Annotated in this window: 59 protein-coding genes, 3 tRNA genes and 2 pseudogenes (1 of these 64 only partly in view); 19 read left to right on the plus strand and 45 right to left on the minus strand. The window is 36.3% G+C overall.

The window, feature by feature from the left end; genetic code table 11:
• Both Q0Y61_RS04600 and Q0Y61_RS04605 read left to right on the plus strand, forming a co-directional pair.
• Window positions 1-297: pseudogene (locus Q0Y61_RS04600) on the plus strand (bifunctional indole-3-glycerol phosphate synthase/phosphoribosylanthranilate isomerase); the annotation flags it as partial.
• A 94-nt stretch (window positions 298-391) separates the two neighbouring features.
• Window positions 392-541 carry a hypothetical protein gene (locus tag Q0Y61_RS04605; RefSeq protein ID WP_297812095.1) on the plus strand — a complete coding sequence of 50 codons (150 nt, stop codon included), beginning with the start codon at window positions 392-394 and terminating at the stop codon, window positions 539-541.
• A gap of 43 nt (window positions 542-584) precedes the next feature.
• Here Q0Y61_RS04605 and Q0Y61_RS04610 read toward each other — a convergent pair whose 3' ends face one another.
• The 17 genes from Q0Y61_RS04610 to Q0Y61_RS04690 all read right to left on the minus strand — a co-directional run bounded on the left by Q0Y61_RS04610 (window position 585) and on the right by Q0Y61_RS04690 (window position 13,794).
• Window positions 585-758: a hypothetical protein gene (locus Q0Y61_RS04610; protein WP_297812098.1), complete on the minus strand. Its 174-nt coding sequence runs from the start codon at window positions 756-758 to the stop codon at window positions 585-587.
• Window positions 759-767: 9 nt separating this feature from the next.
• Complete coding sequence (locus Q0Y61_RS04615) at window positions 768-1,322, minus strand: thiamine phosphate synthase (RefSeq protein ID WP_297812287.1); 555 nt, start codon at window positions 1,320-1,322, stop codon at window positions 768-770.
• Window positions 1,318-2,001, minus strand: coding sequence for a F0F1 ATP synthase subunit A (locus Q0Y61_RS04620; protein WP_297812101.1), 684 nt, complete (start codon window positions 1,999-2,001; stop codon window positions 1,318-1,320). Before Q0Y61_RS04620 ends, Q0Y61_RS04615 begins: the two co-directional genes overlap by 5 nt.
• A 55-nt stretch (window positions 2,002-2,056) precedes the next feature.
• Window positions 2,057-2,590, minus strand: a complete 534-nt coding sequence (locus Q0Y61_RS04625) for an RDD family protein (RefSeq protein ID WP_297812104.1) — start codon at window positions 2,588-2,590, stop codon at window positions 2,057-2,059.
• 14 nt (window positions 2,591-2,604) lie between these two features.
• Entirely contained in the window at window positions 2,605-3,216 is a 612-nt protein-coding gene (gene pyrE / locus Q0Y61_RS04630; RefSeq protein WP_297812107.1) for an orotate phosphoribosyltransferase, read from the minus strand.
• A 26-nt stretch (window positions 3,217-3,242) separates the two neighbouring features.
• The gene (gene frr, locus Q0Y61_RS04635; protein ID WP_297812110.1) at window positions 3,243-3,803 is read right to left on the minus strand and encodes a ribosome recycling factor; all 561 of its coding nucleotides are present in this window, start codon (window positions 3,801-3,803) and stop codon (window positions 3,243-3,245) included.
• Between the two features lie 9 nt (window positions 3,804-3,812).
• Window positions 3,813-4,160 (minus strand): preprotein translocase subunit SecG, encoded by a 348-nt coding sequence (gene secG / locus Q0Y61_RS04640; protein ID WP_297812113.1) that lies wholly within the window; start codon window positions 4,158-4,160, stop codon window positions 3,813-3,815.
• A gap of 68 nt (window positions 4,161-4,228) precedes the next feature.
• Entirely contained in the window at window positions 4,229-5,770 is a 1,542-nt protein-coding gene (locus tag Q0Y61_RS04645; RefSeq protein WP_297812116.1) for a 2-isopropylmalate synthase, read from the minus strand.
• A 121-nt stretch (window positions 5,771-5,891) separates the two neighbouring features.
• Window positions 5,892-6,626 (minus strand): CDP-diacylglycerol--serine O-phosphatidyltransferase, encoded by a 735-nt coding sequence (pssA, locus tag Q0Y61_RS04650; RefSeq protein ID WP_297812119.1) that lies wholly within the window; start codon window positions 6,624-6,626, stop codon window positions 5,892-5,894.
• Between the two features lie 53 nt (window positions 6,627-6,679).
• Complete coding sequence (locus Q0Y61_RS04655; RefSeq protein ID WP_297812123.1) at window positions 6,680-7,327, minus strand: hypothetical protein; 648 nt, start codon at window positions 7,325-7,327, stop codon at window positions 6,680-6,682.
• Between the two features lie 9 nt (window positions 7,328-7,336).
• Window positions 7,337-9,265 carry an ATP-dependent zinc metalloprotease FtsH gene (gene ftsH / locus Q0Y61_RS04660; RefSeq protein WP_297812125.1) on the minus strand — a complete coding sequence of 643 codons (1,929 nt, stop codon included), beginning with the start codon at window positions 9,263-9,265 and terminating at the stop codon, window positions 7,337-7,339.
• A 2-nt stretch (window positions 9,266-9,267) separates the two neighbouring features.
• On the minus strand, window positions 9,268-10,206 hold the full coding sequence (locus Q0Y61_RS04665; RefSeq protein ID WP_297812128.1) for a 50S ribosomal protein L11 methyltransferase: 939 nt from the start codon (window positions 10,204-10,206) through the stop codon (window positions 9,268-9,270).
• Window positions 10,207-10,208: 2 nt separating this feature from the next.
• A complete protein-coding gene (locus tag Q0Y61_RS04670; protein WP_297812131.1) occupies window positions 10,209-10,583 on the minus strand; it encodes a chemotaxis response regulator CheY in 375 nt (124 codons plus the stop codon).
• A gap of 125 nt (window positions 10,584-10,708) precedes the next feature.
• Window positions 10,709-11,416: a 1-(5-phosphoribosyl)-5-[(5-phosphoribosylamino)methylideneamino]imidazole-4-carboxamide isomerase gene (hisA, locus tag Q0Y61_RS04675; RefSeq protein ID WP_297812133.1), complete on the minus strand. Its 708-nt coding sequence runs from the start codon at window positions 11,414-11,416 to the stop codon at window positions 10,709-10,711.
• Window positions 11,417-11,424: 8 nt separating this feature from the next.
• Window positions 11,425-12,033, minus strand: a complete 609-nt coding sequence (gene hisH / locus Q0Y61_RS04680; protein ID WP_297812136.1) for an imidazole glycerol phosphate synthase subunit HisH — start codon at window positions 12,031-12,033, stop codon at window positions 11,425-11,427.
• Window positions 12,034-12,035: 2 nt separating this feature from the next.
• Entirely contained in the window at window positions 12,036-12,950 is a 915-nt protein-coding gene (locus Q0Y61_RS04685) for a PDC sensor domain-containing protein (RefSeq protein ID WP_297812138.1), read from the minus strand.
• A gap of 16 nt (window positions 12,951-12,966) precedes the next feature.
• A complete protein-coding gene (locus Q0Y61_RS04690) occupies window positions 12,967-13,794 on the minus strand; it encodes a 3'-5' exonuclease (protein ID WP_297812141.1) in 828 nt (275 codons plus the stop codon).
• An 81-nt stretch (window positions 13,795-13,875) separates the two neighbouring features.
• On the opposite strand from Q0Y61_RS04690, the gene Q0Y61_RS04695 reads away from it, so the two are divergent.
• Window positions 13,876-14,661 (plus strand): pyridoxine 5'-phosphate synthase, encoded by a 786-nt coding sequence (locus tag Q0Y61_RS04695; RefSeq protein WP_297812144.1) that lies wholly within the window; start codon window positions 13,876-13,878, stop codon window positions 14,659-14,661.
• Window positions 14,662-14,810: 149 nt separating this feature from the next.
• Here Q0Y61_RS04695 and Q0Y61_RS04700 read toward each other — a convergent pair whose 3' ends face one another.
• Genes Q0Y61_RS04700 through Q0Y61_RS04715 form a run of 4 tightly spaced genes read right to left on the minus strand, consistent with a single transcriptional unit; the run spans window position 14,811 to window position 18,457 of the window.
• Window positions 14,811-16,277: a replicative DNA helicase gene (locus Q0Y61_RS04700; protein WP_297812146.1), complete on the minus strand. Its 1,467-nt coding sequence runs from the start codon at window positions 16,275-16,277 to the stop codon at window positions 14,811-14,813.
• A 9-nt stretch (window positions 16,278-16,286) separates the two neighbouring features.
• Window positions 16,287-17,030 (minus strand): EI24 domain-containing protein, encoded by a 744-nt coding sequence (locus Q0Y61_RS04705; protein WP_297812149.1) that lies wholly within the window; start codon window positions 17,028-17,030, stop codon window positions 16,287-16,289.
• Window positions 17,031-17,048: 18 nt separating this feature from the next.
• On the minus strand, window positions 17,049-17,288 hold the full coding sequence (locus tag Q0Y61_RS04710) for a DUF2443 domain-containing protein (RefSeq protein ID WP_297812152.1): 240 nt from the start codon (window positions 17,286-17,288) through the stop codon (window positions 17,049-17,051).
• Window positions 17,289-17,344: 56 nt separating this feature from the next.
• Window positions 17,345-18,457 carry an epoxyqueuosine reductase QueH gene (locus Q0Y61_RS04715; protein WP_297812155.1) on the minus strand — a complete coding sequence of 371 codons (1,113 nt, stop codon included), beginning with the start codon at window positions 18,455-18,457 and terminating at the stop codon, window positions 17,345-17,347.
• Window positions 18,458-18,538: 81 nt separating this feature from the next.
• Here Q0Y61_RS04715 and Q0Y61_RS04720 point away from each other — a divergent pair.
• The 3 genes from Q0Y61_RS04720 to Q0Y61_RS04730 all read left to right on the plus strand — a co-directional run bounded on the left by Q0Y61_RS04720 (window position 18,539) and on the right by Q0Y61_RS04730 (window position 21,590).
• Window positions 18,539-18,614: transfer RNA gene (locus Q0Y61_RS04720), tRNA-Glu, on the plus strand.
• Window positions 18,615-18,746: 132 nt separating this feature from the next.
• Window positions 18,747-19,910, plus strand: a complete 1,164-nt coding sequence (locus Q0Y61_RS04725) for a hypothetical protein (RefSeq protein ID WP_297812158.1) — start codon at window positions 18,747-18,749, stop codon at window positions 19,908-19,910.
• 30 nt (window positions 19,911-19,940) lie between these two features.
• Window positions 19,941-21,590, plus strand: a complete 1,650-nt coding sequence (locus Q0Y61_RS04730; protein ID WP_297812161.1) for a hypothetical protein — start codon at window positions 19,941-19,943, stop codon at window positions 21,588-21,590.
• Window positions 21,591-21,592: 2 nt separating this feature from the next.
• Here the strand turns inward: Q0Y61_RS04730 and Q0Y61_RS04735 are convergent, their stop codons facing one another.
• Both Q0Y61_RS04735 and Q0Y61_RS04740 read right to left on the minus strand, forming a co-directional pair.
• A complete protein-coding gene (locus Q0Y61_RS04735; RefSeq protein ID WP_297812163.1) occupies window positions 21,593-21,727 on the minus strand; it encodes a hypothetical protein in 135 nt (44 codons plus the stop codon).
• Window positions 21,728-21,744: 17 nt separating this feature from the next.
• On the minus strand, window positions 21,745-21,933 hold the full coding sequence (locus Q0Y61_RS04740; RefSeq protein WP_297812166.1) for a hypothetical protein: 189 nt from the start codon (window positions 21,931-21,933) through the stop codon (window positions 21,745-21,747).
• A gap of 54 nt (window positions 21,934-21,987) precedes the next feature.
• Between Q0Y61_RS04740 and Q0Y61_RS04745 the strand changes: the two genes are divergently transcribed.
• Entirely contained in the window at window positions 21,988-22,407 is a 420-nt protein-coding gene (locus Q0Y61_RS04745) for a hypothetical protein (RefSeq protein ID WP_297812169.1), read from the plus strand.
• A 1-nt stretch (window position 22,408) separates the two neighbouring features.
• A complete protein-coding gene (gene mnmA, locus Q0Y61_RS04750; protein ID WP_297812172.1) occupies window positions 22,409-23,458 on the plus strand; it encodes a tRNA 2-thiouridine(34) synthase MnmA in 1,050 nt (349 codons plus the stop codon).
• Window positions 23,459-23,756: 298 nt separating this feature from the next.
• On the opposite strand, the gene Q0Y61_RS04755 is transcribed toward mnmA, so the two are convergent.
• From Q0Y61_RS04755 to ribE, 5 genes are all read right to left on the minus strand, one after another.
• Window positions 23,757-23,987, minus strand: a complete 231-nt coding sequence (locus Q0Y61_RS04755) for a hypothetical protein (RefSeq protein ID WP_297812176.1) — start codon at window positions 23,985-23,987, stop codon at window positions 23,757-23,759.
• A gap of 168 nt (window positions 23,988-24,155) precedes the next feature.
• Complete coding sequence (gene flgG / locus Q0Y61_RS04760) at window positions 24,156-24,947, minus strand: flagellar basal-body rod protein FlgG (protein WP_297812178.1); 792 nt, start codon at window positions 24,945-24,947, stop codon at window positions 24,156-24,158.
• A 13-nt stretch (window positions 24,948-24,960) separates the two neighbouring features.
• Window positions 24,961-25,794: a flagellar hook-basal body protein gene (locus Q0Y61_RS04765; protein WP_297812181.1), complete on the minus strand. Its 834-nt coding sequence runs from the start codon at window positions 25,792-25,794 to the stop codon at window positions 24,961-24,963.
• Between the two features lie 56 nt (window positions 25,795-25,850).
• Window positions 25,851-26,132: an EscU/YscU/HrcU family type III secretion system export apparatus switch protein gene (locus Q0Y61_RS04770; protein WP_297812185.1), complete on the minus strand. Its 282-nt coding sequence runs from the start codon at window positions 26,130-26,132 to the stop codon at window positions 25,851-25,853.
• Entirely contained in the window at window positions 26,132-26,767 is a 636-nt protein-coding gene (gene ribE, locus Q0Y61_RS04775) for a riboflavin synthase (RefSeq protein ID WP_297812188.1), read from the minus strand. Before ribE ends, Q0Y61_RS04770 begins: the two co-directional genes overlap by 1 nt.
• Window positions 26,768-26,825: 58 nt before the next feature.
• On the opposite strand from ribE, the gene Q0Y61_RS04780 reads away from it, so the two are divergent.
• On the plus strand, window positions 26,826-27,620 hold the full coding sequence (locus tag Q0Y61_RS04780) for a TatD family hydrolase (protein WP_297812191.1): 795 nt from the start codon (window positions 26,826-26,828) through the stop codon (window positions 27,618-27,620).
• Window positions 27,621-27,784: 164 nt separating this feature from the next.
• Here the strand turns inward: Q0Y61_RS04780 and Q0Y61_RS04785 are convergent, their stop codons facing one another.
• Window positions 27,785-28,381 (minus strand): peroxiredoxin, encoded by a 597-nt coding sequence (locus Q0Y61_RS04785; RefSeq protein ID WP_297812194.1) that lies wholly within the window; start codon window positions 28,379-28,381, stop codon window positions 27,785-27,787.
• Window positions 28,382-28,606: 225 nt separating this feature from the next.
• Between Q0Y61_RS04785 and Q0Y61_RS04790 the strand changes: the two genes are divergently transcribed.
• Window positions 28,607-29,557 (plus strand): aldo/keto reductase, encoded by a 951-nt coding sequence (locus tag Q0Y61_RS04790; RefSeq protein WP_297812196.1) that lies wholly within the window; start codon window positions 28,607-28,609, stop codon window positions 29,555-29,557.
• Between the two features lie 135 nt (window positions 29,558-29,692).
• On the opposite strand, the gene Q0Y61_RS04795 is transcribed toward Q0Y61_RS04790, so the two are convergent.
• The 5 genes and pseudogenes from Q0Y61_RS04795 to Q0Y61_RS04815 form a co-directional block, all read right to left on the minus strand.
• Complete coding sequence (locus tag Q0Y61_RS04795; protein ID WP_366517287.1) at window positions 29,693-30,214, minus strand: type II restriction endonuclease; 522 nt, start codon at window positions 30,212-30,214, stop codon at window positions 29,693-29,695.
• A gap of 3 nt (window positions 30,215-30,217) precedes the next feature.
• On the minus strand, window positions 30,218-31,318 hold the full coding sequence (locus Q0Y61_RS04800) for a hypothetical protein (RefSeq protein ID WP_297812198.1): 1,101 nt from the start codon (window positions 31,316-31,318) through the stop codon (window positions 30,218-30,220).
• 23 nt (window positions 31,319-31,341) lie between these two features.
• Window positions 31,342-32,400: a DNA adenine methylase gene (locus Q0Y61_RS04805; protein WP_297812200.1), complete on the minus strand. Its 1,059-nt coding sequence runs from the start codon at window positions 32,398-32,400 to the stop codon at window positions 31,342-31,344.
• A gap of 57 nt (window positions 32,401-32,457) precedes the next feature.
• Window positions 32,458-33,440, minus strand: a pseudogene (locus tag Q0Y61_RS04810) (DNA adenine methylase).
• Between the two features lie 250 nt (window positions 33,441-33,690).
• Complete coding sequence (locus tag Q0Y61_RS04815; RefSeq protein WP_297812203.1) at window positions 33,691-34,032, minus strand: hypothetical protein; 342 nt, start codon at window positions 34,030-34,032, stop codon at window positions 33,691-33,693.
• 236 nt (window positions 34,033-34,268) lie between these two features.
• Between Q0Y61_RS04815 and Q0Y61_RS04820 the strand changes: the two genes are divergently transcribed.
• Together Q0Y61_RS04820 and Q0Y61_RS04825 are read left to right on the plus strand one after the other, a co-directional pair.
• On the plus strand, window positions 34,269-34,469 hold the full coding sequence (locus Q0Y61_RS04820; protein WP_297812206.1) for a hypothetical protein: 201 nt from the start codon (window positions 34,269-34,271) through the stop codon (window positions 34,467-34,469).
• Window positions 34,470-34,876: 407 nt separating this feature from the next.
• Window positions 34,877-35,257, plus strand: coding sequence for a MerR family transcriptional regulator (locus Q0Y61_RS04825; protein ID WP_297812210.1), 381 nt, complete (start codon window positions 34,877-34,879; stop codon window positions 35,255-35,257).
• A gap of 11 nt (window positions 35,258-35,268) precedes the next feature.
• Here the strand turns inward: Q0Y61_RS04825 and Q0Y61_RS04830 are convergent, their stop codons facing one another.
• From Q0Y61_RS04830 to Q0Y61_RS04840, 3 genes are all read right to left on the minus strand, one after another.
• Window positions 35,269-37,935, minus strand: coding sequence for a phosphoenolpyruvate carboxylase (locus Q0Y61_RS04830; RefSeq protein WP_297812213.1), 2,667 nt, complete (start codon window positions 37,933-37,935; stop codon window positions 35,269-35,271).
• 285 nt (window positions 37,936-38,220) lie between these two features.
• Entirely contained in the window at window positions 38,221-41,364 is a 3,144-nt protein-coding gene (locus Q0Y61_RS04835) for an autotransporter outer membrane beta-barrel domain-containing protein (RefSeq protein WP_297812215.1), read from the minus strand.
• 116 nt (window positions 41,365-41,480) lie between these two features.
• Complete coding sequence (locus tag Q0Y61_RS04840; protein ID WP_297812218.1) at window positions 41,481-42,245, minus strand: complement resistance protein TraT; 765 nt, start codon at window positions 42,243-42,245, stop codon at window positions 41,481-41,483.
• Window positions 42,246-42,311: 66 nt separating this feature from the next.
• Between Q0Y61_RS04840 and Q0Y61_RS04845 the strand changes: the two genes are divergently transcribed.
• Window positions 42,312-42,446, plus strand: a complete 135-nt coding sequence (locus tag Q0Y61_RS04845) for a hypothetical protein (RefSeq protein ID WP_297812221.1) — start codon at window positions 42,312-42,314, stop codon at window positions 42,444-42,446.
• A gap of 20 nt (window positions 42,447-42,466) precedes the next feature.
• Here Q0Y61_RS04845 and Q0Y61_RS04850 read toward each other — a convergent pair.
• The 6 genes from Q0Y61_RS04850 to purB all read right to left on the minus strand — a co-directional run bounded on the left by Q0Y61_RS04850 (window position 42,467) and on the right by purB (window position 47,126).
• Window positions 42,467-42,543 (minus strand) — tRNA-His (locus tag Q0Y61_RS04850).
• A 21-nt stretch (window positions 42,544-42,564) separates the two neighbouring features.
• Window positions 42,565-42,642 (minus strand) — tRNA-Pro (locus Q0Y61_RS04855).
• A 166-nt stretch (window positions 42,643-42,808) separates the two neighbouring features.
• Window positions 42,809-43,519 carry a pseudaminic acid cytidylyltransferase gene (gene pseF / locus Q0Y61_RS04860; RefSeq protein ID WP_297812224.1) on the minus strand — a complete coding sequence of 237 codons (711 nt, stop codon included), beginning with the start codon at window positions 43,517-43,519 and terminating at the stop codon, window positions 42,809-42,811.
• 3 nt (window positions 43,520-43,522) lie between these two features.
• Window positions 43,523-44,722, minus strand: coding sequence for a UDP-4-amino-4,6-dideoxy-N-acetyl-beta-L-altrosamine transaminase (gene pseC, locus Q0Y61_RS04865; RefSeq protein WP_297812228.1), 1,200 nt, complete (start codon window positions 44,720-44,722; stop codon window positions 43,523-43,525).
• Window positions 44,683-45,669, minus strand: coding sequence for a UDP-N-acetylglucosamine 4,6-dehydratase (inverting) (pseB, locus tag Q0Y61_RS04870; protein WP_297812232.1), 987 nt, complete (start codon window positions 45,667-45,669; stop codon window positions 44,683-44,685). Before pseB ends, pseC begins: the two co-directional genes overlap by 40 nt.
• 125 nt (window positions 45,670-45,794) lie before the next feature.
• Window positions 45,795-47,126, minus strand: a complete 1,332-nt coding sequence (gene purB / locus Q0Y61_RS04875; protein WP_297812235.1) for an adenylosuccinate lyase — start codon at window positions 47,124-47,126, stop codon at window positions 45,795-45,797.
• Between the two features lie 65 nt (window positions 47,127-47,191).
• On the opposite strand from purB, the gene Q0Y61_RS04880 reads away from it, so the two are divergent.
• Window positions 47,192-48,253: an RluA family pseudouridine synthase gene (locus Q0Y61_RS04880; protein ID WP_297812238.1), complete on the plus strand. Its 1,062-nt coding sequence runs from the start codon at window positions 47,192-47,194 to the stop codon at window positions 48,251-48,253.
• Between the two features lie 36 nt (window positions 48,254-48,289).
• On the opposite strand, the gene gltX is transcribed toward Q0Y61_RS04880, so the two are convergent.
• On the minus strand, window positions 48,290-49,693 hold the full coding sequence (gene gltX, locus Q0Y61_RS04885; protein WP_297812241.1) for a glutamate--tRNA ligase: 1,404 nt from the start codon (window positions 49,691-49,693) through the stop codon (window positions 48,290-48,292).
• Between the two features lie 136 nt (window positions 49,694-49,829).
• Window positions 49,830-50,333 carry a c-type cytochrome gene (locus Q0Y61_RS04890; protein WP_297812244.1) on the minus strand — a complete coding sequence of 168 codons (504 nt, stop codon included), beginning with the start codon at window positions 50,331-50,333 and terminating at the stop codon, window positions 49,830-49,832.
• A 393-nt stretch (window positions 50,334-50,726) separates the two neighbouring features.
• Here Q0Y61_RS04890 and purD point away from each other — a divergent pair, with 393 nt between their 5' ends.
• The 5 genes in view from purD to Q0Y61_RS04915 are tightly spaced (at most 18 nt apart) and all read left to right on the plus strand, a layout consistent with a single transcriptional unit that may run on beyond the window.
• A complete protein-coding gene (gene purD / locus Q0Y61_RS04895) occupies window positions 50,727-51,992 on the plus strand; it encodes a phosphoribosylamine--glycine ligase (RefSeq protein WP_297812247.1) in 1,266 nt (421 codons plus the stop codon).
• Window positions 51,989-52,459, plus strand: a complete 471-nt coding sequence (locus Q0Y61_RS04900) for an RDD family protein (protein WP_297812249.1) — start codon at window positions 51,989-51,991, stop codon at window positions 52,457-52,459. Before purD ends, Q0Y61_RS04900 begins: the two co-directional genes overlap by 4 nt.
• Window positions 52,452-54,581 carry an LPS assembly protein LptD gene (lptD, locus tag Q0Y61_RS04905; protein ID WP_297812252.1) on the plus strand — a complete coding sequence of 710 codons (2,130 nt, stop codon included), beginning with the start codon at window positions 52,452-52,454 and terminating at the stop codon, window positions 54,579-54,581. The genes Q0Y61_RS04900 and lptD overlap by 8 nt, the downstream gene beginning before the upstream one ends.
• A 12-nt stretch (window positions 54,582-54,593) precedes the next feature.
• Window positions 54,594-55,319: a phosphoribosyltransferase family protein gene (locus Q0Y61_RS04910; RefSeq protein WP_297812255.1), complete on the plus strand. Its 726-nt coding sequence runs from the start codon at window positions 54,594-54,596 to the stop codon at window positions 55,317-55,319.
• Window positions 55,320-55,337: 18 nt separating this feature from the next.
• Window positions 55,338-56,193: the 5' portion of a polyribonucleotide nucleotidyltransferase gene (locus Q0Y61_RS04915; protein ID WP_297812258.1), read on the plus strand. 1,343 nt of this gene lie beyond the right edge of the window; the window shows 856 of its 2,199 coding nt (coding positions 1-856); the start codon lies at window positions 55,338-55,340; its stop codon lies off the right edge, out of view.

Genomic DNA, 56,193 nt, shown 5'->3' on the forward strand with positions numbered 1-56,193 from the left:
TGGAATGTAGAAAGGGAGGAGGATTTGGGCGAGTTTGTCAGCCCTTTTGTGTTGTTAGACTCTAAAAGTGCATTAGGCGGTGGCAGTGGGCAAAAGATTGATTTTGATGTCTTAGATAAACTGAAAGCAAGAGTGCAAACCTTGTGTGTAGCAGGTGGTGTAGGTATAGAGAATATAGAATCTTTAAGAAAACTAGGAGTAAAAATGCTAGATATTAATTCTAGCATAGAATCTAAGCCGGGCAAAAAAGACCCTGTCAAACTTCAAGCTTTCATTGCACATTTGAAGCGATTATAAGGATTAAGATTGCAATTAAAAGATCTTTTATAGGCAAAATTGCAAGTTATTCTTATGGTAAAACTTTTGTAAGCGTGATGAAAGGGGGTGTGAAGTGGAATCGCTAGACATCACTAGCAAGGGAATTGTAGGCAACGAAATTGCAGACAAAATTTATCACGTCAGAGAAAGCAAAGCAGTGTTTGCGTATAGAGTGGAAATTTATGCACAGTGGGAAAAAGTGATTAGGCTAAATTCCTTATGAAGGAATGAGAGAGAATGTTTTATAGGAGGTAAAGGAAAGTGATTTAATTGGCGATTGGCTCATCCTTTGATGAGGAGGTGATATTAGAGATTTCTATGCCTCGTGTGCAATGCATTAAGATTCCGAGTTTGTATCTAAGCCCACAGGACAAAAACACGTTGGCAAAATTTTGTTGTAAAATAAGTTTTTTGAGTGAAGATTTTTGTTTGATTTCCATTAGATTCCTTCATAAAAAATACCGAATAGAAGCGAAATTTTGGATTTTTGTTGTAGTGAGTTCTTGAATTTGCTGTTGGCTAATTATCCCGCCAAGTGCAAAAATCTCTGCTTTGAAATTTGCAGGTTCAAGGCTGTTTAAAAATTCAATGCCTAATGGAGTGCCTTTATTGGGGGTTTGAAAAATTGGGCTGATTGTGATTCCGTTTGCTCCTTGTTTATCGGCTTCTTGGATTTCTTGAAGTGAGTGTGCGCTGAAAAATACGAAAGGTAGCTTCTTTTCTCGTGCAACTTTGATTTGTTGCATTTGTGAGCCATTGCAATGCACCCCCTCAAAGCCAAATTCAAGGGCTAAATTGATATTAGAGTTAAGCAAACTAACGATTTTATGTTTTTGATTAATGCTTAAAAAAACTTCAATGAGCGCAGGGTTGAAGTTTGAATCTTTATCACGATAGGCGGCAAAATGTGGTTTGTGTCTCTCCACGATTCTAGTATAGAAATCGTGGAATTCTAAAGGAGTTTTGGGATAAAGTGTAGGCTCAGTAATGAGGTAAAACTTAATGGGCTTCCTCGCTTACCAAAACTGCACCTGCTAAGAATACATAAGTCAAAATCATAAAGATGAAAGCTTGTAAAAATGCCATAAAGGTTAGCAATAAATATGCTGGGAGTGGAGCGACCCAGGGAGCAAGCATTAACATTACAAGTAAAAACATATCATCTCCCTTGATATTTCCAAAGAGACGAAAAGAGAGTGAAACTAATCTTGAGCAGTGAGAAATAATTTCAATAGGGAACATCAGCGGGGCTAATGGCTTAATAGGACCAGCAAAGTGCGCAAAATATTTTACGATTCCAAAGGTGCGAATTCCCTCAAAGTTATAAAATACAAATACAACAAGCGCAAGGGTAAGTGTGAAGCTAAGGCTAGAGGAGGGCGCTTCAAATCCCGGAATGATTCCAATAAGATTTGCCAAGCACACAAAAAGTGCAATCGTCGCAGTAAGTGGTAAATAATGACGCGCTTTTTCTTCGCCAATGACATCTTTTGCCATAAAAATAACCCCACCCAAAAACGCTTCAAAGATATTTTGCATTGTGCCGGGTACAACTTGTAGTTTTGAAGTGGCGAGTTTAGCCAAAATAATCGCAATAATTGCGACTAAAATTGTATGAGATGCGATAATAAAATCGTGGTCGTGGCTGATAAGCCCAAAAAATGTGAATAATCTTCCATCCATTTTGAAACTCCTTTGTAAAGTTAATAATTATGCCAAAAATAAATTTAATAGAAAATTAACCTTTTTTTAGAACCATCGTTTTGAGCAAAATATCGTGCAATGCCTTTTTGTCTTTGCGCCACAAAGGCATAAAGATTCCTACAATGCTAACACCAGAGAACAAAAAGGCAAAGAATCGTAAAAGAGCAAAGAGAAGTGTTACATTTTTGCCATTTTCTCGCACAATCCATAAACTATAAGCTTTTTTACCAGGCGTTTGTCCTTTAAAGGTTAAAAGCAAAGAGGTAAGGATACCATAGATTAAAACCCCAGCAAATGGAGCCCAAGCTGATTCGCGAAATCCTTGCGCACTTCCAATAACAATATAAGTAAGAAAGTATAAAAGGGGTAGATAAATCATAAAAGTATCAATGACTTGCGCTTTACCTCTCTCTAAGAAACTTGCAATTTGTAAAGAATCTGATGGGCTTTGTGTTAATTCTTGAATGAGTTTATTAGGTAGTGTTTGCGGTAGATTAGAATTAGAATCTTGGTTATTTTTAATCTGCGTAAGAGATTTTGGATTTTGTTTTACTTTTCTCCAACGCATAGATATTCCAAATTTTAATTTCCACGACTTCCGGGTTTAACTGCTATACTTCCTTGTTGGCATAAGGGGCAATTTTGTGCCTCAAAAGTTTCAAAAATAAAGTCTTCTAATGCAAAAAGTGGTAAATTTGGATTTAGTTTGCATTCTTTGGCATTAAACTGATTGGGACTTTGATAACGATTGCAAATGCCACGATTTGCTAAAGCAGCATATCCTACAACTTTTGCACCAAGTTTTTCTACAACTTTTGCAGATTCCATAGCCGAACCACCCGTTGTGATGATATCCTCACAGATGAGAATTTTTTCTTCCTTTTTGACTTCAAACCCTCGTCTTAAGCTCATCGTGCCATTAACGCGTTCAGTAAAGATAAACCGCACTCCAAGCGCACGCGCTAATTCATAACCTGCTAAGATTCCACCAAGGGCCGGTGAGCAAACACAATCTACTTTTATGGCGGAATCTTGAATGATTTTTGCAAGAGATTGAGCTAAATCCTGAGCAATTTTTGGATTTTCTAACACTTTTGCAGATTGTAGGTAGAAAGGCGAATGCCTCCCGCTACTAAGTAAAAAATGCCCTTCTAAAAGCGCATTAGCGTTTTTGTAGATTTGCGTGATATTCATAGCATTCCTTAAAAGTATTTTTAAAATTAGATTTTAAGTAATTCTTCTTCTTTATGTTTGACAAGTTCATCAATCTTTTTCACAGCGTCATCTGTGAATTTTTGAATCTCGTCTTGTCCCTTTTTGGATTCATCTTCGCTAATGGCTTTATCTTTTTCTAATTTCCTAATCTTATCGTTAGAGTCTTTACGGATATTTCGAATTGCTACTTTTGCTTTTTCGCCAATATTTTTAGCTTCTTTTACGATTTCTTTGCGTTGTTCGCTTGTCATTGGAGGAAAGAATAGTTTGATTGTCTCGCCATCGTTATTGGGATTGACACCGATATTTGCTTCTTGAATGGCACGTTCAATGTCTTTGAGTAAGTTTTTCTCCCAAGGTGTAATGACAATGGTGCTTGCATCTTGTGCGATAACAGAACCCACTTGATTAAGCGGAGTAGGGGTATCATAATAGTCAATGCGGATAGGGTCTAAAATCGCAATAGAGACTTTACCACTACGCAAAGTGCCAAATTCTTTTTTCATAGATTCAATGCTTTTATTCATCACTTCTTTTGTATGTGCATAGATTTCTTGCAAATTCATACGATTCCTTTAGTTAGATTCTGGCTTAGTAGGCACAACAGGCGCTTGAGGGGCTAGAGGCTCACTAGAGGGTAAAGAATCTTGTTGTGTGGCAGTTGGAATATTGGTTCCATCTATAACAGATTTTTTAGAGTCTTGGACATAAAGATAACTTAAAGCAATCGTATTGATTACAAACAATAATCCAAGCCCAAAAGTGAGTTTTGCTAAAAATCCTGCGGGTCCTTTAGCGCCAAATAAGCTTTCATTGCTCCCACTATATGCGCCAAGACCGATACTTGAACTTTTTTGCAACAAAACAATTGTAGTGATTAAGATTGCTAATATAAATTGCAATATCAATAAAATTCCACTCATAGTTTTCCTTAAAGTTTTTAAAAAATTCCGCGCATTTTAGCGCAAATTATCTAATAGCTTGCTAAAGCTTAGCAAATCGTTTTATTTGTAATTAGCTCTCGCATAGACAAATAGCTATTAAGTGCGCCAAGATAAGCTCTAGCGGTTGCCTGCATAGTATCTAAATGTAATCCGTGTCCAATGACTGCAGGTTTGTTTGGGTCAAATTCCACCTTGACTACGACTTTAGCCAATGCGTCTTTACCCTCACTGACAGCTTCTACTTTATAGTCTTTTAAGATTCCGTGATGTCCGCTAATGCGGTCAATTGTTTTAAGGATCGCATCTACACTTCCATTGCCAATCGCCGCATCTATTTTTGTTTTTCCGTCTTTTTGGATAGAGATTGCTGCGTGAGGCACACCACTAGAACAGCTACTAATTTGCATTCTTAAAAGTTCAAAAACTTGAGGAATCTTAGTTGCTTCCTCTGTCATAATAGAGCGAATATCCTCCTCATAAACTTCCTTTTTATGGTCGCATAGGATTTTGAATCTCTCAAATGCCTTATCTAACGCTGCTTGTGAAATTTCTCCAAACCCCATACTTGTCAGCTTGTCTTTAAAGGCTGCACGTCCGCTATGCTTACCAAGAACTAAGCCATTATTTTCTGGAATCCCGATATCTGAAGAGCGCATAATCTCATAGGTCTCTCGGTTTTTTAACATACCATCTTGATGGATTCCACTTTCGTGTGCAAAGGCATTTTTCCCCACGATAGCCTTATTGGGTTGCGGACAGATTCCTGTAATATCAGAGACTAATTTACTGCAAGCATAGATTTCTTTGGTATTAATACGTGTGTCCAAATTAGCGAATTTATCCTTTCTAGTTTTTACAATCATCACAACTTCTTCTAATGCAGTATTTCCAGCGCGCTCCCCTAAGCCATTAATGGTGCATTCAAGTTGTCTTGCTCCATTTTGGATTCCAGCAATAGAGTTTGCTACTGCAAGCCCTAAATCGTTATGGCAATGCACGGAAAGAATTGCACGCTCACCTACACAAGATTTAAGCTCTTTGATGAGATTGCCTAACTCTTGAGGTAAGCAGTATCCAACGGTATCGGGTAAATTAAGAGTTTTTGCTCCCGCTTCAATCACTGCATTTGCAACTTCTTTTAAGAATCCTATATCACTTCGACTAGAGTCTTCACAGCTAAATTCTACATCTTCACATAAACTGCTAGCCAAACTCACGGCTTCTACTGCGCGTTTGATGACTTCATCAGGTTGCATTTTGAGCTTAAATTCCATATGAATCGGACTTGTAGCGATAAATGTATGGATCCGCTTTAACCTTGCTTTTTCTAATGCTTTCGCTGCGCTTTCTATGTCTTTTGGCGTAGCACGTGCTAGGGAGCAAATCGTGCTATTAGAGACGACTTCAGAGATTCTACTAATTGCCTCAAAATCACCCGGACTTGCTGCGGCAAATCCTGCTTCAATAATATCTACACCTAAACGTTCCAATGCTAAAGCGAGCTTGATTTTTTCTTCTGTGTTCATAGAAGCACCCGGGCTTTGCTCTCCATCTCTTAAGGTAGTGTCAAAAATTTTAATCATTTCCATTTTTAATCCTTGTTTGAAATATTGTATAGTCGAGGTTAAAAATTCTCTACCAGTGGCAAGAGCATAGAGAGGGTTAAAAGATTGTTTAGTGCAAGGCTATAATGGGCATAGAATCGCATTCTCATTTTTGCTCCTGTCCAAAACGTTTGATATAAAGATAATAAATTGCGCGTGTGGGTCCAAAACAAACATAAAAACTAATAAAAGTTACAATCGTAAAAATTGGGTAAATAAATAAAATCGCCAAGATAATCATTAAAAGCACAATAATTCTACCAAAGCTAATTTTTTCAAAATTCATTTTTTTAAAACTTGGATAGCGCACATTACTTACCATTAAAAATGCCACAATCAAACTTGCAATCATTAAAAGAAGTAAGATTTCTTCTGAATATTGTGGATATTGTTTGCAAAATTTCATTTCAAAAAGCAACCAACTAACTACAAAAACTGCAGCAGCAGGAATTGGAAGACCAATAAAAACATTAGGTTCGTTGTTGTTTGTTGTTACATTAAAGCGGGCTAGACGAATTGCTCCAAAAACAACATATAATCCCGCAGCGACTATGCCAAATTTACCATAATGGAATCCGCTGTAAAAAAACAAAATCATTGCAGGGGCTACGCCAAAAGCAACCACATCAGCTAACGAGTCAAATTCTACGCCAAATTTACTTGTTGTGCCTGTTAATCGTGCCACTCGCCCATCTAATCCGTCTAAAATAAGGCAGATTAACACGAGCCAACAAGCCAACTCAAAGCGTCCTACAAAAGCATAAGAGACAGCCAAGACCCCAATATAAATGCTCGCACCTGTAAAAAGATTAGGCAAAATATATAATGGATCAATTCTCATTTGCTTTTCCCCATTTTAATATTTTTTTCTTTATAGTAATCATTGGTCGGTTCTCATTTTGCTTTAGCAAGCAATGTTTTGCCACCTATGATTTTATCATTGATATTTACTCTAAGTTCGGAATCTAATGGAATCTTTAGAATCGCATTGCCGTTGAGAAAAAATCCAATACGCTCACCAAGTTTGAAGTTGGAATCCCAAAGATATAAAGAGATTTGAGAAAAGTATTTGGGGTAAAGGGTTAAGTAAAGAGTGGCTTTAGAATCTAAAATTATAGATTCGTCTGCATCACTTTGACGACTAAAAGCGATTTTAATTCTCTCTCCAGTGATTTTATCACCATTTTTTAAGCCTTTAATATGTTCAATTTTCAATGCTTCCCCACATTTGCCAAGATTTGCCAAAGGCATTCTAAGTGTCCCGCAAAAGCAGATAGGCTTGTGAATTTGTAAGTAAATACCATCAGATTGATTTTCTATATTTTTAATGATTCCATCTAGAGGGGCTAGAATAGAATCGTTGGCATTATCTTCCATAATGCGCTCTGTGTTTCTATAAAAATAGATTAAGCACAAAAATACTATCAAACAAAAGAATCCAAAGATTTTCCATTGAAGCAACCAAGCAAATAATACCAAGAGTAATGCGATACCAATAGGTTTCCAACCTTCTTTTGCGATGATTTCTGTGGTTGTTTTCATAGATATTCCTTATGCTTCTTCTTTTTCTTCTGCGATGATTCTACTTTTTAAATTGTGTGCTTTTTCATATTCACTAATGATTTCGCGCACTTTTTGTCCATCAATATTTTCCTTATCAAATAGTTCCTTGACGATATTTTCAATGGCGTCTTTGTATGTTTCTAGTGATTCTTTCACAGCTTGGAAACGTTCATTTAATAAAGATTTAATGTATGCGTCCATTTTTTGTGCCATTTCTTCACTATATTCCCTGCTACTTCCTAAGCCGCCATTTAAGAATACATTGCGTTGTTTTTCAAGCACCATAAGACCAGCTACATCAGTCATTCCATAGTAGCTTACCATCGCCTTGATAATATCAGTAGCACGTTCTAAGTCGTTACTAGCACCTGTTGAGATTTCTCCTAAGAAAACATCTTCTGCTGCTCTACCGCCAAGTAATACATCTACTTCTGCTAACAATTCGTGCTTTTGCATAAGATATTTATTCTCTTCTGGAGTGTTTAATGTATAGCCTAGTGCAGCAAGTCCGCGTGGGATGATAGAAACTTTTGTTACTTTTTTCGCCCCTTTAGTGATTTCTGCAATTAATGCGTGTCCGCTTTCGTGATAAGCTACAATTTTTTTCTCTTTAGGAGAGATTCTACGCGATTTTTTCTCTAATCCTGCAATGCCACGTTCTACAGCTTCTAAAAAGTCGCTTTGTTCCACTTCCTTTTTATTTCCTCTACCCGCAAGTAATGCAGCTTCATTGATGATATTTGCTAAATCTGCTCCTGCAAGTCCGGCGGTTAGCTTTGCAACTTCAAATAAATCTACATTTTTTGCTAATTTGATATTTTTAATATGCACTTTTAGAATCTCAACACGACCTTCAAAATCGGGTTTATCTACCAATACCTGTCTATCAAATCTACCCGGACGCAAGAGTGCCGGGTCAAGCACTTCAGGGCGGTTAGTCGCTGCTAGAACAATCACAGGTGAAGAATCAGAATTAAATCCGTCCATTTCTGCTAAGAGCTGGTTTAGTGTCTGTTCTCGTTCATCATTCCCGCTTATCATACCTCCTGCTGCACGGCTTTTTCCAATGGCATCAATTTCATCTATAAAAATAATGCTTGGTGCTTCTTTCTTGGCATTTTCAAATAAATCTCGGACACGACTTGCTCCAACACCTACAAACATTTCAATGAAGCTACTTCCACTCACGGAAAAAAACGGCACACTTGCTTCACCTGCTACAGCTTTGGCTAGTAGAGTTTTACCTGTTCCTGGAGGACCTACAAGCAATACACCTTTAGGGATCTTAGCTCCAAGTGCAGCATAACGTTCGGGATTTTTTAGGAAATCCACAATCTCTACAACCTCATCTTTTGCTTCTGCATTACCTGCCATATCTTCAAATTTTACATTTGGTTTTTCGGCATTCACAAGTTTTTTAGAACTCCCTATTCCTAAGATTCCACTACCCATATTTTTTTGCATTCTACTTGCTAAAAACATCCAAATTGCAAAGAAAATAAATACAGGCAAGACCCAACCAAAGAGCATATCGCTTAGCCAATTACTTTCATTATATCCTGTATATTCTACACCTTTCTCATCAAGCAAGGGGATTAATGTGTTATCTGGATTGACTCTTTGGGCATTATAGGCGATTTTGTTGCCACCATTTTGTGCAGTTGCCTTGATATTTGTTTGCCCAATAGCTACAAAATCTACTTCTTTGTTTTCAATCAGTTTTTTAAGCTCATAATAATTAATGGTTTTAGTTGTAGTCACTCCACTTAATTTGCTTACTTCCCCACTTGGCGATAATACACGAAATGCAATAATTGCAATAATTGCAAAAATCACAAACATCAAGAGAGGGTTTTGATTGAAAAAATTATTTGATTTTTTATCTTGAGGGTTTGAATTATTATTTGGTTTTTGCATACTTATCCTTTATTTTGTAAAACTAAAGTTACCCATTCCTGATTAATTTCTTGGGAAACTATTTTAAACTTTTTAAATTTATCAAGAACTTTTGATACATATTTATCTAAAATTCCTGATAAAATTAAATATCCCTCTTGTTTCACATAGGATTCTAAAGGCAATGCCACGATAACATCTGCTAAAATATTTGCTATGATAACATCAAATTTACCTTTTTCGTTAGGAATGGTATGAAGAGAGCCTAAAAAAACTTTGTCCAAAACGATATTATTTTTTATCATATTATCTTTTGTTGCATTAATCGCAATTTCATCTGTATCACACGCCCAAACGATTGCACCATTTTTTTTAGCACAAATGCTCAAGATTCCACTTCCGCAGCCAATATCTAAAAAAAGCTTACCTTTGAATGTATTGGCAGAATCTTTTGACAAAGAGGTGGTTTCTGATGAAGCATTTTTTTGTGTATTGGGATTTACTGCCTTAGTTTGAAGTTTTATTGTCTGGAAAGCTTCCTCTAGGATTCCTAATGCTTTTAAGCAACCAAAAGTGCTTTCGTGGTGGCCGCTTCCAAAGGCAAGAGCAGGGTCAATAAGGACATTGATTCTATGGTCTTTTTCTTTAAACCACGAAGGGTAAATATAATATTTACCACATTCTATAGGCTGAATAGAATTGCGGTAGTTAGTGACCCAATCTTGATTTTTAAGAGTTTTTTCTGAAAATTCTAAATTAATGGACTCTGCCATTATAATTTCTAATTCTTTTGCATAAGCAACTAATTGAGATTTAATGGGTTCTATGGCTTTTTCTGTGCGGATTATAAATCCTGCCTTGATTTCTTCAATTGCCTCGCCCGTAATTTCTAAAGCTTTGTTTTGTAGTAGCCATAAAAAATTATCTGCTTTAACGCTTAGATAATTGTAATAGGATTTCATAATTAATCATTTACACCTAAAACAACTTCTAATTTTTCTTTTAAAACTTGTGGAGTAAAAGGCTTAACAATATAGTTATTCACTCCCGCCTTTAGTGCAGTGATAACTTCTGCTTTACCACCTTCTGTGGTAACCATAATGATTGGAATGTCCTTGAAACGTTCATCAGCACGTACCTTTTTGACTAAATCTAATCCATTCATTTCAGGCATATTCCAGTCTGTGATAAGCACTTTCACATCAGGATTGGAATCCATTTTCTCCCAGCCTTCCACGCCATTTTCGCCTTCTAAAATATCTTCATAGCCGAGTCTTGCTAGAGTATTTTTAATAATTCTACGCATAGTAGAACTATCATCTACAACGACCATTTTCAAAGCTAACTCCTTAAAATAAAAACTTCTTAAAAAATTGAAAAGTAATAATAACTTGTTATTCTACTATAAATTTACATAAAATAGGCATAAAGTTTTAAATAAATGTAAAAAATCAAGTTGTAAAATTACTTAAAATTTTCAAAGGCTTTTTGTAAATCAATCTTGCCCTCATAAAATGCTTTTCCTACTATGACACCATCAATTTTTGCCTTTTTTAACTCCTCAATATCTGCTATGCAGGACAATCCACCACTTGCAATCGTAAAGATTCCGCTTGCTTGTTGAATCTTTTTTGTAAATGCAATATTCGTTCCACTTAGCATACCATCACGCGCAATATCTGTGCAAATAATTGCTTCAACCTTACTTTCCTTAAACAATTCTGCAAACTCCCACGCTAAAGTGCTTCCATTTTCTGCCCAACCTTCAGTGGCAACTTTGCCATTTTTTGCATCAATTCCAATCACAATAGGATATTTTTCTGCCATATTAAGTGCAAAGGTTGGATTTTTTAACGCAATAGAACCTAAAATAATTCGCCCAACACCCAAATCCAAATAAACTTTAATTGTTTCTTCTTCACGGATTCCACCACCTACTTCAATTTTTAGTTTAGAATCCTTGCAGATTTTTTCAATCACTGCACGATTTTTCGGTTTCCCAGCAAATGCACCATCTAAATCCACGATATGTAGAAATTCTGCACCTAGCTCTTCAAAATGTTTGGCAAGTTCAGTTGGTTGAGTGGCATAAACTTTTGCACTTTCCATTAAGCCTTGTTTGAGGCGCACTGCACAACCTTCTTTTAAATCAATCGCTGGAATAATTTGCATACAACTCCTTAGCAGTTAATAAAGTTTTGTAGAATCTTAAGCCCTGTATTGTGTGATTTTTCAGGGTGAGGTTGGATTCCAAAAATATTCTCTTTTTGGACGATAGAAGCAAATTCTGCTCCATATTGACTAACTCCAATTGCATTTTGCAAATTTTTTACACAATAGCTATGCACAAAATACAAATAAAAAGGCGATTCTAGTCCTTGTAAGAGCGAAGATTGCTTGTTTTGCTGCACGATATTCCAGCCCATATGCGGGATTTTTTGATTTTCTTCTAAATCTTTTGGAACAAATTTAACCACTTCGCCCTCTATCAATCCTAATCCTAAATATTCGCCAAATTCATAGCTTTTTTGAAATAGAAGCTGCATACCTAAGCAGATTCCAAGCACAGGCTTGCCACTTTTAGCAAACTCTAGCACCGCTTCTTTCATACCAGAGTTTTCTAAATGCCTCATCGCATCGCCAAATGCTCCCACACCCGGCAAAATAAGGCGACTATACGATTTAAGATTCTGTGAATCTTGTGTGATAATGGCTTTTTCTCCGAGTTTTTGAATCGCATTTTGCACACTTGCTAAATTGCCAATTCCATAATTCACAATGCCAATCACGATTAATCTCTTTTTAGGTTTGCAGTGAATTTAACATACAGAGCTAAACCAATCAACAGACAAGTAACTGCACCAATTAAATAAACAGCATAAAGTAACTTTTCTGGTGCAGTAATAGCGAATTTAAAAACAAGCATCAAAGATTCAATGGCAAGAGCAATGACAATAGAACCCAAGAATCGTGTCATTGTTTTATGCACAACCTTAGAATCTTGCGATTTTTGACGCCCTAAAACTTCTTCTTCAAAGATTGCGCGCACAAGGTCAAAGATTGCCAAACTTAAAGTAATAAGAATCGTTGCTTCAAAGACACCTTTAATATCTAAAATCTCTAAGCTTCCAAAGCGATAAACTGCGTCCCATAAGCTAATACTCCCTTTTACGAGTAATAAGGAGCAGACAGAAAATAATGACAAAGACATTAAGAAATAGATACATTTGCCAATTCCAAAAGACAAGCTAAACAAAGGAGTGGGGCGCACAAGTTCTAAGCTACGTTCTAAGCGCACGTCCATACATACAACATAGGCAAGTTCTCCTCTGTCATTATAAAGTGGATAAGAAACGGTGATGACAAGATTTCCACTTGCCAAAGAGGGATAAGGATCTGTTAAAATACACTTTTTCTCTTTAATTGCACGATAAAAGTAAGCACGTTCATTGTGATTTTCACCTTTTTTGCATTCTATGTTGGAATCCCTAGAAATTCCATCTATGACTAAAGTTCCGCTAGAATCTAGCACATAAATTAATTCAAAGATTCCAACTTCTTTTTCTATTTTTTTAATTCCATCTACAATTTTGTTGAGTTCAATATGTGGTAAGTGGTTTTTAATATTTCGTTGCATTAAAAAACACAAATATGCACGAATCTCATAGCGCATTTCACTAAAGCGCATAATATCTTTAGATAACATTTGATTCCTTAAAAATTTAAGATTCTATTTGGGAGCTAATTGTATCAAAAAATACAGAATAATAACTCCTCTCTTTTGGTAATTTCTCCCTCCATAAGTCCAAAAGATTTTCATAATCCTCTAAGGTTAAATTTCCTTTTAACAATTCATAGTTTAAGTATAAACCATAGGTGTTTAACACATCACTTTGACAATATTCATCAATTTTTTCTTGCTCCCCTGCATAATACATTTGTAATACTTGTTCGCCACTTGTGTCATATTTGCCCGGAAACCCAACTAAATTAGCCAAAACATCAAGTTTCAGATTTCGCGCACTGCCGTAATTCCCTAAAGATTCTAACAAATCTGTATGGAATCGCTCACAATAGCGTTGGCGATAATTTTCCCATTTGTTTTTATTAAATTGCACATTGTTTTCTTCAAAATACGCCGCGGCATTTAGTTTGTATTTCATTGCACGAAGGAGTAACATAGGCAAATCAAATCCTCGTCCATTGAAACTAACGAGCTTGGGTTGTTTTTTATTAAGAAATCTTAAAAAGTCTTGGATTAGGGATTTTTCGCGTTCTTCTTTAGAGTCGCCAGTGCTTTTAAAGTTTCCCACTTTAATAAATTTTCCAAAATTATCGCAAAATACCGCTGCAATACTGATAACTTGATGATAGCAAACGGGCAAAAACTCCGTACCACTTAGGCTTTTATGGATTGTCATTGCAAGTTGGCTTAATTCTAAGTCGCTTAAATCCTCTATGGATTCTGTTTGCTCTTGCAATTGTTGTTTGAAGCCTTTTTTGATTAAATCTGTATCTAAAATCGTTTCACAATCAAATACCATTATCATAATGAACCCCTTTAAATTTTTTAATATTTTAAAGTAATTTTCGTTAGAATCCAAGCTGATATGTAAATTTAAAGGGCAACTATGTTACTTGGAGTAAATATTGACCATATTGCAACACTACGAGAAGCACGCAAGATAAACGATCCTGACCCATTAGATGCAGTCTTTATTGCTAAACGTGCTGGAGCAGACCAGATTACTATGCATTTGCGCGAAGACCGCCGACATATGCACGATTTGGATATAAAGCGAATCTGTGAAAGCTCTTTTTTGCCTATTAATGTAGAATGTTCCATTAATCCTGAAATTATAGATTATTTGCTAGAAATAGCACCTCATCGCATTACGCTTGTGCCTGAAAATCGTGCAGAAGTTACCACAGAGGGTGGATTAGATGTTGTGGGTCATTTTGAGAGAATCGTAGAAGTGGTGCAATCTTTTAAAAAAAGAGGTATAGAGGTTTCGCTGTTTATTGATACGCAACTTGACCAAATCTGTGCTTCTAAAGAAGTTGGCGCACAAATGATAGAGCTTCATACAGGTTCTTATGCAAATTTAAATTTAATGCTAAATACCAATTTGCCTTATATGCACAATACAATAGAATCTCTTAACTTACCACGAGAGGAATTAAAAGTTGCCCTCAAAGATTCCATAGAAAGTTTGCGAAATGGTGCTAAGGAAGCAAAATTGTTAGGACTAGAAGTTGCAGCAGGACACGGGCTAAACTATACTAATCTTGAACCCATTTTGGCGATTTCTGAAATCATTGAGTTAAACATTGGGCAGAGCATTATTGCACGAGCAATTTTTAGCGGACTAGAAGAGGCAATTAAAGAAATGGTACGATTAATCAAAATTTCATAACTTTGCAAAAGCACTCCATATTAAGTTTATTTTTATTGCAAGGACAAATATTTCTTAAACTTGAATACAAAATTTACAAAATACAAGTAAAGTTTTTGTGTTAGTTAAAATTACTTGACTTTAGCTAGGAAGTTGATACGCAAGATACATTAGATTTGTGGAATATCAATAGAATCGGAATTTATCTTTTCATCATTTTTAGGTGGTATAAATTGCGTTTGTGTATTTTGTGCTGTTTGTTCATAAACAATTTCAAGGGTTGGGTTAGAATCTGTCAAATCCACAAAACGTGTGCAATGCTTATGAAAAATTAGCTTCACGGTGCCAGTTGGTCCATTGCGTTGTTTGCCTATAATAATTTCTGCTTCTTCTTCATTGCGTGGAATATAAGTGCTTTTGTATTCCTTATTTTCCTTTTTTGCTGCTTCTTCTTTCTCTTTCTCATCTTTTTGTTTATAAACTGCCTCACGATAAACAAACAAAATAATATCCGCATCTTGTTCAATAGAGCCAGATTCACGCAAATCTGATAACATTGGACGGCGATCGCTTCTAGATTCTAAACTACGATTCAGCTGAGAAAGCGCAATGATTGGAATCTCTAATTCGCGTGCAATCATTTTTAATCCACGACTGATTTCACTAACTTCTTGGTGCCTATCCTTATTGTTTGCACTACTCATAAGTTGCAAATAGTCAATCACAGCAAGTCCAATTTCTGGGTGTTTGGATTTGATTTTTCTAAGCTTAGTCCGCAGTTGATGAATGGTAAGTAAGCCATTATCATCAATAAACAACGGAGCCTTGCTCATTATTTCTGCTGCACTTGTTAAATTGCTCCATTCTTCATCTTGTAAATTCCCTACGCGTAGATTTTGTAAAGCAATGGAGGTTTTAGCCGATAGCATTCTTAACATTAATTGTTCTGCGGGCATTTCAAGACTAAAAAACGCCACACCTCTTCCTGTATCCAATGCTTTTTGTGCCATATTTAGCACAAGAGTTGTTTTACCCATTGCAGGACGTGCCGCAACAATGACTAAATCCCCTTTACCAAATCCTGTTGTCATTTTATTTAAGCCCACGAATCCTGTATCTACACCAATTAACACGCTATTGCCGCGTCTTTTCATCTCTTCTACATAGCTTAAAGTTGATTCAATGATTTTTTTAGAATCCCGAAACTCACGCATTTCATTGATATTGGTAATTTTATAAAGCTCACTTTGCAAATAGTCTATTATCTCTTTTGCGCTTGTTTCGCTCTCATTTGCACTTTGATTAATTTTCATAGCAAAAGAATGTAATTTGCGTTTGGTGGAAGCCTCTAAGATTTCATTGATATAAGATTTTAAATCACTGATAGGATTTGTAGCAAGGATATTCAAAATTTCCTCTTGCACAATAGGACGCGCTTTAGTGGAGAGTTTAAGAATAAACTCTTCATCAATTGGGCGGTCTGTGTAGCGAAGTTCTAGCATTGCAGAAAAAATGTTTTGATGAGGTGTGTAAGAAAAATCCTGTGCAACTAAGGATTCTGCAATAGAATCCAACTGCTCTGGGTCAAACAAAATAGAGTTTAAAACTGCACGTTCAATTTGTAATTGTATTTCCATTTGATCCCTTTAAGACTTATTGTCTTTGAGGTTTAAAAATAAATGTGCTAAGGTAGTGAGTGCAAAAACTGGTGCAAAAAAGCCTAAAATCGGAATCAAACTTAAACCATACAAAGGTAAAGTTACACTACGGATTTTCCCTTTTTGTTCCAATTTTACCTGTTTGAGCTGATTTTTTTCAAAGATTCCCTCACCTACATCCGCGACTAATGTTTTAGAAAAGAGCCAAAAGTTAGGCAACAAAATCACGAATGAACCAATAAATGGCACAAAATACAAAGGCAATAAAAACACCAAAAATAAAAGATATAAAAGATAAATGCCTAGCAAAGATAACAAGGAACTGATAAGATTGGTATTACCCTCAAGTGTGCAATTTGGATAATGCTTATTGCGCACAAAATTGACTACAAAAGGTGCTAAAAAAGAACAAATAATAAGCGTAAGTAAGAGCGAAAACACCAAAAAACAAAAAGCTAAAAAAACAAAAATGGTTGCTTTAATAATATAATCTAAACTACTCTGAATCCACATAAGCCAAGTGATAGAAAGATTTAAATCCCAGTGCAAGTGATGATAAAGCATTGCATACCAATCACTGCCAAAGGCATAGAGAATCACACTCCAAAAAATAAAGGCAAAAAATAAAGGCAAAAAGGTAAGACTTAATAAATAAGGCGTAAAAAAGTCTTTTTTCGCAAGAATAAAATAATGCTTTGTTTGCGTGAATTGTTCTTGTATGTTAGAGGGCATAGCTATCCTTTAGGATTCCTACCAAGTAAGAACTTCTCTCTTAATTTTATTAAGTGTATCAATTGCTTCTTTTAATCGCGAAACTTCATTATCAATTTGTTGCAGATTCCACGCACCAAGCTCATCAGGCATATCTTGTGAGCCACGTTTAATCATAATATAATCCACAAAAGAAATCTTTGCTAGTCCTAAAAGTAGCTGAATCTCTGCTTGTGCTTCCTCAATCTCACGCAAAATCCCTTCAATGCGTTCAAACATTTTAAATCCTTATTTGCCAAGTTTTAAGCCAAAATTTTAGCATTTTTGATAATTTTTTACAAAGGGATAAAATCCTCTAACATTTCTTCTTGCATAATAGATGAAATCTCTAGTGTAAAATCCTGTAAAATCGGCTTTTCTATAATCAGAAGTGGAGAAGTAGAAAGTCCCTTTGAAAAAAGTTTGTAGCGCAAAAGCAACTGCATCTCTTCGCTAAGCCCAATATGCAAGAGAGTAGTAAAATCTGCAACCTGTAAAAGTTCTTTAAAATCTTCAAATAGAAGCAACAGAATTCCTTCTTTATTTGCATATCCGATTCCTTGATGCCAAAACTCTATCTTTGCTTTCACAGGTTTAGAAAGGAGAGAATAGCTGCAAATAAAACTAGGAATTGCTTGATTTTCTTGCTTTAATAAGCCTCGTGTCAGGTGATAGCGCAAGACTTTACGCTTAATGATTTGATAGGGTTGGTTCATCACTTCTAGTTGTGTGCGTGTTCGGAAGTTGTGGAATCGCAAGGCTGGGAGATTCCTAGTTTCCTTTGGTGTGCTTAAAGAGGAGAGAAGTTCTAATGCGTTTTTGTTGGATTTCTTGCGTTGGGCTTTAAGAGCAAAAAGGCAGCCGCAGTAGTTTTGGCGATAGAGTTGAGCCCTCTTTGCTAATGTATTTTGCACTTTTACACCTCCATTGCTTCGGACATTAAGAGGTAAAAAGTCAAGATTCCAACCTATAGCGATTTTTTCGCCTTGTGCAAAAAGCTCCGATTGAGATTTCATCGGACTTGCAAGTAAAGTAGTTGTAAATTCTACACAATGCGTCTTTTGCGCAACTTGAGCAGTTTTAGCCAAGCGAAAATCAAAGCAAAAGCTACATCGCTCACCCTTTTCAGGCTCATTTTCTAATCCTTTCGCATTTTCTAGCCATTCCTTATCCTCATATTCTCCAATGATGAGTGGAATCTCAAGCATTGCACAACTGCGTTTGACATCTTCTAAACGTAAGGCGTATTCCTCATAAGGGTGAATGTTTGGATTATAAAAGAATCCGCAAAAATGCTTATAAGGGTAAAGTTTTTGGAGGCTTGTTAGGAAGTGATGACTATCTACACTGCAACAAATATGCACTAGGGTTGTGTTTTGGTTGCTGAAATCATAAGGGACAGATGACATTTTCTCTCTTTTTTGGGTTAAATGAAACGAATTTTAGCATAACCTAACACAAGTTAATCAGAAATATGCTAAAATTCACGCGACCCTTTCATCTAGTGGCCAAGGATAATGCCCTTTCACGGCATACACGGAAGTTCAAATCTTCCAAGGGTCGCCAACTTTAAATCACCTTAGAATAGTTCTTTTTTATAATCCAAACTTAACATATTCTTAAATGTAAAATTTCCCTTAACTTTTCTTTAAAAAATCCGATATTATAATGAGTAATATTTAATTTTAGGAGGGGCAAATGCTCAAGAAATTGTTAGTTGGCTTGGTATTTTCTAGTGCGTTTAGTGCATTACTTTTTGCACAAACACAACCCAAAGTGCAGATAGACGAAACACTAAGCGGAAAAGAAGCTAAAGAAATATTGCAAAACTTCCCAAAAGAAGTAAAATCTGCAATAAAGATTCCACAAAACAAACAAACAAAGGTGGCTAAGAGCGCAAGAGGTGGGACTTATCCCTATAATAACGATGTCGTGCCACCTTTTAACTCCTCTACCGATTCGCTTGTAGCACTTAAAAATAGTGCGGGTAATGTCGTTTTGTATGTAACTTATACCACAGATAAACCATTCGCGGAAGTTGGAAATATTCTTACCATAGATTCTAGCAGACTTGATAGCCCAAAAGACTATGCGGTGCAAAAGTGGAATCCCGACAAGCAAGAGCTTTATAGCGAATATGTAAATGTAAGGACTTATTATAATGGTGGGAGGAATCCGACAGATAAATATCCTGAATGGGGTATGCCTTATTCTAATAGCTTTGGAATGTGGATAAAACTTGGCGGATATTTCTCTGAAGCCATTTCGTTATTTAGCAGAAACGAAATATACAAGCAAAGCGACCCAGCTTGGGAAAATCAGTATTTTAATTTTGAACTATTGCCCTCTGGTTTGCTTTCTGTTACTACAAAGTATTCTGATTATTCTACGGAACGCATTACCACAAAAAAGCCGATTCCTCTTAACAAGTGGGTATATATTCAAGCAATAGAAAAAGTGTTAGATTATCAAATTGGTTGGAAAGCAGAGGATGGAAGTGATGAAGAATTAGTCCAGAAAACTTTTGGGAATCAGACAATTAAATTTTCAAATGATGCTTCTTATCAAAGATATTTTAGCGTAACTGATTTAATGCGATATTTAGAAAATGACGAAACAAGATTCTATATTAATGCTAAAGAGCTTTTTTATAATCCCATTGTAGGAATGTTTGAGCTTATGAATAATTATAATGCGAAAGAGAAGCTAATCTATTCCACAGGTGGGCAGGTAACTTATGGTATCAATACTCTAATCCAAGAATCTTACATAATCTTAAGTGGTGGCACTTCATCTATTTTAACTCTACAAGATATAGATATTTATTATGACCCACAAACATTTGGATATACTTTTGATTGATTGGCGAGTTAATAGACAAGGAGCGGGAAAATGAATATCAACAATCCAACACATATTAACTCCAAATTGGTTTCAAATAATTTAGGCACAATAGAGACTAATGGCAACTTCAAGCTAACAGAGGAAGCAATCAAGGAATCCCAAGAACAAGCAAGAATAGCAGCAGAACAAGAGCGAATAAGACAAGCACGAGAAAGTGCTAGAGCTAGGGTATTAAACGCTTTAGGCTCAAACTCTATTCAATCCTTTGGGCTTAGAGATTCGCACTCAAGCTTAAATGGAGACAAGCTAAATTACTTCACTCCTAGCTTCTACTCTCACTCTATCTCTTATGATGAGTTTGGCAGAACCATTTTTGATAATGCTTACCGCTGGCACGAAAAAGCAAATGGCGGTGGAGATATGCTTAATGCCGCTGGAAAGTCTCAATACTTAAATACGCCTGTGGGAGAAATGCAGGTTTTCTTAGATTTAGATGATGATAATGATCAATATGGAGTTGGAAGCATAGAGTATATGGGGCAGCTCATTAACTTAGATGATAATCAAGATGGATTCTTAGATTCTAGTGATGAGTTTTTTAGTAAGCTAAAGCTAAAGGGCTACAACTCTAAGGGTGAGGAAGTTATCTTAAAATTTAGCAATGTTTATAACTCTCTTGATTTAACGAAGTTTGTAAATACACAAAGAGATGTAGAGGAGAATATCAAGAAATATGGCTACAATGAAGGAAATTTAGAAAGTGGCACAAGTCTCTTTCGCCCAGAGGAAAGCTATAAAAAGCTAAATGACACACAAAAAGACCAAATTAGAAAAATGTTTGCAGAAAATGCCGATGAAAGCGGTTGGATAGATTTAACAAAAACCCATAAAGACGAATACCGCCTAGAGAAGCTAACCTTTGAGAAACTCTTAAAATCCCTAGATTTCGCATATTCTAAGACTGATTTAAACGGTGGGTTAAAGCTAGAGCGACTTAGATTTAGCGGATATGACGGCAGAGAAGATTGGAAATATGGGAAGCAAGAGAGCTATTTAGCAGGCTTACAGAATCGCTTTAACAAAATGTATAACGATTATTACAATAATGAAAAAGCCGATAAACTAGCAATCCGCAGAGAATTTCAGGCAATCACAGGAATGAAATTTAGCGAAGCAAATTTTAGAGAGTTTTACAATGGGTTAAATAGCTCATCTACTGCTATGAAATATGCAAATGCGCTAAGAGATGTGGATTCTGTCGTTGGAATGAAGCTAGAGGATAATGGAATGCTTATATTGAAGTTTGATTCAGGCAGAATGATGAAACTAAGCCTTGATGAGCTATATACTAGCAATGGAGATTTTAACGACTTAACAGAGAGGAGTGGGAGGGCAAATGCGTTTAGCGAGGCTATGAGATTTGATGAAGAGGATTTAAACAAGCTAGACTTTAACAAAATAGGCGCAGATATAAATATGAATGGTTCTATTACCTCTCTAGCAGAACTTGGAGTGGAACTTATCCGCAAATTAAGCTTCCAAAATGGTCGCTCCGCTTTTATCCTAACGACAGGAGATGGTAAGGAACTCGTGGTAAATGCGCTTCATAAAATGCAAAATGTGGAGAATATGATAAGATTCTCGGAACTAGAGGAGAAAGACAAGCTAAGAGGAAGCAAGTTTGAAATGGAAATGTAGGGTTATTGCCACGATTCCTTACGGAATCTCGTAATGACAAAATGGAATCTTTGTAAGTGAGATTCCGCATTATAGATTGCTGCAATTCCTCGTGGAATCTTGCAGGGACAGAGAAAAAGCAAATGCAAAACAAGCAATCAAAAGAATACGCTTTTCAAGCGGAATCTCTAAATAAAAAATAACAAAAAGCAAGGGAATGATGACAATACCATTCTATTTTGAAAGCCACTTCGTTTTTTAGCATTGCCACAACACCGCACAACGCATATTTTGTATTATTAAAAAATGATATTTTGGTTTCATTGCAACTTCTTATGTTTCTTAGGATACTAAATCTTACCATTTCTTGAATGATTTTCCCTTGTTTTCGCCAAAATTTTAGCTACAATTCCATCTTATGAATGCAAAAATAAAAGAATTTATCAAAAATAATCATTTGTTAAGTTTAAGTGTTCTTGAAGAAAACTCTCTCGCATTTGAAGTTTATAGCGCAAGTTGTTATTATGCTTTTGATGAAGTAAATTTCAATTTGCTTTTTAAGAGTGCGCAAGATTCTAAGCATATTAAACTTTGTGCTTTAAATCCAAGAGTTGGCGTAATTATTGCAAAAGATTCTAAAAATCTTGCCCATATTCAAGGTTTGCAAATCAAAGCGTTTTTTAAACCTGTTACAAAAGAGCAAAGAAGTATTTATTATGCACTCTATCCCTTTGCCAAGCTTGGAAGTGGAGAGATTTATGCACTAGAGATTCTATGGGCAAAATATACAGATAATAGGCTGTTGTTAAAAGAAAAATTAACATATATTAAGGAATAAAATGAAAAAAGTTTTATTGTTAATGAGTGGAGGTATAGATTCTAGCTATTGTGCTTATCTGTTACAAAAGCAAGGATATTCTGTGTATGGAGTATATTTGAAACTACACGACAAAGAAGAAAAACATCAATATTATGAAGCAAATATTGCGCAATGTGCGAAAAAACTAAGAATCTCTTATGAAGTAATAGACGAGCGTGAACTTTTTAAAAAGGCAGTTTATGATTATTTTGTAGAATCGTATGCCAAAGGACACACTCCTAATCCCTGCGCTTTGTGTAATCCATTGGTGAAATTTGGAATTGCGTTTAAGTTGGCAGATAAATTAGGCTGTGATTATGTCGCCACAGGGCATTATGCGCAGGTTAAAAATGGCTATATTGCGCAGGGTATAGATAAGGTAAAAGACCAAAGCTATTTTTTGTTTGGGCTAAAAAGGGAGTGGATTCCACACATTCTTTTTCCATTGGGAGATAAAATTAAAGCAGAAATGAAACCTCTAGCACTTAAAGAACTCCCTTGGCTTGGAGATTTAGAGAATTATAAGGATTCGCAAGAAATTTGTTTTGTGGAAAATACCTACATAGATATTTTACAAAAACATTATAATGTAGAATCTCCTGGAATCGTGCTAGATACGCAGGGCAAAAAGATTGGCTCGCATAAAGGCTATATGCAATACACGATTGGCAAGCGCAAGGGCTTTACGATTAAGGGCGCATTGAATCCACATTATGTGCTAAAGATTAATCCGCAGGAAAATACGATTGTTGTAGGCAAAAAGGAAGAATTGGCGACTTATCAAGTGCGGGCAATCAATTTTTCTGTGCCTAAGGAAATATTTGAGGATAAACAAATCTTAGAATGTGAGGTAAAGATTCGCTATAAAAGCCATAAAACAAAGGCAAGGGTGCAACTAACGCATTCACAAGGCAAAAAACAAGAAATCTTGCTTGCGAATCTTCAAGAGCCAGCCTTTGGCGTAGCAAGTGGGCAGGCTTTGGTGCTTTATGAGGACGACAAAGTATTGGGAGGCGGATTTATTGTTTAAGTTTGCCTTGTAATCCGTAAAGGACGCAATGGCAGTAAAGGCATTAACTTCCGAGCCGACAACTTCTCGATTGGAAAAAACAGCGGTTTTGTATCCCGCAAGGGAAAAGAGATTGATAAGGTCTAAAGATTGATTCTATTGTTTATCTTGGGTATTGGAAAAATTCAGCAAATGTTGTAAGGCGAGTTTGGTTTGCACAAATACAAGATTATGTCGCTAAATAACACTAATTGCCCCTTTTTTATTATTTACAAAATTTTTTTAAAAAGGAGTGGTGGGAAGCTCATAACCATAAACTTCAAGAAAATTTCTCTGCGTGGATTCCCCAATGACTAGCACAATATGCTGTGGAGAATTTGATAATTACAGACAAGTTGCTTATAGCTTGTGTAGAAGCTTGTGCTGCCATAATATTGGTGAATACTATAAAAAGTCGCGTGAGGGAATTTTCGTTGAACTTAGCAAAAGGTTCTAGCTTGTGTTTGAAGTGGCAATTCGCAGTATCTGTGATGAAAAGCACGTTAAGCAATGCGTAAAGCGTAAAGAAAATTTGAATGAATCTAGGTTTGCGAAGTTAGAAAAAACTTAAAATAAACAAAATTTTTGAGTTTGGAAAGTTTAATAAAAATTTGCTTTGATTATTCTGTGTTTTTACGATTCCGCAAATGGAATCGCATAGGAGTGTTAATTGGGAGGATTAGTTGCGTTTAAGCTGATTGACGATTTGAAGCATAGAATCGGCAGTTTGAATAGATTTTGAGTTTGCTTCATACGCTCTTTGTCCTACAATTAAGTCTGTCATTTCTTCTACTAGCTTTACATTACTTGTCTCTACGAATCCTTGTCTTAACTGCCCGAATCCATTAAGCCCAGGTGTGCCAACAATCGGATCTCCTGAAGCATTAGTGTTTAAATAGAGATTATCGCCTAACGCGTGAAGTCCTGCAGGATTGATAAAACTCACAGTTTCAATTTGTCCTAGTTGATTGACTTCTGTGGCATTTCCTTGCAAAACGGTTACCGTGCCATCTGTCCCAATATTAATCTGTGTGGCATCATCTGGAATCGTGATGTTTGGCACAAGTAAGTAACCTTGAGAATTAACAACATTACCCTCATCATCTCTTTTAAATGCACCATCACGTGTATAAGCAATCGTGCCATCAGGAAGTTCAATTTGAAAGAATCCATTGCCTGTGATCGCAATGTCAAGATTTTGTTCTGTTTCTTTGAAGTTTCCTTGAGAAAATAGCTTTTGCACTGAAGTTGGACGAACTCCTAAACCCACTTCAATCCCTGTTGGACTAAGCGTAGTTTCTGAAGTGCTTGACCCTGCATATTGCAAGACTTGATGAAACAAGTCTGCAAACTCCGCTCTTTCTTTACGATAGCCAAATGTATTGACATTTGAAATATTGTTAGAAGTCACATCAATAAAAAGTTGTTGTCCTAGCATACCTGTGGTTGCTGTATATAATGCTCTCATCATTGGGAATCCTTTATTATGCTTTTGCTGCTAATTTTGTAATGGCTTCAGTGTTTAGCTCATCCATATGGGATTTAAGCACTTTAGAGTAAGCTTCCACTAAACGATTAGTTTCAATCAGTCCAGTCATTTCATAGACGACATTAATATTGCTCTTTTCTAAAAATCCTTGACGAACCGCTCCGCTTTGCTCTAACGCTTCGCGCTCGTTGGTTCTCTCTTGTGGGTAGGCATAGAGATTATCCCCGACTTTTTTAAGATATTTTGGATTTTCAAAAGACACGACCCCAATATTAGTTAATAAAGCCATTTCGCTAATGCCCTCATTGTTTAAATCACGTGTGTAAATGTTGCCATTGGTATCCACTTCAACTTGAAATCCATCAATAAACTCAATATATTGTGGAGCGTCTAGATATTCGCGTGGAAGCACGGGATAACCCTCTTTATTGACTAGCCTACCTTGCTCGTTTAGCACAAAAGAGCCATCACGCGTATAGCGGATACCCTCTGGTGTTTCAATCATAAAATACGCATTTTCTCGCCCAAGTGCGAAATCAAAGGTATTCTCCGTTTGCATCATTCCACCAAGTGAGCGGTCTGTAAATTCCTCTACAATTTGAGGCACACGATTTAAAGAGCGATTGTAGAATTTCGCTGCGTCTTTTGTCTGCTCATCAATGGGCAAAAATTCTTTTGCTTGCTCATAAAGTCTCAAAAAATCACCAATCACAACATCATCACGTTTAAAGCCGGTCGTGTTTGCGTTTGCAATGTTGTTTGCAATCACATCTAGGCGGTTGATTTGCGTAACCATACCACCGACAGAACTATAATATCCACCTTGCATTTTTATGCCTTTTGTTAAACTTTTGTAGTTGGTTAAAGCAAAAGGCGTTCCAAAATTTATTGATTACTCATTTGTGCTTTACTTTCTGTTTTATAGAGCCAAATAAACACTTCTACCACTGCTTTATAAAGGGCAGGTGGAATCTCCTCATCTAATTCTAAATCAATCAGTGAATCCACAAGAGCTTTACTCTGAAAGAGTGGAATCTCATATTCTTTTGCCTTTTGTATGATTTGTTGTGCGAGGAAACCTTCGCCTTTGGCGATGACTTTTGGGGCACGTTGTTTGTTTTGTTCATAAGCAAGCGCGACTGCTTTTTGATTGGGAGGTAGTGGCATTAATAACTTCCTAGTATTTTATCTACTGCTTCCCAGCTTAAGCTAAAGCTAGAATCGCAATTTGTTTGTGTTGATTGTGTGAAAAGAAAATGACGCACAAGACGTGCAAAGCAATCGGTTTCTATATTCACCCGCATTCCTACTTTGTAATGCTTAAAAAGTGTAGAATGCAGTGTGTGTGGGATAATTGTCAAACGCAAGGAATCTTTCAAGACTTCATTAATCGTTAGACTAATCCCTTGAATTGCAATGCTTCCCTTTGGCACACAAAGTGCGAGGATTTCAGGAGTTGTGCGGATAAAAAAGTCCATTCCAATTGTGTGGGATTCTATCTGAGTAATTTCTCCGATTCCATCAATATGCCCTTGCACGATATGCCCATCTAATCTATCACTTAAACGCATTGCAGGTTCAATATGCACAAAGCCTTTGTAAGTCTCTAGCGCAATATGCCTTTGTGTCTCTTCGCTAAGCTCTAATGCAAAGCCATCATTAAAAGTTTCAGTCGCAGTAAGACAAGCACCATTTACCGCAATAGAATCACCAATTTTAGGCTTGTATTTTGCATTGATGGTCAGTGTCGCACCTTGTAGAGATTTGACTTCGCCAAACTCACGCACAAGTCCTGTAAACATTTCTAACCTTTAAGTAAAATTGCATTAAAATTTCAAATTCTAGCATAAAAGGAGTAATATGCAGCTTTGTGATACGCATTGTCATTTAGATGATGAGCGGTTTATAGAGGATTTTCCTCTGATGATAGAACGAGCTAAAAGCGCAGGAATTGTGCGCTTTATTATCCCAGCAGCCGACCCAAAAGACTTAAAAAGGGCGCAAGAGTTAGCCCACACTTATGATGAAATTTACTTTGCATTGGGGTTGCACCCTGATTTGGCGTATTTGTATGAGGAGGAGAGTCTTTTGCCCTTTTTAAGCGATTCTAAATGTATTGCAGTCGGAGAATGTGGGCTAGATTATTATAGAATGGAAGACAAGATCGCAAAGTTTGGGGTAGAGAGTGAGGCGGAGGTAAAGCGAAAGCAGAAAGAAGTTTTTATTGCTCAAATCAACCTTGCCATAGAATATCAAAAGCCCTTAATCGTGCATATTAGAGATGCTTCGTTGGATAGTTTGGAGATTTTGTCAAACTTCGCACCAAAGCTTAAGGGTGGTATCTTGCATTGTTTTAATGCAGATTTTCAGCTTTTAGCCTTAGCAAAATTTAATTTTTATTATGGAATCGGAGGAGTTTTAACCTTTAAAAATGCAAGGAAGCTTGTAGAGATTATACCCAAAATCCCGCTAGAATCCCTTTTACTTGAAACAGACGCACCCTATCTTGCACCACACCCCTATCGTGGTAAGCGCAATGAGCCAAGCTTCATTCCTCTAGTGTTAGAGAGAATGAGTGAGATTCTAAACTTGCCAAAAGAAACTTTGGCTACACAAATTCATCAAAACACCACAAGGCTTTTTGGCACATTGTAGAATCTCAACCCATCTTTAAAGTCTTAGTCAGAGGGATGCTACACTTGACATTATTTGGTATTGATTTTATTAGGCAAGCTGTTTAGAAATCTTGCGTGCTTGATTAAAGTTAAGGAATTGAATGATGAAGTGGTTGGAATTTGCAAGGAAATCCTTGCAAAATATCATAACTTGTCCGCATTTTGTGAAAGGTATTCTGCTACACCTTGTGCATTTGCTTTCATACCCTTGTCACCTTTATTCCAACCCGCTGGGCAAACTTCCCCATGTTCTTCAAAGAAAGTAAGTGCATCACACATTCTTAGCATTTCGTCCATATTGCGACCAAGTGGCAAGTCATTAATCACAGCGTGGCGAACGACTTGGTTTTTGTCAATTAAAAATGAACCACGAAGTGCAACCGCATCACCAATTAGTACCTCATAATCACGAGAGATTTGTTTAGTAATGTCTGAAACCATTGGGAATTGCACATTTCCGATTCCACCTTGATTGACCGGGGTATTTTTCCACGCAAAATGCACAACATCAGAGTCAATAGAAACACCAATGACATTAAATCCTTTTTCGGCAAAAGCTTTCACTCTGTGGTCCATTGCAATAATTTCAGAGGGACAAACAAAAGTAAAGTCTTTAGGCCAGAAGAAAACGACCGCACCTTTGCTTCCTAAGTTCTTTGAAAGTTCAAAATCCTCCACGATAGTATTATTTGCTAAAACTGCGGGAGCTTTAAAATCCGGAGCTTTTTTCGTTACTAGCATTGTTAAATCCTTATAAAAATAGTTAATTGATAAAAAATATCAATTATGTAATGCTAACAAATCTTATATAAATATAAGATTAATTCTTATATTCTTTAATAAAAACCTTAGGCGTAGGTATTTCTTGTTTGAACAATAAAAGGGAAAACCTCTTTCACCCCTTGACAAATACTTAATATCAGGCTGTATAATTACACAATCTATTTTACAAACAAGGAGGATTCTATGAAATCGTATAATGCAAATCGTAGAGACTTTTTAAAGAATCTAGCACAATTCACAGGAGTAGCGACACTCGGGGCTTATATACCTTATCCACTTTTCGCACAAGATTTGAAGCAAATTTCCAAAAAAGGAGCAAAAATGCAAACTCTCACCCTCAATAATGGCGTTAAAATGCCCATTCTTGGGCTTGGCACTTATTCGCTTACGGGTAAAGCAGGGCAAAAGGCGATGAGCGAAGCCATAGAGGTGGGTTATCGGCTCTTTGATAGCGCACAGATGTATAATAATGAAGCCGAGCTTGGAGCAGCGATAAATGCGGCAGTAAAAGGCGGAATCAAACGTGAGGAGTTTTTTATCCAAACTAAGCTTTTAGAATCAAGTAGCGAGGATTTAGCAAAAAAATCCATTGAAAAATCCTTAAAAACTTTAGGGCTTGATTATATTGATTCTTTGCTTATCCATATGCCATACTCGCAATCTAAGGCGATGTATAGAGCAATGGAGAGCTTTTATAAGCAAGGTATTTTAAGGGTTATTGGCATTTCAAACTTTGGTGCAAAGGCGTATAGCGAGTTTGTGAAATCTTGTGAGGTGATTCCTGCGATTAATCAGTGCGAGACACATTTACTCCTCCAACAAAAGCCCTTAAGAGAGGCGATGAAGAGCAAAAAAACTTTGTTGCAAAGCTGGAGTCCTTTTATCGCGGGGAAAGGTTCAATTTTAGAAAATCCCACACTGAAAAACATAGCACAAAAATACAACAAAACACCCGCGCAGGTGGTTTTACGATTTTTGATTGAACAAGGAATCTCTGTCATACCAAAAACTTCTAAAAGAGCAAGAATGCAAGAAAATCTTAATGTCTTTGATTTTTCTTTAAGTGCGCAGGATATGCGGATTCTTAAAGAGCTTGATACGAATAAAAGTGCATTTTCTTGGACGAATTATTAGGGGAAGTTTGGTATAAAGTAAAAATGAATAAATAAGCCTTTGCGGTATTCAAGCTTGAAAAATATCTATTTTGGCTATTTGCTTTTTTATCTCTAAATTTCTATGTAAAGTTTGTATTATGTGTGAAATCATTATTTACCTTTTTACTTCTGCTCTTTTTATGTTTTTCTCTCTAGTTGAGCTATTTTTTAGAATTTCTGCGTGTTCGTTCTTGATGTCAAGTGGCCAATCCATTCCTTGTTCTTGCACATTCCAATCAGGGTGTTTGCCGCCCTCAACGCTCAAATAATCCTCTACACAACATTGCTCTATAAGTTTATAAGAAATATAAGCATTTTGGATTCTTTTAAGCCCAAAAAGCCCCTTAATGTCTTTTTCAAAATTCTCTTGGTAAATCATATAAAATTCTATTTTTGCGCCACTTAGAATCGTATGATACAAAAAATACCATATCCCAAAACTTCTAATGCTCGGTCGTCCCTTTGTCCCACCATCACGATAAATAGACAAAGTATTTTTAATGCCACCATCAGCTTGACTTCCCCCAATCTTTTTAATCTCGCCATTGACAACGATAAGATAAACCCTTGCGACATTTTGGGTTAAAATGCTTTGGGGTAATGGATTGCCTTTTTCATCTTTTAGATTTTTATGCACTCATTATGTTACAATAAATATAATATCGGCTAATGCCTTATAATTTTTTTGATGAAAGACAAAATCAACAATATTGTTTGAAAAATTGGCACTGCTAAAATCATTTAGATAATCAATAATTGTTGGTCTAATAATCCTAAAGTTTCTTTTAAGTTTCCAAGACTGTGAAAAATCTGAACTATCTATCAAGACAATAAATAGCCTGTTTTCTGCCCCAAATCTCAAATCTCCTTGATTTTCATATAACCATCGGATAAGTGTATATTTATTATGTATAGTGTCATAAATAATTTTTTGATTTTGTTTATCAATATTTTGCAATTCCCAAAATAAATTTTTATTGTTTGTATCTTTAATTTGTTGCACAATTTGATATTTTATTGTTTCATCGCTATCCATCTTGTCAAATACCAAGCTATACCTCTTCGCTATTTGCTTAAGTAAAGTTATTTCACTGCCAAATCCATAATTCTTTCTTTGCATTTTTAAAAATTCTTTTGGTAAGTAAGTAATTTTTAAATCAATTGGTATATTTTCAATAAAAAAATCAACACTTTTTATTTTTCCAATAGCTGATGTAACTTTTGGGTGTATTTTAAATATATGTTCAGTAAGTATAGTTGTCCAATTATTATACCAACTGCTTAATGTGTAATTTCTTGTATTTTCTGCAATATCATTTTCAATTTTATACACAATATCATTATATTTATAAATATCTTTAACATAAGAAACAATTTGTTTGTCTAATGAATTAGTAGAATCTCCACCCCAAGCAAAATAAGTCATTTTATAAAGTTCTGATTCTATCTCGTGGAATTTTTGTTCTATTGTTGCGATTTCTACTTTATTATAACTATGTAAAATTTTATCAATATCATTATGGGTAATCATACCTTCTATAGCGAGATTATAAAGTTCTCTAAATTTTTCTTGTTGTGTTTTTGTCTGTAAAATAATATTAAAGTGAATTTTAATAAAATCTAAAATTTCTTTTCGTATCATTGATTTAATTTTAAGCCATAAAATTCCACTCTCATCCTTATTAAACAAATAAAGATTTTGTGAGTTAAAAAGATTTAACCATTCTTCAAAATTTCTCATATTTTTATTTTATCCTTTCTAGTCTAGTATGGGCTGCATATAAACAAAAACTCTTTGCTTCCCTTCACACTCCCTTTTCCTCCTACACTATTTTGATATGGTTTTTCTCTAATAACTACTTTCTTATATTGTTTTAACATATCTTTCATATTATCCATATTAGGAAAACTTCTATCGTTATAACTTATAATCCAATAAGGTATTTTTTGTGCTGATAAAAAAAGCTTCTCAAAAGATGCTATAATATCTTTCTTTGTGTCAAAGCCACTATACTTTTTTGGGGTATATCTTCTTGTTCCATTGATAAAGTTTTTATCTTTCCAATAATTAGTGTATGTTTCTAAAAGGTGATAAAATGCTTGATAGTCTGCATGGCTTCCACAATATGGAGGGTCAAAATAAACTAAATCCACACATTCATTAATCCTTTGCACAAACTCTATTGCATCAAGATTATAGCTTTTATTATTTTTTGCATTATGAAATACTGCTTGATTGTAGTCTGGAACAAGATTTAAAAATATTTCTTTAATTGGACGAGCAAGATTTGGATTGCGCCTAATTCTTTCCTCTCTGCTTGCATATTTTAAGGCACTTGTATGTGCAAAATGACCCATCGTTACTTTTCTTGTAATTGCCCTATTAATTAAAGCGAATGCAAGAGATTGTTTCTGTATCTCCAATAATTCAATATTACTCCTAAAAGAATCTAAAAAGGCAGCTTCTTCCTCTTTAAAAAAAATATCTGTAAAGAGATTCTGCATTAAATTAAAATAATGTAAATCTTGATTACTTTGAAATAATATGTTTATATCATTATTAGAAATTTTAATATTATAATTCTCTATTAATGCTTCTCCTATTTTATGACTAAAGGTTAAAAAATCATTCGTATGCACCTCATATCCATTTTGTTTAAAAAAATAGGATACAGACTGAGAGCCAGCAAAAGCATCCGCGACACTATGAATATCCTTTGGCAAACATTCCTGAATAAAGTGCAAATGTTTATATTTTGCTCCTAAATATTGTGGCTGTGGAAATTGAAATGCAAAATAGTCATTAAATAGGCTTTTTGTCATACTCTAATTACCTTATTAATTAATTTTTCCTAATAAAATAATTATTATATAAAAATATCATAATTTATCAAAATTCCTTATCAACAACTCGTGGCTTTGTTTGATATTATCTTTATCGCCTCGCTCTATGCGATTTTACCAACGCGCGTTTCGCCTTGCCCCATCGTATATTGCCATTTAGGCTCTAAAATTCTAAAATCTTTATACGCCTCCCGCACGAATTTGCAGTCATTATAGCTTAAAATAAACTTGCCCTTGTGATTTTTGAGATATTGCGCCAAAAGTGCGTGGTTAAATCCATTATGATGAATAGGAAAATTCCGCATAGGATAGATTCCCTTAAACATTTGAGAATCCCCCTCTAAAAAATAAGGTGGGTCGCAGTAGAAAAAATCCTTAGGATAGGCTTCAAACACCTTTTCAAAGCTTACGCATTCTACACTAAGATTTTGCAATCTTTTATCTTGCCCCAAATCTTTTAATTTTTGCAACGCATTCAAATAGCGACTTTTATCCTCGTAAATCTTGCTCATCCAGCCCAAAAATCCGGGTCCATAAGAAAGATTAAAATTAAAATAATAATCTCTTGCAAGAGTTAGAGAATCTAGCTTAATTTGCGGGGTATTTTGCGAATTTTTATGCCTCTCATTCCAATAGGTTTTCAACTCCTCTTTTATCTCTGCATAGGTTTCTTTTGTAGGTTTAAGTTCCAATAAGGCTTTATAAAGTCCATTAGAATCTGTAATCAAAATTTGCCAAAAATTCACCAAAATATCAAAAATATCAAAGGCTTTCACTTCCAAATCTAACTCTAATGCACTTGCGATTTCTACGCTTCCTCCACCCATAAAGGGCGAAATAAGCCTTTTTATATCATTAGGAAAATGTTCCAAGATTAGCCCAACTGCTAGGCTCTTGCCTCCACCATAACGCAAAGGACTTTTGGTGTAGCGTTTGTAGTGTGAGGATTTGCCTTTGAGATTGCGTAAAAAGCACTCTTTTGCAACATTCTGTTCTTTGTATTTTGCATCGTGTGCCAAAGGGTAAAAGTCAAATGAATACCGCTGTTGTGTCAATGGATTGCCTTAAGTTGTTTTTGACATTCTAGTATAATTTGCTTAAAATGTAACTTTGCACACTAGCTTGAAGTAATCGTGATTCTTAGCAAAAGGGTAAAAGCACAAAAGAAAACTGCCAAATTTTTGTCGCAAGTGTAATGGTAGGAAGAGTGTATAAGCTTTATTTATGCTCAAATTTCACAAACATTATAGCTTTGTAATCCTTGTAAATTTATCTTATCTGAAATGGACTTATGAGGGTTTCCGCATAAAATTTCGCACCCTCTATTAATTTTTGATGAACTAGCTCCTTATTTTTCTCATAATGCCTATTAAGCTTAATCCTGTCCGAAAAAGATATTTTGCCTAACGCCTCATTAACACACCTCTTCCAAAATATATCAAACAGCTTTCTTTCCTCGTTGTCATCTTCTGGTTTTACTTGTGCCATTTCTTTGAATGTGCATTCCATTGCGTCAAACCCCATTTGTACTATTGTTTTTTCTACTTCTTTGTCATTGCCATAGACGATTCCACCAAACAATAACCCTATGACGAATAGAATCTTTTTCATCATTTCTCCTTTATTTTATCTTTATACAAGCGCAAAATTTTAACAAAAATTATTTAAAATCACTGAATGCAAGAGGGACTATTGCTTTAGCGGATTCCTTCATAGACGCACAGATTCTTTTATGCAAACGAGCGCAAATGTCTTAGCAAAGGCAAGGGAGCATTTAGCAAAGTATGGTTTGGAGGGCAAAATAATGTAGTTTTCTACTTCATCGGCTTCAGTTGCAGAGGCAGCAAATGCGATTGGTTGTGAGGAGGGGGGAGATTGTTAAAACACTTTCCTTTGTAAAAGTGTATTTAGATGTTTGTTTGCAAAATCTTGCCACGCTTTATCCTGCGTGTGGAAGTGCAAATAGCGCGGTTAGCCTGACTTTAGAGGAGCTAGAAAAAGCCTCTTGCTTTGAAAAATATATTGATGTATGCAGCCCGATAACTTAACTCTGCATTATGGTATTGCATATAGGCAATTAATCTTATAAGGGCGAGATAATGCCGATTTGCTTCTTTGCGAGATTTCATTGCTAAAGGCGAGATGTCCTCTTGCGTTTTGAAATATTCATATTCTAATCTTAGCGTGTTTAAAAATGTCTTTTGCTTGGCTAATTCGTTGGTAAGATGAAAATTTCCTAATGCCTTTTGATTAAGGCAGACAAGCTCGGCTTTAAGCTTTGTCGCATCTGTTGCGGGAATATCAAAAGAGGGGGTTACGCCTTTATGGATGGGGGCGGAATAACAATGTGATTGTCGTAGGGAATCCCGCACGAGCGATAAAGATAATGATAAAGCAAGAGTAATTTTTGCAAACTTGTTATATAATTTGCAATCAATAACAAAGGAAGTGAGTAATGAAAAAAACAATCATTGAAGCAGAGCGAGAAACAGGGATACCCTCTACTAGGATTCGTTTTTGGCTCAAAAAGGGACTTTTTCCTGAATTAGAAACGGATAAAAATGGTGTTAGACTCTTTGGCGATGAAGATATACTAAAGCTTAAATGGATTGAATGGTTTCGCTTCGTGCGAATGAGTTTGGCAAATATTAAACAATATATGCACTTAGTTTCACTTGGACAAAAAAGCACTTTTCAAAAGCGTAAAAAAATCCTTGAAACCCAAAGAGAACTCATTATTAAAGATATGCAAGCCACACAAGAAATTCTAAGCAAAATAGAAGAAAAAATCAAATTTCTTGATAAACAATGCCGTTGTAATGTTTCAAAAAAATAGCACCCTTCGTATTATCCTGTATTTCTAACTCCTTGTGCGATTCCAACAATCGTAGTAACAATCTGTTTAGCGATACGCTCCTTTTGTTCCTCATATTGCGAGTTTTTGTAAGCTTTCATTAAATAAAGTTGAAAGAAGCTAAGACTTGTCAAAAAGGGTTTGCGCAATAAAATAGATTCTTGAATCAATTTTTCACTTGCAAGCAAAGATTCTTCTTGTCGCACATAAAGCAACCAATCTAGCGTGAGACGATATTCCTTTTCTATCATTTGCCAAATTTTTTGACGCAAATTCACATCTTCTACAAAATCATTATAATGTTTTGCGATTTCTAAATCTACTTTCAAAAAAGCTTGGGAGATATTGTCAATCGTTGTTTTAAAAAACAAATCTTTAAGATAACATTGTCGAAAGATTTCCTTTTCTCCACATTCTCTAAATGCCGCTTCTAAACCACTTCCTAAACCATACCAAGCAGGAATAATCGTGCGATTCTGTGTCCAAGCAAACACCCACGGAATCGCGCGCAAATCCTCAACACTCTGCGTATCTCTGCGTTTTGATGGACGCGAACCAATATTTAGTTGTGAAATAAAATGAATCGGAGTAGCGGATTTGAAATATTCCATAAATCCTTTTGTTTCATACACGAGATTGCGATAGGCTTTGCAGGATTCTATGTTTATGATTTGTAAGATAGTTTCAAAGCTAGAATCACTTGCATTGAAATTTGTGCCAAATCTATCATACACAGACTTTTTGAGCAATGTTGCCAAAGCACTTAAAAAACTAGATTCTGCCTTTTTAGGATTTAAATATTTATAGCTAATTACTTCTCCTTGCTCTGTCGTTTTCAAAAACCCTGCTACACTATTGGGCAATGAAGATAATAAAGCGTCCTCTAGTGCGCCGCCTCCACGACTTACGCTTCCTCCGCGTCCGTGAAACAATCTAAACTTTACCTTTAATTCCTGTTCTAGCAAGATGAGATTACCAATCGCCCTACGCAAAGAATAATTACTCGTAAAGATTCCACCATCTTTGCTAGAATCTGAATAACCAATCATAATTTCTTGGCGATTTTTGCGGGATTGCAGATATTTAATATAATGCGGATTGGCACAAAGCTCACGCAAAATCTTTGGAGCAGATTCTAAATCTTTAATTGTTTCAAAAAGCGGTGAAATAGAAATCCGCGTTTTTTTCCCCTCACACCATAATCCACTTTGTTTGGCAAACCATAAGACACAAAGTAAATCATTCGCGCTTTGGCACATAGAGATAATACAAGAATCAATGATATTATCACTGATTCTATCTTTTGCCCATTTGAAATTGACAAAAGCAAGTAAAGTCTCTTGTGTGGATTCGCTAAATTTGCCATAAAATGTATTCAAATCTATAAGAGGCGCACTAAGGGCGGCATTTAAAATCCTCGTTTGCTCATTCTCTGGTAGAAGTAGTAAATCGCCTTGAACATAACCCAAAGTTGCAAAAATCTCTGCAAGAGAGTGCCAAAACACCTCACGATGCTGGCGAAAGTCAAGCCGCATTAGATGAAATCCTGCAAGCAAAACAAGATTCCTTAAATCCCTTAGATAAGTGCTACTGCGTGTATCTAGGGATTCTATCATTAAATCAATCTCTTTAATCAATTCTTTAGAGTTTTCATAGATATAGGGCTTATTTTCATTGAGGGCATTTTGAGGAAGATTTAGCATAAGGATTCTGTTTTGGAGTTTTTGACGCATACAAGTTAATTTGGCGCGGAATGGCTCTTGCAAAAATAACTTTTTTGCTGTGGTATCCAAATGCTCTTTATCTTTCTCCAAACTTACCAACAATTCCTCACTAGGATTGGCATATTCTTGCGCAATAGATAACTCTCTGATTAACTTGTCTATATGTTTTAAATATTGAGAAATGATTGTTGTGTGCTGATGTTTCATTACTTCAATCATCACACGATTGGTTACATAGGGATTCCCATCTCTATCACCACCAATCCAACTTCCAAGCAAAATAGGAGATTTCTTAAGAAAATCATTAGAATGTTCTCCTAAAGTTTCCTTTAATGCGTCTTGTATCTCTTGTAAAACTCGCGCTCCACTTTGCAGAATAGAGCTTTCCATAAAGTAAAGCAGATTGTCTAGCTCAAAAAGCACTTCAATTTTCTCACCGCGCACAATATGACTATGCCAAAGTAGATTTAAACGATATTTTAAATGCTCTTTTGCGCTTCTTTCTCCGAATTTAAACCATAAATGCAAGTCATTATACATCTCGTGATAGCTCTCTAGAAATGTTCTTCGTAGGGATTCTGTGGGGTGTGCAGTAAAAACAGGATAAAATTGGATTTTTTTAAGGACCTCTTTAATATCCTCCTCATCGTATTTTTGTGCCTTCAACTCTTCAATAGCGCTTTTGATTTGCTCTTTGGCTCGCAAACTTAATTGATAACGTTCATCTATAATATTTAAAAGCAAATGGTAAAGCGTAAAAACCTTGATGAGATTAGAAATTTCCTGTGAGTCAAACTCCTTGAAAGACTCCTCTTGAAACAAAAGACTTGGATTATTCTTTAGCGAAATAAAAATGGGTTTCGTATCAGGTGCCACTTCATCTAACAGCTCACTTAAGATTGAAAAAACAAATTCTATTTCTTTGGATTTTTCCATTTGGATTCCTTATGAATTTTACTACGATTCAAGTCAATTTTGAAATTATAACGCGTTTAAATAAGGGGGTGATAAATTTGCCTTTTTGCAACTTGGATTTTACTCCACTGCATTATTGCGAGATTCTATTTTAGTTTAAATTATGGATTGCTACGAGGCTAACGCCTCTCGCAATGATAAGGAATCTCTAGTAAAACTAGAGATAAGAGATTAAAATGAAATTTATAAATTTAAGATTCTTGCAGCTTTTGTAGATAATCCCTAGCCCAAAGGCTAGAGAGTGAATTAAAACTTATATCGGACTCCAAGATTTCCGCTTAGGTAAGTTTCGTTTTTATCATCTACTTTGTTTGTAAGGATTTGTTTTGCTCCAAGTCCTAAGTCAATGTTAAGATTTTCTGTGATTCCAAAACTTCCACCCACGACAATTTGTCCATAAGTTTTGAGATTATCACTTGCATTTATAGAGAAGGGGAGAGAAGAGCCTTGGAATCTAGCACTATAATCGTCCCCATCGTTTAGCAAGTATTGCTCAATTTTAGGAGTGGCAAAGATATAAGAAGTTTCTGTGAAGTATTTTCTAACTTCTAAGCCCAAATCTGCGCTAATGGTGTTGTTTTGTGTTTTATCCACATTTTGGATATAGTCTCCACCTTTTTCTGTATAGCCGGGATTGTTTGAATAGTAGTAATTTAACCCTGCAAAAGGTTTTAAATACAAGCTGTTTTCAAAATCAAAGATTCTACCCACGCTTCCACTTAAACCAAAGAATTTTTTATCAAAATCACTTGTATATCCTTGACCAAGCACAGAAGTGTATTGGTCAGTTTGTGAAAGTTGTCCAAATCCGTGAAGGTTCAATTCCCAGCTTGGGCTTAATTGGATATTAGAATAAATCCCTAGTCTGAAGTTATCGGATTCTTGTTTTGCGCTCTTGTCTTTCAAGTCTGCGTCTGCATAAGTGAAATAGATACCAAGAAGTGCAGAATCTGTGATTTGGTTATCCATACCAAGTGAGATACCATACACGCCACCGCTTTCACCATCTACAATGTTTGCTCCACCAAACGCATTTACCCAAACGCTTCCGTTTGTTCTGCGGTAGAAATCATTATAAACATCGTTTCCAGCTGCTGCAAGTTTTTCACCATAAGGATTGTGTGCTCTTGCGATTCTATCTCCTAAGGTCATATCGTTAGAAACATTGATTGCAGTGCTTACAGAGTTTGTAAAGTTGGTTACAGAACGTGCATTGTCGTAAATGTCGTTTGTCATTGTTTGCCAAGCTCTTCCGTTGTTTAATCCGTTGGATTGAATGTTAAACATAGCAAGTTCATTCAATCCAGATTCTTGTAAAGAATCAAAGATTCCTACTGCTAAATCTCTATGAGAATTTACACCCGCTTGGTTTGCGATAAGGTTAATCCCAGCAGTGTTTAGCTTACCTGTACTATCTTCCCCTACAACTTGTCCATTGCGAATCACATTGTATGTTTTGAAGTATCTGGGATCCGCCGTATTGTTTGGTAGCAATCTATTATAGAGTGCAAGTTTGTCAGTAGTGGCATTGTATGAATCTCTTGCCTCTTGGATTAATGCAACATATTTGTCAAATTTTTCCAAATCGTTTTGTGCTGCTGCTTTGGCTGCTCCTGTTAGAGTGTTGATTCTAGCGACTAATTTTCTCCTATCTTCTTCATTTCTTGCTTGGTCGGAATCCAAAGTAGAAAGTGTGATACTTGTGCCTGTTGTAACGATGTCATCTCTTTTGATATAAAGCTCTTTTAAGCGAGAGTTAGCAGCATTGTTTTTGATGTTATTTTTTGCAGTATTAGTATCTACGAGTTTGCCATAGGAATCTAAAATAGTAGTTGGTGTTCCTTGAGCAAGGTCACTTTGGAAAGCCTGAAGAGGAGCTGTATTTGCCCTAATCAAGTGAACCATATTGTTGATATTTGCTACCCATTTGCCATTGACCAAGCTTCGGATTAGATAGCTTCCAAGTTTGACTTGATTGCCTTGCACATAAAGTCCATTATTGACGATGAGTGCGTCTGTGCCACTTGTGTAGCGGTCTTGCCATTTGATGATGTTGTTGCCCTCAAAGCCATATTTCACTTCGTTCGGAGTTGTATAGTCAAAGAACCCATTTGTATTCCAAGTGTTGTTGAGGATTTTGCCATTAGCGTCTTTGTATGCAACGGCTGTTACATTTCTTTTGTTAGCTTGCGCTTGGTTGTTTAAACCTGCAACGGCTGTATTTCCGTCTAGAGTCGTTAAATTATCAGTTCCTCTTACATTAATAGCATAAGTCCCATCTAATCCTTGAGAAATGCTTCTGTTGAGTAGCTGACTTGCAGTTCTCTCTAGGGTTGCATTTTGGAATCCCAAATTTGTGTTCAAAACCGCTTGAGTTCTACCTGCTACACCTGCTCCTGCCGCAGCTGTTCTCCAAATTCCATCTACTTTTTCAAGATTCACTCCTGCAAGTGTCGCTGTCGTAACAGCACCTTGTGGATTGAGGGTGATGAGTGTTTTTGCCCCACCATTTGCCGAATCAAATCTTAATTGTTTGATGTCATCGGAAACTATGTTTAAATTCGTGTCTGTAAATGTAGCAGTGTTTCCATTAATTGTAATGGCTTTGGAGCTTCTTGGATTTTCAATCTCTATTGTGCCAGTTCCCATTGAGAATGTGTTTGCAGTGATTTCCACAGAAGCGTTTTTGCCAATAGCTAAATTACTAGCATTTAAAGCAACATTTCCTAGAGTTGCGTTTTGCGCACCATTTTTTGCTGTAATGCTAGATACGCCATTGTTTGCTTCAAGGTTGATAGCATTTGTCCCGCTAATCGTAACATTGTCTGCATCTAAGGTAAAGTTATAGAGGGTTTCTGTATTTGCTGTTGTCCCATTAATCGTAAGGCCGCCTTTTGTGCCAGCAGCATTTGCTTCTAGTTTAATTACTGCTTTGCTGTTGGGGTTATCCACCACTGAACCAGCATTTCCATTTCCCCAAGCGGTAAAACTTGTGCTACTCTCTACACCGATACCGCTACCTTTGAAGTATCTTTCCTCTTCTCTTTGTCCGTTGAAAGAAATGTTTGTGCCATTGCCCTCAACCACGTTGCCACCTAAATCTACATTAGGGTTGTGACCTGTTGTAGTAGAGTTCGCTACGCCTGCTGTGTTGTTTTTGCTAGGGGCATTAAGTGTCAAATTTACATCTGTGCCTGCTGCAATCGCTGCATTTGCTTGGTCTTTTTTGGTATAAACACCATTTTTGTCAAACGAAGGGTTTGCTAACGTTGCGTTTCCGTTTTGGTTTGGGCTATTCTCAATATTAGCTGCCAAAACACCCGTGCTAGTCAATGCTACCACACCGAAACCTACAAGCGTTCTGCTTGCTGCCAATGAAAGTTTTGTCATTCTGACTCCTTTAATTTTATATAAAATTAAGCCAGAATAATACCCCCCCCCCCCCCTTAAAAGTCAATTAAATGAGTGAGAAAGTTGAAAGAATTTTTAATTTTTTATTTTTGTCATTAAAATATCCCTGAAATTTGTGTAGAGATTTTGTCCTCTAGCACAGGGATTGCTTCTTGTAAAGTTAGATTGAGTTTGGTGGCTTCTGCAAAAAGTTTGGTAGATTTTTCAGAATAATTGCCTGTGTAAGTTTGTCCGCTATATTGGGCTTGATTTGCATTGAGTTTGCCACCTCCTGAAGTGCTAGCGACATTTCCGCCAAAGCTATTCATAAAGCCGGCTCTTTGTCCATCACGCACACTTGCTTGTCCGCTATCCGTGCCAGTATAGTTTATCGTGCCTCCCTCAATCCTCTGACGCACATTAATATCCACTTGCATTTGAAAAATTGTGTCTTCTGTTAATTTGCCAAGTAGCGCACCTGCAGCTGCACCGGCTAATCCTCCTACCACCGTCCCGGTAGCAGAGTGATGATTATATCCACCTACACCTGCGCCCACTGCACCCCCTAAAACACCTGCGCCCACTGCATTGTTTTCTTGCTTGACATCACAATAAAGCACATTGGCTTGTAAGATAAAGTTTGCTTTATCCGGGTCATCTACGACAATGTAGCCTTTGCTTTGAAGTTTTTGCAAAATCTTGGATTCCAAATTAATCTCTTGTCCGCTTGTGTTACGTAGTGCAACGAAAATAGTTTGCTTGGATTTGCTTACAGGGTCAATAAAAATGCTTTGCGACATCGTAGCTTTGGTTTGTAGAGTTGTCGTTACACAGCCACTTAATGCTAGAGCGCATAAAAGAGAAACCGCTATTGTTTTCATCACTTACCTTTATAAAGAATTTAGAGCGGGTATTATACTAAAATTCTCGCTTTTTAGGTAATGAGAATGGAAAGATTGGATTGTGAATTAAAGTTGCGGGTGGGTTGGAATGTGGGCTTGCTAGGTTATTATGAAGTCTTGCGACTTCTCGCAATGATAGAAAATAAAATCCTCGCAAGAATCAATGAATCGTATTGTTAGATTAAGGGTTGGATTCCAAATGGGGTGGGCGATGGGAATCGAACCCACGACCCTCAGGACCACAATCTGATGCTCTAACCGACTGAGCTACGCCCACCATTTGATAGAAATTAAGAAATGGTCGGGGCGAAAGGATTCGAACCTTCGACCCCTTGGTCCCAAACCAAGTGCGCTAACCAGACTGCGCTACGCCCCGACTGAATAAAGAAGCGCAATTATACTTTTTAAAACCTTAATTGTCAATGTTTTTGTTGGTGGATATAGTTCTTATATTTTTCTTTCAGCTTTTTCTTTAATGTGGTTGATAATGAGCTTGGAATTTCTTGATGTTGAATTAATGAGTGATAATCTTAGTGATACTATTAAACTTTTTTCAAAAGCTTGAATTTAAGCTCTGCAAGCTCCCAATCTGCTAGAGTATCAATATCTTGCACACGTGAGGGTGGAAGTAGGAAGCTTAAGGAATCCTCAAAGATGTTTTGGCGATTTTGCCACACTTCAGCCCTAGCAAAATAAAATTGCCCCGCATCGTGATAGACTTTTTCTAAATCTTGCGAACGTTTAGTGAAATGCTCTAAGAAAAGCATTTTGTTTGTCCCCTCTATGATATTAAAGGCACGATAGGGCGAATAGTCGTATTCTACTGCACTAAAGCAATAGCAATCTTGCGCCTTTTGTCTTGCGAGTTTATAGGTTTCCTTTAAGGCGTTAAAATCAAGTAAGGGAGCGGTAGCATAGAGGCAACATACCCATAAGCCTTTTGTGTTTTGGGGTTTGGCATTTTGCACAGAGAGTTGCTCTATCGCGTGTAAAATCACTTCACGTGTGCTAGCGGTGTCATCACTTAAATTTTCGGGTCGTTTGAGTGTATTTGCACCAAGTTCTCTAGCAATACTTAAAATCTCTTCGTCATCGCTTGAGACAATAATTTCACTAAAAATTCCGCTTTTTTTGGCATTTTGTATGCTATATGCAAGGATAGGCTTACCACAAAATTCCTTAAGATTCTTTCTTTTAATGCGTTTGCTTCCGCCACGTGCAGGGATAATACAGATACAATCTTGAGATTCCATATTTCAAGACTTTTTACGGACAGATTCTTTTAGAATCGTGATAATTTTTTCTTGCTCTTGTGCGCTTAAAGTCGGGAAAAGAGGCAGACTAATTGCGTGTTTGTAGTAGGATTCTGCGACTTTAAAATCTCCCTTTTTAAATCCAAATTTTTTATAAAAAGGTTGCATTGGAATTGGAATATAATGCACTTGTGCGCCAATCCCTGCGATTTGTAGTTTAGCAAATAACTCTCCGCGTTTGATCCCACTTTTTTTGGTCAATAAAATCACATACAAGTGAAATGCGCTGTAATTATAAGGTGCTACAAAAGGGAGCGTGAGTTCTAAATCTCCTAAAGCTTTGTTATAAGTTTGAACAAGTGCGTTGCGTGTGCGGACATAGTCCTCTAGTCTTGATAATTGTGAGATTCCAAGTGCTGCGTGCAATTCACTTAAGCGGTAATTAAAGCCTAAAAATTGTTGCTCATAATACCAAGCCCCCGCAGTTTTTTTACTCCGCAAATCTTTTAAATCTTTTGTGATTCCGTGACTTTTGAGCTTTTGCATTTTAGAAGCATATTTTTGGTTATTGGTTGTTGCGATTCCGCCTTCAGCGCAAGTGATAATCTTTACCGGGTGGAAGCTGAAAATCGTAATATCGCTAAATTTACAACAACCAATAGGAAGTTCGCGATAACTTCCACCTAGTGCGTGTGAAGCGTCTTCAATGATTTTAAATTTATAAATTTTGCTTAAATAATAAATGGATTTCATATCGCAACTTTGTCCTGCAAAATGCACTGCTACAAGCACTTTTGGTAATTTATGTTTGGGGGTGGATTGGAGTTTCTTTGCTAGCTTCTTTGCATCTAAATTGTAAGTAAGTGGGTCTATATCTACAAAATCCACTTTTGCACCACAATAGATTCCACAATTTGCACTTGCGACAAAGCTATTGGGGCTAGTCCATAGCCAATCTCCTTTCTTTAAACCTAGTGTAAGTGCAGCACAATGTAGCGCACTTGTTGCGCTATTAAAGCTTATTCCATATTTTGCTTCTACTTTGTTGGCGACTTTTTCTTCAAACTCTTGCGCCTTTGGTCCTTGCGTGATAAAAGGAGACTTTAAGGCTTGTATGACCGCGTTAATATCTGATTCTATAATTTCTTGTTTGCCATAAGGAATCATTGGAGCAACTCCAAAAAGTCTTTTTGACTTAGCCATTGTGTGTTTGTGCCAGAATCATAGGAAAATCCACGCGGCACAAGCTTTCCTCTCTCACCTAGTGCGTTGATACTAAAGTCAGTGATGAAGCTAAATTGAATCGTAGGGGCAATCATATAATAGTTGTTAAACTCATAAGTGATATGACTATCATCACCTGGACACATTGTTTCGTGGATTTTCTCTCCGGGTCTAATGCCTATGATTTTGTGGGGTAAATTTGGAGCAAGGGCTTTTGCGACTTCTGTTATTTTCATTGATGGAATCTTAGGGACAAAAGTCTCGCCCCCTTTCATTCTCTCAAAGTTTTTTAAGACAAAATCTACTCCTTGTTGCAAGGTAATCATAAATCTTGTCATTTCTGTATCTGTAATAGGCAATTCTTTTGCTCCCTCTTGGATTAGCTTTTGAAAAAATGGGACAACAGAGCCGCGAGAGCCGATGACATTGCCATAACGCACGATAGAAAAACGGGTTTTACGAGAACCCGCAATATTATTTGCTGCGACAAAAAGCTTATCACTTGCAAGTTTGGTTGCACCATAAAGATTGATAGGATTAGCTGCTTTATCTGTGGAGAGTGCAATGACTTTTGAGATTCCATTTGCTAGGGCTGCATTGATGACATTTTGCGCACCATAGATATTGGTTTTAATACATTCAGTCGGATTGTATTCTGCGGCAGGAACTTGTTTGAGTGCAGCAGCGTGGATAATATAATCTATCCCAATTGTCGCTTCTTTTAATCGGTTTTCATCTCGCACATCTCCTAAGAAATATCGCATACAAGGTGCATTGTAAGTTTGAGCCATTTCGTATTGTTTCAACTCATCACGTGAAAAAATGACAATTTTTTTAGGTTTATATCGCTCTAGGAGCGTTTTGGTATAGCATTTGCCAAAGCTACCCGTGCCACCTGTGATTAAGATATTTTTATCCTTAAACATACGATTCCTTTGTATTGTAATTTTTAATGGGTTATAACATTTTCTGTGTTATGGATTGCTTAGGATTAAAGAATCCTTGCAATGATGTATGGATTACCATATCAAGTCTCGTAAGGACGAATTTTTCATCTCTCAAACACTCTCTTAAAAATCGCATCAATATTTTTTGTATAATACTCATAAGCAAAGCATTCCTTGATAGCCGCCTCACCAATAAACCCCACTAGTTCAGAATCTGCTAATAAATACTGCAAATACAAGCTCTCTCCTTTTTCATTCACCACTGCTTTACCCTCTTGTAAATCCTGCCATACTTTCATCGCATTGCGTTGCACGATTTTATACGCATCTTCACGACTAACGCCCTTTTTAGGCAACTCTAATAAGATTCTTTGTGAAAACACAAGCCCACCGGTTAAATTAAGATTTTTCATCATATTTTTAGGATACACCACAAGCTTATCAAGCAATCCCTTAAGTCGCACAAGCATAAAATCAGTAGTGATAAAACTATCAGGCAGGATAAAACGCTCTACGCTTGAGTGGCTAATGTCTCGCTCGTGCCAAAGGGCGACATTTTCCATTGCTGGCAGAGCAAAAGAGCGAATCATTCTACAAAGTCCGGTGATATTCTCACTTAGCACTGGATTGCGCTTGTGTGGCATTGCACTACTGCCTTTTTGCCCTTTTTCAAAATATTCCTCCGCTTCATACACTTCTGTGCGCTGCAAATGCCGCACCTCAACAGCAATTTTTTCACAACTACTAGCTAGAAGTGCCAAATCACTCATTAATCGTGCATATCTATCACGCTGAATGACTTGATTGCTCACAGGAGCGGGTTTTAACCCCAAATCTTTACATACAATTTCTTCTAGCTCAATAGGTGTATGTGCGAGATTTCCCATTGCTCCGCTTAACTGCCCCACAGAGATGACTTCCAAAGTAGATTCCAAAGCCTTTAAATGCCTTCCTAGCTCATCATACCAAATTGCCAAAACGAGCCCAAAAGTAATGGGTTCGCCGTGGATTCCGTGAGAGCGTCCTACCATAAGTGTGCCTTTGTGTTCCATCGCCCTTTTTTTAATCACTTCACGCACCTGCTTAATATCCTCTAAAATAATCTTTAGAGAATCTCGCATTTGCAGCGCCACAGCCGTATCAATACAATCACTTGAAGTAATCCCATAATGCACCCAGCGCGATTCCTCACCTAAGCTTTCAGCCACACTTGTAGTAAAAGCAATTAAATCGTGCTTTGTAACTGCCTCTATTTCATCAATGCGCGCAATATCAAACTTTGCATTCTTGCATATTTTGTCACAATCATCATCAGGGATAAGCCCTAGCTTATTCCACCCGCGCACTAATGCCTTTTCCACCTCTAGCCACGCAGAATATTTAGCATTTAAATCCCATAGTTTTTTCATTTCCTCGCGTGCATATCGCTCTATCATCTCTTAGAATCCTTATTTGTTTATGTTAAAATATACTAACATAATCCTACTTAAAAAGTTACAAAATGCCCTTTATGATAAAAGAATTTCCAATTCCAACACCAACAAGAGCTTATAAATTTCTAATGCAAGTTTTGCATTTGAGTATGGCAGAATCACAGAAGTATATTAATAAGGGTAGGGTAATTTATAAGGGCAAAGCTCTTCAAAATAACGAAAAAGCAAAGATGCTAGAAAAGAGCGTTTGTATTCTTATATTTGAGCCTGATTCTATGGGTTTAAAACCAATTTATGAGAATGAGGATTTTGCTATTTTTAATAAACCTGCTAAAATGCTAATCCATCCTAAAGGTAGATTTGCACATTATAGCTTCATAGATGAGGTGCGCACACTCTATGGTAACAAAGCGAATTTGGTCCATCGGATTGATAAAGAGACTAGCGGACTTGTCGTTGTAGGAAAACATAAAAAGAGCATAGTAGAGCTTGGCGCAATGTTTGCTAATAATGAGATTGTCAAGGAATATTTAGCACTTGTGCAGGGAGATTTTAGTAAAAGTTATTCAAGAGATTTTTGTCTCTCTTTACCCCTCGCGACACAACCCAAAGGGGGAGATTTGTGTGTGCGTTCTAAGTTTTTAGGGCAAAGTGGGGCAGAAATGCTAAAGTTTAAGGAGGCAAAAAGTGAATTTGAAGTCCTTGGGAGCCTAGAGATTCCCTCTATGAGTAAAAAGTTTTTAAAAATTTTGCAACAAGATTCCGCTAATCTCTCTTTTCTTGCTTATCTAAAAGAAAACCAAAGCAAAGAATTTCAACCAGAAAGTATTTGTTGCACTTTGTTAAAAGTGCGACCAAAAACAGGACGCACACATCAAATCCGAATCCATTTATATGCACTAAATTTTCCGATTCTAGGCGATCCACTCTATGGTGCAGAGGATAAACACAGCAGGGAATACTTGAATTGTGAGTTTATCACGCAAGAGGGGCAAAACTTTTTTAGTGATTCCAAACGCCTTCAATATTTCGGTGCAACACGCTTAATGCTCCACGCTTATAGTTTGAAATTTAATTTTTATGGTCAACCTTATTACTTTCAAAGCAGTAAAAACTTTGAGATTCTGTGATGATGGATTGCTACGAAAATTTTTTAAATGACAAGATTAAGATTCTTCCAATAAATTTTTCAAAGCTTGATTGATTCGTTCTTGAGTATTTTCAACCCCTAAAGCAGCAATTAAAGGTGCGATTCCAACACCACCAGGAGAACCAAGTAAAGCGTAACGTAATGGTATAAAGAGGTTTTTAGTCTTTATCCCTTGAAAATCTGCAAAAGTTGCAATCTCTAATTCTGCATCTTGGACATTGACAAATGATTTTTTTTGAGATTCTAAATAAATAGTAAATTCTTTTAAAAGATGAATATTTTCATTGTTTTTGACCTTTTGTCGCATTTTTTCATCATAGATTGCTACTGGATTTAAACAGGTTTTGAGAATCTCAACGAACTCTAACAAAGTTTTAGAACGTTCTTTAATCTCTGGATATAGAATCTCTTGTATAGATTTGCTAGGAATCTCTGCGCCATAAAAGGGCAATAATGTATTGAGTTGTTTGCAATCCATTTGGTGCAAATAGTGCGCATTAAGCCACAATAATTTTTCTTTATTATAGGCGGAGGGAGCACTATTTAAGCTGTTTGGATTAAAGAAGTCTAACATCTCTTGTATGGAAAAAATTTCTTGGTCGCTATGACTCCAACCCAAACGCACAAGAAAATTTAATAAAGCTTGTGGCAAAAATCCTAAGTTCTTATATTCCATTACACTCATTGCTCCATCACGTTTGCTCAACTTTTGTCCTTGGGGGTTTAGAATCATCGGAACGTGATAGAATCGCGGAATCACAAAACCTAATGCCTGATAAAGAATGATTTGTTTCGGGGTGTTGCTTAAGTGGTCATCTCCGCGAATTACATCGGTGATTCCCATTAAAGCATCGTCAATTGTTACAACAAAATTATAAGTGGGTGTGCCATCACTCCTTGCAATGATAAAATCGTCTAATTCTTTTGCTGCAACTCTTATTTCTCCTTTTACTCCATCAAGAAAACAAATTTCTCCCTCACTAGGTGCCTTGATTCGCACAACCGGTTTTATATCTTTAGGAGGTGTGCCGACAAAATCACGATAACGATTGTCATATTTCCATACTTGCCCTTTTGCTTCTGCTTCTTTGCGATTTTTTTCTAATTCTTCTTTTTGCATATAGCAATAATATGCTTTACCTTCTTTTAATAGGCGGTCAATGTATTCTTGATAGAGAGGAAATCGCTGACTTTGATAGACCACTTCGCCATCATAATCCATTCCAACCCAATGAAAAGCTTGGAGAATCGCCTCTTTAGCATCTGTTGAATTACGTGCTAAATCGGTGTCCTCAATGCGCAGTAGAAATTTCCCACCATTTGCCCTTGCATAGAGATAATTAAAGAGTGCAGTGCGTAAGCCACCAATATGCAAATAACCTGTGGGGGAAGGCGCAAATCTTGTTATAATTTTGCTCATACCTATTCCTTAGATGAAGTTTATGTATTTAGAATCTTAGCTTAAGATTGCTGAAATTGGCAAATTTATCCTGATAAATAAGGTTCTTTCAATGCTGTCCTAATTTTGTAAATGAATCCAAATATATTTAAAAGAGTTATTTTAATGTTTCAAGATATGCGCCAATATCTTCCATATCTCGTCTAACATAACGTTGCGCTATTTGGTTTTTGACAAAACGAGATTGCCCATCAAAGCTTTGATTTTGGTAGGTTTTAATCTCCTCTGCAATATCTTTTGCTTTCCAAGTATTAATGGGAGTTTTACCTGCTGTAGAGATTTCACCCTTTGAGCCGTGGCAACTTGCACAATCCCGCTCATAAAGCTTTTTACCATTTTCTAAATTTGCTGTTTTAGATGTAGCAGCTACTGAAGCTGTGCCTAAAACACTATCTAAAAAGCTTCTTTCTTGAATAGTTATATCCGCATCTTCGCGCACAACCTTAATGTCTTTTGAACCTAAGTTTTTGGAGTATTTTTGCAAAATTGCCTTGATTTCTTCCCCAAATTCACCTTTTAGTTCAAAGCAGATACATTCATTTGCGCCAAGTGCATTGCTGAAAATTGCTATACAAGCAAGAGTTGATAAAAATTTTTTCATTTTTAAGATTCCTTAAATTTGTAATGTAATGGCGCAATTTTGCCTAAAATTTATTGATTTTTTGTTTAAAGTTAAAAGCCACTTTAGCTAGGATAGTTTATAATTGCCTCGCCTAAGTGAAGCGTGTTCCTTTGATTTTGGAGTCCAACAGAATTGAGTATTGCTGGTTGTATAGTTGGCTTGGTGCGATGGTGTTTTTGCTTGAGTCTCTTAAGTTGAGATGAGAATCTGCCGCCTAATAAGCTGCTTATGGCTGGAATCGTTGCCTATTTCGGGCTACACAAATAAGTAACGCCCACTTGGGTTTTGTGAAGGCTACGTTTTGTGTAATTTTGGTTTTTAAAGTTTTAAAGCGAGAATTTTAAAAACTAAAATATTTTTCAAGGTTGTAAAATGGAAATTGTAATTGTAGGTAGTGGTGGGCGTGAATATTCTATTGGGCTTGGATTGCAAAATGAATGTAGGATTGATGGGATTTATTTTTACCCAGGCAATGGGGCGACAAGCAGACTCGGGAAAAATATTGATTTTTCAAATGACCAAGAGTTTATTAATTTTGCATTAGCGCGTCAAATTGGGCTTGTGATTATCGGTCCTGAAGCACCATTGGTGGGGGGATTAGCAGATACTTTGCGTGAGAATGGAATCTTGGTTTTTGGTCCAAGTGCAAAAGCGGCAAGATTAGAAGGTTCTAAAGCGTATATGAAAGAATTTGCAAAAAGATATGGAATCCCAACTGCAAATTTTATCCAAACAAGTGATTATACAGAATCTTGTGCATTTATTGAGAGCTTGAATTTGCCCATTGTAGTCAAAGCTGATGGCTTGTGTGCGGGCAAAGGAGTTATCATTGCTACAAGCTATGAGGAAGCAAAAAAGGCAGCTAAGGAAATGTTAGAGGGGAAAAGCTTTGGTAATTCTGGTAAAACAATCGTGATTGAAGAATATTTAGATGGGTTTGAACTATCTGTTTTTGCACTCTGTGATGGAAGAGATTTTATTGTGTTACCCGCGGCACAAGACCATAAGCGACTTTTAGATGGGGATAAAGGTCCAAATACTGGGGGAATGGGGGCTTATGCTCCTGCTCCTTTGGCAACTCCTCAAATCCTTGAGGAGATAAAGTCAAGTATTATTGTGCCAACGCTTGAAGGAATGGAAAATGAGGGAAGTCCCTTTAGCGGCACCTTGTTTTGTGGAATTATGGTTGTTAAAAATAAGCCTTATTTATTAGAGTTTAATGTCCGTTTTGGTGACCCAGAGTGTGAAGTGCTAATACCACTTTTTAAAAATGGTTTATTAGATTGTTTTTTGGCTTGTGCTAAGGGCGATTTGAAAAATACGAAATTTGAGTTAGAATCCAAAACTTGCGTTGGAGTTGTGGTGGCTTCTAAAGATTATCCTTATAAAAATTCTAAAAAAGAAAAAATAATATTAGAATCTTTAAATAAAGAGGTAGAATCGCATATTAGTTTTGCAGGTGTCAGTAAGGAGGGAGAAGATTTGTTTGCAACAGGAGGACGCGTGCTTGTATGTGTAGGAAAAGGTAATAACATACAAGAGGCATTAAAGAATGCTTATAAACAAGTGGAATCTATAAAATTTAATGGTAGGCAATATCGCAAGGATATTGCCTACCAGGCGTTAGGGGAAAAATGAATACAGAGAAGATTGAAGAGATTTTGGCGCGTGAGGAAATCCAAATCGCACCTTATTGGAAGCGAGTGGTTGCACATATCATTGATGACTTGTTACTTAGTATGGTGATTATTGGAATCTATTGGGATAGTATTATTCAAAATACAGGGAATGCGGAAGCCATTTTAGCCATTGTTTCTAATTCTTGGCTGGTTCTTTATGGAATCCGCATTTTATACCATTGGCTTTTTGTGCAGTATTATGGTGCAACCATTGGCAAAATTGTGGTTAAGATTCGTATTTTAGAGGTAGAATTATTGGATAATCCAAGCTTAAAACAGGCTCTTGTGCGCTCATTATTACGCGCATTCAGCGAGTTTTTGATGTATTTGCCTTTTTTTTATATTTTTGCGAATCCTTTAAGAAGGGGTTTGCACGATATGGCAACTAATACATTGGTTGTAGAGTTGAAACACTATAATGCTTAAGTTAAAATTTGGAATCCCATTAAGCTTAGTAGCAATGGCTTTGCTAATGCCAAGTATTTTGCAAGCACGTCCTTCAATCCAGCAATTTAATGCCAATCAAGAAGCTATTTTTGAATTTTTGGCTGATGATATGGAATATAGTCAGTCCAAAGTCATTGGTAAAGGACACGCAACAGTTATTAATCTAGATTATTTTGTAACAGCTAATGAAGCAACTTATGATACGAAAAGTGGAGAAATTACCTTAAGCGGCAATGTGAATGCTTATAAGGGAAATGCACTTTATTTAAAGGCTCAAAAAATTAAAATTAAAATGCAGCAGGATTATTCTTTTTTAGAGCCTTTTTATTTGCAAGATTCTATGAGTGGTTTATGGGTAAATGCTAAAAGTGCGCAATATGATAAGAATGTCTATCAAACACAAGATTCAACCCTTTCAACTTGTAGCGTGAATAATCCTATTTGGCAGTTAAAGGCAAGCAAGAGTGAATACGATGTGAATCAAGAGTGGTTAAGAGTGTGGAATCCTCGTCTTTGCATTTATGAAATGCCCGTGCTTTATTTTCCCTACCTTTCTTTTTCTTTGGGTTATAAGCGTAAAAGTGGTTTGCTTTATCCTGAAATTGGAAACTCTAAAGATGATGGTTTCTTGTATTCCCAACCGATTTTTATTGCCCCATACGATTGGTGGGATATGACTTTCAAGCCTCAAGTGCGGACAAAAAGAGGAGCGGGATTCTATAACGAGTTTAGAATGATAGACGATAAAGATGAAATTTTGTGGGCAAATTTGGGCTATTTTGGTGATACAAATAGCTACCAAAATACTTATGATTTGGAAAATCAAGACCATTTTGGATTTCAATTAAAATATGAACGTAAAGATTTGCTAACAAAAACGCAAAATTATTTCTATGAAGATGGAATTTATGCTGATATTACACAAGTAACAGATGTGGATTATTTTAGATTAACTGATGAGGAGACTAGAGCATCTGCAGATTTGCAAGGAAGCCTTTTGACTTCTCGCTTAAATTATTTTTTAAAAAGTGAATCAGATTATGTGGGAGTTTATGGGCGTTATTATTCGGATTTGGATAAGACGAGCAATGCAGAAACTTTACAAACCTTGCCACAGGTGCAATATCATCGCCAATTCAACAAATTATTCTTGGATAATTTGTATTATAGCTTTGATTATCAAGCCAAAAATTTTACACGTCCTATTGGCTATCGTGCGGTGCAACAAGAAGCGCAACTTCCTTTGATTTATACGCAAAATTTATTTGATGATTTTGTGAATTTGTCTGCTTCGCCTATTATCTATGGAACACAGGTTAATTATAGTAATGTTAAACAAGGGCATTTAGAAGATGGACGCTATATTACGCAACATTATCAATTTAAAGCAAATTCTGATTTAGTTAAGCAATATGAAGCATTTGGACATACTTTAAGCCTTGAGACTTTGTATATTTTGCCCGGATTTGATAGTCAAAAAGGAGATTTTCAAGATTTTTTTGATTTGCCTGGTCATAGACAAGAATTGCGATTGAATGGCTCTCAATATTTTTATGATTTAGAAGATACACTTTGGCTTTCTCACCGCATCAAACAAGCTTTTTATTTAGAAGATAATCATCAGGTGGGGGAGTTAGAAAATGAAATCCAATATTTTTACGATTATGAGTGGAGTTTTTTAAGCAGTATTTTTTATTCACATCAGAAAGCTAGAATTTCAGAAGCTACACATCAAGTTCATTATGATGGAGAATATCTAAAGGCAAATTTTGGACATTTCTTTCGTGAATCTTTTGCGAGTGTGGATTGGAATCGTGGGAGATTTGGAGAGGCAAATTATCTAATGGCTGGATTGAATAAGGAGTTTGAGAATATTGACATTTTTGCAAGTGCTGGTTATGATTATAAAGAACGTTATTTTAAGACTTGGCAAGTGGGATTTGAAACTTCAATTCGTTGTTTTTCTTTTGGTCTTAAATATGTCAGTGAAATTTATCCAATGTTAACCACGCGTGGGGCAGAAGCAAGAGATGATAAATATGTGTTATTCACAATTAAATTTATTCCTTTATTAAGTAGTGATATAAAAGTGGGTAATTAAAGGGCAAAGAATATGGGTAATTTAAATAATGGAATTGCAAATACAATTAAAGGTGGCTTTGTGGGTAATGCGATGCATTCTATGCGGAGAAAAACCCTTTTTGAAAATCGTGAAGATGCATTGCAAAAATTGCTTCACAATATGCCATTAAGCTTTTTTGAAAAGCAAGATTGTATAGTGGTTGGAATCTCTTTTGAGGGGGTTTTTTTTGCACATCGTTTAGCGCAGGCAATTAAAGCACCTCTGGCTTTTCTTTTTACTTCACCTATTTTAGCTCCCAACAACCCAGAATGCGAAATTGCAATGGCAACTGAAACACACGATGTTGTGATTAATGAGCCTTTAGTGCGGTCTTTTGGAATTAGTTTGGATTATATTTATGGTGAAGTGCAAAGACAATATGAAGATAAGATGTTGCCTTTAATTTATCAATATCGTAAAGGTAATCCCTTGATTTCCCTTAAAGGAAAACGCATATTACTTGTAGATGAGGGGATTGATAGTGGTTTAACCGCACTTGCTTCTATTAAATCAGTGATTACTTTACAAGCCAAAACAGTGTATTTTGCTTGTCCTGTTGCCCCCATAGAGGTTGCTGAAATAATGGAGGAAGCAACCGATGGCATTTTTTGTCTTTATCAATCCAAAAATTTTGTAGATATTGGGTATTATTACAAAGATTATCCTGCCATAGAGCCTTCAGTAATTGAAGGAATTTTTAACGAGATACAACCATAAAGTTCAAGGAGAAGAAAAATGGGTGAAGCGAAGCTGTCGTTTTTAGGACAAGAAGAAAGGTATATTTTTGATAAGTTTGCAAAACAAGCCAATGGAAGTGTATGTTATCAAAGCGGAAATAATGTTTTACTCGCCGCAGTTGTAATTGATAGTGATTGTATTGTAGAAGAAGATTTTTTACCTTTAACTGTGCAATACATTGAAAAGGCTTATGCTGCAGGGAAATTTCCCGGAGGCTATGTGAAAAGAGAAGCAAAGCCTAGTGATTTTGAAACCTTGACTGCTAGAATCATAGACCGCTCTTTACGCCCATTATTTCCTAAAAACTACTGCTATCCTACACAAATCACAATTCTTGTTTTAAGTGCTGATAGCAATTCAGATTTACAGCTTTTGGCTTTAAATGCAGCAAGTGCAGCATTATATGTTTCCGAGATTCCGCTTACCTTTCCTGTCAATGGTGTGCGAATTGGTAGAATTGGAGAGGAATTCGTGATAAATCCAGATTTAAAAGCACAAGAGCAAAGCACATTGGATTTGTTAGTAAGTGGTGTGAATGAGGATTTGCTAATGATTGAGATGCGCACTTTTGGTGGAGTGAGAGTTAAATCTTCAAGAAATCCTTTGAGTTTAATGACAACTTTACAAGAGGAGGAAGCAATTTCCTTGAGTGCAAATGAATTAGAAGAAAGTCAATTGATGGAGGCACTAGAGTTAGCACGCACTCAAATTGCTCTTAAAAGTCAGCTAATGAAAGATTCTTTTATGCCTTTTATCAAGACACCTTTAAAATTAGAAGAGGGGAGAAAAAGTTTTATATGCGAGAGAATCGCAAATTTTATTTGCGAAAAATATCTAGAGTCATTACAGAGTG

The organism is uncultured Helicobacter sp. (assembly GCF_947367035.1).
Classification (GTDB): Bacteria; Campylobacterota; Campylobacteria; order Campylobacterales; family Helicobacteraceae; genus Helicobacter_D.

Excerpts from the sequence above, each read along its gene's own strand:
- Q0Y61_RS04610 (WP_297812098.1), bottom strand. The coding sequence starts at position 758 with ATGGAAATCAAACAAAAATCTTCACTCAAAAAACTTATTTTACAACAA.
- Q0Y61_RS04620 (WP_297812101.1), bottom strand. The coding sequence starts at position 2,001 with ATGGATGGAAGATTATTCACATTTTTTGGGCTTATCAGCCACGACCAC.
- Q0Y61_RS04625 (WP_297812104.1), bottom strand. The coding sequence starts at position 2,590 with ATGCGTTGGAGAAAAGTAAAACAAAATCCAAAATCTCTTACGCAGATT.
- pyrE (WP_297812107.1), bottom strand. The coding sequence starts at position 3,216 with ATGAATATCACGCAAATCTACAAAAACGCTAATGCGCTTTTAGAAGGG.
- frr (WP_297812110.1), bottom strand. The coding sequence starts at position 3,803 with ATGAATTTGCAAGAAATCTATGCACATACAAAAGAAGTGATGAATAAA.
- secG (WP_297812113.1), bottom strand. The coding sequence starts at position 4,160 with ATGAGTGGAATTTTATTGATATTGCAATTTATATTAGCAATCTTAATC.
- Q0Y61_RS04645 (WP_297812116.1), bottom strand. The coding sequence starts at position 5,770 with ATGGAAATGATTAAAATTTTTGACACTACCTTAAGAGATGGAGAGCAA.
- pssA (WP_297812119.1), bottom strand. The coding sequence starts at position 6,626 with ATGAGAATTGATCCATTATATATTTTGCCTAATCTTTTTACAGGTGCG.
- Q0Y61_RS04655 (WP_297812123.1), bottom strand. The coding sequence starts at position 7,327 with ATGAAAACAACCACAGAAATCATCGCAAAAGAAGGTTGGAAACCTATT.
- ftsH (WP_297812125.1), bottom strand. The coding sequence starts at position 9,265 with ATGCAAAAACCAAATAATAATTCAAACCCTCAAGATAAAAAATCAAAT.
- Q0Y61_RS04665 (WP_297812128.1), bottom strand. The coding sequence starts at position 10,206 with ATGAAATCCTATTACAATTATCTAAGCGTTAAAGCAGATAATTTTTTA.
- hisA (WP_297812133.1), bottom strand. The coding sequence starts at position 11,416 with ATGCAAATTATTCCAGCGATTGATTTAAAAGAAGGTTGTGCAGTGCGC.
- Q0Y61_RS04685 (WP_297812138.1), bottom strand. The coding sequence starts at position 12,950 with ATGTTATCTAAAGATATTATGCGCTTTAGTGAAATGCGCTATGAGATT.
- Q0Y61_RS04690 (WP_297812141.1), bottom strand. The coding sequence starts at position 13,794 with ATGATAATGGTATTTGATTGTGAAACGATTTTAGATACAGATTTAATC.
- Q0Y61_RS04695 (WP_297812144.1), top strand. The coding sequence starts at position 13,876 with ATGTTACTTGGAGTAAATATTGACCATATTGCAACACTACGAGAAGCA.
- Q0Y61_RS04700 (WP_297812146.1), bottom strand. The coding sequence starts at position 16,277 with ATGGAAATACAATTACAAATTGAACGTGCAGTTTTAAACTCTATTTTG.
- Q0Y61_RS04705 (WP_297812149.1), bottom strand. The coding sequence starts at position 17,030 with ATGCCCTCTAACATACAAGAACAATTCACGCAAACAAAGCATTATTTT.
- Q0Y61_RS04710 (WP_297812152.1), bottom strand. The coding sequence starts at position 17,288 with ATGTTTGAACGCATTGAAGGGATTTTGCGTGAGATTGAGGAAGCACAA.
- Q0Y61_RS04715 (WP_297812155.1), bottom strand. The coding sequence starts at position 18,457 with ATGTCATCTGTCCCTTATGATTTCAGCAACCAAAACACAACCCTAGTG.
- Q0Y61_RS04725 (WP_297812158.1), top strand. The coding sequence starts at position 18,747 with ATGCTCAAGAAATTGTTAGTTGGCTTGGTATTTTCTAGTGCGTTTAGT.
- Q0Y61_RS04730 (WP_297812161.1), top strand. The coding sequence starts at position 19,941 with ATGAATATCAACAATCCAACACATATTAACTCCAAATTGGTTTCAAAT.
- Q0Y61_RS04740 (WP_297812166.1), bottom strand. The coding sequence starts at position 21,933 with ATGGTAAGATTTAGTATCCTAAGAAACATAAGAAGTTGCAATGAAACC.
- Q0Y61_RS04745 (WP_297812169.1), top strand. The coding sequence starts at position 21,988 with ATGAATGCAAAAATAAAAGAATTTATCAAAAATAATCATTTGTTAAGT.
- mnmA (WP_297812172.1), top strand. The coding sequence starts at position 22,409 with ATGAAAAAAGTTTTATTGTTAATGAGTGGAGGTATAGATTCTAGCTAT.
- flgG (WP_297812178.1), bottom strand. The coding sequence starts at position 24,947 with ATGATGAGAGCATTATATACAGCAACCACAGGTATGCTAGGACAACAA.
- Q0Y61_RS04765 (WP_297812181.1), bottom strand. The coding sequence starts at position 25,794 with ATGCAAGGTGGATATTATAGTTCTGTCGGTGGTATGGTTACGCAAATC.
- Q0Y61_RS04770 (WP_297812185.1), bottom strand. The coding sequence starts at position 26,132 with ATGCCACTACCTCCCAATCAAAAAGCAGTCGCGCTTGCTTATGAACAA.
- ribE (WP_297812188.1), bottom strand. The coding sequence starts at position 26,767 with ATGTTTACAGGACTTGTGCGTGAGTTTGGCGAAGTCAAATCTCTACAA.
- Q0Y61_RS04780 (WP_297812191.1), top strand. The coding sequence starts at position 26,826 with ATGCAGCTTTGTGATACGCATTGTCATTTAGATGATGAGCGGTTTATA.
- Q0Y61_RS04785 (WP_297812194.1), bottom strand. The coding sequence starts at position 28,381 with ATGCTAGTAACGAAAAAAGCTCCGGATTTTAAAGCTCCCGCAGTTTTA.
- Q0Y61_RS04790 (WP_297812196.1), top strand. The coding sequence starts at position 28,607 with ATGAAATCGTATAATGCAAATCGTAGAGACTTTTTAAAGAATCTAGCA.
- Q0Y61_RS04800 (WP_297812198.1), bottom strand. The coding sequence starts at position 31,318 with ATGAGAAATTTTGAAGAATGGTTAAATCTTTTTAACTCACAAAATCTT.
- Q0Y61_RS04805 (WP_297812200.1), bottom strand. The coding sequence starts at position 32,400 with ATGACAAAAAGCCTATTTAATGACTATTTTGCATTTCAATTTCCACAG.
- Q0Y61_RS04815 (WP_297812203.1), bottom strand. The coding sequence starts at position 34,032 with ATGAAAAAGATTCTATTCGTCATAGGGTTATTGTTTGGTGGAATCGTC.
- Q0Y61_RS04820 (WP_297812206.1), top strand. The coding sequence starts at position 34,269 with ATGCGATTGGTTGTGAGGAGGGGGGAGATTGTTAAAACACTTTCCTTT.
- Q0Y61_RS04825 (WP_297812210.1), top strand. The coding sequence starts at position 34,877 with ATGAAAAAAACAATCATTGAAGCAGAGCGAGAAACAGGGATACCCTCT.
- Q0Y61_RS04830 (WP_297812213.1), bottom strand. The coding sequence starts at position 37,935 with ATGGAAAAATCCAAAGAAATAGAATTTGTTTTTTCAATCTTAAGTGAG.
- Q0Y61_RS04835 (WP_297812215.1), bottom strand. The coding sequence starts at position 41,364 with ATGACAAAACTTTCATTGGCAGCAAGCAGAACGCTTGTAGGTTTCGGT.
- Q0Y61_RS04840 (WP_297812218.1), bottom strand. The coding sequence starts at position 42,245 with ATGAAAACAATAGCGGTTTCTCTTTTATGCGCTCTAGCATTAAGTGGC.
- Q0Y61_RS04845 (WP_297812221.1), top strand. The coding sequence starts at position 42,312 with ATGGAAAGATTGGATTGTGAATTAAAGTTGCGGGTGGGTTGGAATGTG.
- pseF (WP_297812224.1), bottom strand. The coding sequence starts at position 43,519 with ATGGAATCTCAAGATTGTATCTGTATTATCCCTGCACGTGGCGGAAGC.
- pseC (WP_297812228.1), bottom strand. The coding sequence starts at position 44,722 with ATGGCTAAGTCAAAAAGACTTTTTGGAGTTGCTCCAATGATTCCTTAT.
- pseB (WP_297812232.1), bottom strand. The coding sequence starts at position 45,669 with ATGTTTAAGGATAAAAATATCTTAATCACAGGTGGCACGGGTAGCTTT.
- purB (WP_297812235.1), bottom strand. The coding sequence starts at position 47,126 with ATGATAGAGCGATATGCACGCGAGGAAATGAAAAAACTATGGGATTTA.
- Q0Y61_RS04880 (WP_297812238.1), top strand. The coding sequence starts at position 47,192 with ATGCCCTTTATGATAAAAGAATTTCCAATTCCAACACCAACAAGAGCT.
- gltX (WP_297812241.1), bottom strand. The coding sequence starts at position 49,693 with ATGAGCAAAATTATAACAAGATTTGCGCCTTCCCCCACAGGTTATTTG.
- Q0Y61_RS04890 (WP_297812244.1), bottom strand. The coding sequence starts at position 50,333 with ATGAAAAAATTTTTATCAACTCTTGCTTGTATAGCAATTTTCAGCAAT.
- purD (WP_297812247.1), top strand. The coding sequence starts at position 50,727 with ATGGAAATTGTAATTGTAGGTAGTGGTGGGCGTGAATATTCTATTGGG.
- Q0Y61_RS04900 (WP_297812249.1), top strand. The coding sequence starts at position 51,989 with ATGAATACAGAGAAGATTGAAGAGATTTTGGCGCGTGAGGAAATCCAA.
- lptD (WP_297812252.1), top strand. The coding sequence starts at position 52,452 with ATGCTTAAGTTAAAATTTGGAATCCCATTAAGCTTAGTAGCAATGGCT.
- Q0Y61_RS04910 (WP_297812255.1), top strand. The coding sequence starts at position 54,594 with ATGGGTAATTTAAATAATGGAATTGCAAATACAATTAAAGGTGGCTTT.